This window comes from Erythrobacter sp. NAP1 (assembly GCF_000152865.1).
Taxonomy (GTDB): Bacteria; Pseudomonadota; Alphaproteobacteria; order Sphingomonadales; family Sphingomonadaceae; genus Erythrobacter.
Genome location: NZ_CH672390.1, coordinates 2,531,867 through 2,588,599, shown reverse-complemented (window position 1 = coordinate 2,588,599; position 56,733 = coordinate 2,531,867). Strand labels below are relative to the sequence as shown.

General features: G+C 62.0%; 54 protein-coding genes and 2 tRNA genes (2 of these 56 only partly in view). 28 read left to right on the top strand and 28 right to left on the bottom strand.

The genetic code is table 11. The features are described 5' to 3' along the window. From NAP1_RS12350 to NAP1_RS12335, 4 genes are all read left to right on the top strand, one after another. Positions 1–776, top strand: partial view of an efflux RND transporter periplasmic adaptor subunit gene (locus tag NAP1_RS12350; RefSeq protein ID WP_007165644.1) — the 3' portion only. 424 nt of this gene lie to the left of the window's left edge; only the last 776 of its 1,200 coding nucleotides appear in the window; the start codon falls outside the window, past its left edge; its stop codon occupies positions 774–776. Between the two features lie 82 nt (positions 777–858). Next, positions 859–4,362, top strand: coding sequence for an efflux RND transporter permease subunit (locus NAP1_RS12345; RefSeq protein WP_007165643.1), 3,504 nt, complete (start codon positions 859–861; stop codon positions 4,360–4,362). Between the two features lie 90 nt (positions 4,363–4,452). Beyond that, positions 4,453–5,718 carry a DUF445 domain-containing protein gene (locus NAP1_RS12340; protein WP_007165642.1) on the top strand — a complete coding sequence of 422 codons (1,266 nt, stop codon included), beginning with the start codon at positions 4,453–4,455 and terminating at the stop codon, positions 5,716–5,718. A gap of 70 nt (positions 5,719–5,788) precedes the next feature. Further along, complete coding sequence (locus NAP1_RS12335; protein ID WP_007165641.1) at positions 5,789–6,280, top strand: hypothetical protein; 492 nt, start codon at positions 5,789–5,791, stop codon at positions 6,278–6,280. Positions 6,281–6,424: 144 nt separating this feature from the next. Here the strand turns inward: NAP1_RS12335 and NAP1_RS12330 are convergent, their stop codons facing one another. Both NAP1_RS12330 and NAP1_RS12325 read right to left on the bottom strand, forming a co-directional pair. After that, positions 6,425–7,357, bottom strand: coding sequence for an electron transfer flavoprotein subunit alpha/FixB family protein (locus tag NAP1_RS12330; RefSeq protein WP_007165640.1), 933 nt, complete (start codon positions 7,355–7,357; stop codon positions 6,425–6,427). Between the two features lie 30 nt (positions 7,358–7,387). Next, a complete protein-coding gene (locus NAP1_RS12325; protein ID WP_007165639.1) occupies positions 7,388–8,134 on the bottom strand; it encodes an electron transfer flavoprotein subunit beta/FixA family protein in 747 nt (248 codons plus the stop codon). A 243-nt stretch (positions 8,135–8,377) separates the two neighbouring features. On the opposite strand from NAP1_RS12325, the gene NAP1_RS12320 reads away from it, so the two are divergent. Further along, positions 8,378–8,905, top strand: coding sequence for a DUF6265 family protein (locus NAP1_RS12320; RefSeq protein WP_007165638.1), 528 nt, complete (start codon positions 8,378–8,380; stop codon positions 8,903–8,905). A 114-nt stretch (positions 8,906–9,019) separates the two neighbouring features. On the opposite strand, the gene sucC is transcribed toward NAP1_RS12320, so the two are convergent. Beyond that, positions 9,020–10,219: an ADP-forming succinate--CoA ligase subunit beta gene (gene sucC / locus NAP1_RS12315; protein WP_007165637.1), complete on the bottom strand. Its 1,200-nt coding sequence runs from the start codon at positions 10,217–10,219 to the stop codon at positions 9,020–9,022. Between the two features lie 131 nt (positions 10,220–10,350). On the opposite strand from sucC, the gene NAP1_RS12310 reads away from it, so the two are divergent. Next, positions 10,351–11,127, top strand: coding sequence for a 3'(2'),5'-bisphosphate nucleotidase CysQ (locus NAP1_RS12310; protein WP_007165636.1), 777 nt, complete (start codon positions 10,351–10,353; stop codon positions 11,125–11,127). Positions 11,128–11,175: 48 nt separating this feature from the next. Here the strand turns inward: NAP1_RS12310 and NAP1_RS12305 are convergent, their stop codons facing one another. Then, positions 11,176–11,871, bottom strand: coding sequence for an OmpA family protein (locus NAP1_RS12305; RefSeq protein WP_007165635.1), 696 nt, complete (start codon positions 11,869–11,871; stop codon positions 11,176–11,178). Positions 11,872–12,061: 190 nt separating this feature from the next. On the opposite strand from NAP1_RS12305, the gene NAP1_RS12300 reads away from it, so the two are divergent. Beyond that, entirely contained in the window at positions 12,062–13,378 is a 1,317-nt protein-coding gene (locus tag NAP1_RS12300; protein WP_040464455.1) for a hemolysin family protein, read from the top strand. A 35-nt stretch (positions 13,379–13,413) separates the two neighbouring features. Here NAP1_RS12300 and NAP1_RS12295 read toward each other — a convergent pair whose 3' ends face one another. The 10 genes from NAP1_RS12295 to NAP1_RS16595 are packed head-to-tail and all read right to left on the bottom strand — an operon-like array spanning position 13,414 to position 22,219. Further along, positions 13,414–13,824: a DUF3035 domain-containing protein gene (locus tag NAP1_RS12295; RefSeq protein WP_007165633.1), complete on the bottom strand. Its 411-nt coding sequence runs from the start codon at positions 13,822–13,824 to the stop codon at positions 13,414–13,416. 3 nt (positions 13,825–13,827) lie between these two features. Then, positions 13,828–14,361 carry a signal peptidase II gene (lspA, locus tag NAP1_RS12290; protein WP_007165632.1) on the bottom strand — a complete coding sequence of 178 codons (534 nt, stop codon included), beginning with the start codon at positions 14,359–14,361 and terminating at the stop codon, positions 13,828–13,830. After that, entirely contained in the window at positions 14,358–17,207 is a 2,850-nt protein-coding gene (ileS, locus tag NAP1_RS12285) for an isoleucine--tRNA ligase (protein WP_007165631.1), read from the bottom strand. The genes lspA and ileS overlap by 4 nt, the downstream gene beginning before the upstream one ends. A gap of 54 nt (positions 17,208–17,261) precedes the next feature. Next, a complete protein-coding gene (locus NAP1_RS12280; protein ID WP_007165630.1) occupies positions 17,262–18,314 on the bottom strand; it encodes a glycerophosphodiester phosphodiesterase family protein in 1,053 nt (350 codons plus the stop codon). Next, the gene (locus NAP1_RS12275; protein WP_007165629.1) at positions 18,311–19,237 is read right to left on the bottom strand and encodes a bifunctional riboflavin kinase/FAD synthetase; all 927 of its coding nucleotides are present in this window, start codon (positions 19,235–19,237) and stop codon (positions 18,311–18,313) included. Before NAP1_RS12275 ends, NAP1_RS12280 begins: the two co-directional genes overlap by 4 nt. Further along, positions 19,237–19,761 (bottom strand): dihydrofolate reductase, encoded by a 525-nt coding sequence (locus NAP1_RS12270; protein ID WP_007165628.1) that lies wholly within the window; start codon positions 19,759–19,761, stop codon positions 19,237–19,239. The genes NAP1_RS12275 and NAP1_RS12270 overlap by 1 nt, the downstream gene beginning before the upstream one ends. Positions 19,762–19,769: 8 nt before the next feature. Continuing rightward, positions 19,770–20,840, bottom strand: coding sequence for a 5-(carboxyamino)imidazole ribonucleotide synthase (locus NAP1_RS12265; RefSeq protein ID WP_007165627.1), 1,071 nt, complete (start codon positions 20,838–20,840; stop codon positions 19,770–19,772). Next, positions 20,837–21,316, bottom strand: coding sequence for a 5-(carboxyamino)imidazole ribonucleotide mutase (purE, locus tag NAP1_RS12260; protein ID WP_371170270.1), 480 nt, complete (start codon positions 21,314–21,316; stop codon positions 20,837–20,839). The genes NAP1_RS12265 and purE overlap by 4 nt, the downstream gene beginning before the upstream one ends. Positions 21,317–21,330: 14 nt before the next feature. After that, the gene (gene gpmA / locus NAP1_RS12255; protein WP_007165625.1) at positions 21,331–22,017 is read right to left on the bottom strand and encodes a 2,3-diphosphoglycerate-dependent phosphoglycerate mutase; all 687 of its coding nucleotides are present in this window, start codon (positions 22,015–22,017) and stop codon (positions 21,331–21,333) included. Positions 22,018–22,069: 52 nt separating this feature from the next. Next, on the bottom strand, positions 22,070–22,219 hold the full coding sequence (locus tag NAP1_RS16595) for a hypothetical protein (RefSeq protein WP_007165624.1): 150 nt from the start codon (positions 22,217–22,219) through the stop codon (positions 22,070–22,072). Between the two features lie 87 nt (positions 22,220–22,306). Between NAP1_RS16595 and NAP1_RS12250 the strand changes: the two genes are divergently transcribed. From NAP1_RS12250 to NAP1_RS12240, 3 genes are all read left to right on the top strand, one after another. Continuing rightward, positions 22,307–22,381 (top strand) — tRNA-Thr (locus tag NAP1_RS12250). Between the two features lie 176 nt (positions 22,382–22,557). Beyond that, positions 22,558–23,295 (top strand): PH domain-containing protein, encoded by a 738-nt coding sequence (locus tag NAP1_RS16680; protein ID WP_241761216.1) that lies wholly within the window; start codon positions 22,558–22,560, stop codon positions 23,293–23,295. Between the two features lie 6 nt (positions 23,296–23,301). Next, the gene (locus NAP1_RS12240; protein WP_007165622.1) at positions 23,302–24,858 is read left to right on the top strand and encodes a PH domain-containing protein; all 1,557 of its coding nucleotides are present in this window, start codon (positions 23,302–23,304) and stop codon (positions 24,856–24,858) included. On the opposite strand, the gene NAP1_RS12235 is transcribed toward NAP1_RS12240, so the two are convergent. After that, a complete protein-coding gene (locus tag NAP1_RS12235) occupies positions 24,855–25,184 on the bottom strand; it encodes a GNAT family N-acetyltransferase (protein ID WP_007165621.1) in 330 nt (109 codons plus the stop codon). The genes NAP1_RS12240 and NAP1_RS12235 overlap by 4 nt on opposite strands. A 52-nt stretch (positions 25,185–25,236) precedes the next feature. Between NAP1_RS12235 and NAP1_RS12230 the strand changes: the two genes are divergently transcribed. Next, positions 25,237–26,244, top strand: coding sequence for a low specificity L-threonine aldolase (locus tag NAP1_RS12230; protein ID WP_007165620.1), 1,008 nt, complete (start codon positions 25,237–25,239; stop codon positions 26,242–26,244). Beyond that, positions 26,241–27,161 carry a DMT family transporter gene (locus tag NAP1_RS12225; RefSeq protein ID WP_007165619.1) on the top strand — a complete coding sequence of 307 codons (921 nt, stop codon included), beginning with the start codon at positions 26,241–26,243 and terminating at the stop codon, positions 27,159–27,161. The genes NAP1_RS12230 and NAP1_RS12225 overlap by 4 nt, the downstream gene beginning before the upstream one ends. Here the strand turns inward: NAP1_RS12225 and NAP1_RS12220 are convergent. Beyond that, entirely contained in the window at positions 27,144–27,926 is a 783-nt protein-coding gene (locus tag NAP1_RS12220; protein ID WP_007165618.1) for a hypothetical protein, read from the bottom strand. The two genes, NAP1_RS12225 and NAP1_RS12220, sit on opposite strands and share 18 nt — an antisense overlap. 53 nt (positions 27,927–27,979) lie before the next feature. Between NAP1_RS12220 and pepN the strand changes: the two genes are divergently transcribed. The 8 genes from pepN (at position 27,980) to NAP1_RS12180 (ending at position 37,770) form a co-directional block, all read left to right on the top strand. Further along, the gene (gene pepN / locus NAP1_RS12215) at positions 27,980–30,634 is read left to right on the top strand and encodes an aminopeptidase N (RefSeq protein ID WP_007165617.1); all 2,655 of its coding nucleotides are present in this window, start codon (positions 27,980–27,982) and stop codon (positions 30,632–30,634) included. Next, the gene (pgeF, locus tag NAP1_RS12210; RefSeq protein WP_007165616.1) at positions 30,627–31,430 is read left to right on the top strand and encodes a peptidoglycan editing factor PgeF; all 804 of its coding nucleotides are present in this window, start codon (positions 30,627–30,629) and stop codon (positions 31,428–31,430) included. The genes pepN and pgeF overlap by 8 nt, the downstream gene beginning before the upstream one ends. A 243-nt stretch (positions 31,431–31,673) precedes the next feature. Further along, the gene (gene petA / locus NAP1_RS12205; RefSeq protein WP_007165614.1) at positions 31,674–32,222 is read left to right on the top strand and encodes a ubiquinol-cytochrome c reductase iron-sulfur subunit; all 549 of its coding nucleotides are present in this window, start codon (positions 31,674–31,676) and stop codon (positions 32,220–32,222) included. 59 nt (positions 32,223–32,281) lie between these two features. Further along, positions 32,282–33,658, top strand: a complete 1,377-nt coding sequence (locus tag NAP1_RS12200) for a cytochrome b/b6 (RefSeq protein ID WP_007165613.1) — start codon at positions 32,282–32,284, stop codon at positions 33,656–33,658. Positions 33,659–33,705: 47 nt separating this feature from the next. After that, on the top strand, positions 33,706–34,560 hold the full coding sequence (locus tag NAP1_RS12195) for a cytochrome c1 (RefSeq protein ID WP_007165612.1): 855 nt from the start codon (positions 33,706–33,708) through the stop codon (positions 34,558–34,560). A gap of 130 nt (positions 34,561–34,690) precedes the next feature. Beyond that, positions 34,691–35,227 (top strand): adenine phosphoribosyltransferase, encoded by a 537-nt coding sequence (locus tag NAP1_RS12190; RefSeq protein ID WP_007165611.1) that lies wholly within the window; start codon positions 34,691–34,693, stop codon positions 35,225–35,227. 55 nt (positions 35,228–35,282) lie between these two features. Next, positions 35,283–37,160, top strand: a complete 1,878-nt coding sequence (locus NAP1_RS12185) for a sodium:proton antiporter (protein WP_007165610.1) — start codon at positions 35,283–35,285, stop codon at positions 37,158–37,160. A 13-nt stretch (positions 37,161–37,173) separates the two neighbouring features. Beyond that, positions 37,174–37,770 carry an OmpA family protein gene (locus NAP1_RS12180; RefSeq protein WP_007165609.1) on the top strand — a complete coding sequence of 199 codons (597 nt, stop codon included), beginning with the start codon at positions 37,174–37,176 and terminating at the stop codon, positions 37,768–37,770. Here NAP1_RS12180 and NAP1_RS12175 read toward each other — a convergent pair. The 6 genes from NAP1_RS12175 to panC form a co-directional block, all read right to left on the bottom strand. Continuing rightward, positions 37,750–38,487: a 3'(2'),5'-bisphosphate nucleotidase CysQ gene (locus NAP1_RS12175; RefSeq protein WP_156777268.1), complete on the bottom strand. Its 738-nt coding sequence runs from the start codon at positions 38,485–38,487 to the stop codon at positions 37,750–37,752. The genes NAP1_RS12180 and NAP1_RS12175 overlap by 21 nt on opposite strands. 11 nt (positions 38,488–38,498) lie before the next feature. Continuing rightward, on the bottom strand, positions 38,499–40,415 hold the full coding sequence (gene cysN / locus NAP1_RS12170) for a sulfate adenylyltransferase subunit CysN (protein ID WP_007165607.1): 1,917 nt from the start codon (positions 40,413–40,415) through the stop codon (positions 38,499–38,501). Then, positions 40,415–41,317: a sulfate adenylyltransferase subunit CysD gene (cysD, locus tag NAP1_RS12165; protein WP_007165606.1), complete on the bottom strand. Its 903-nt coding sequence runs from the start codon at positions 41,315–41,317 to the stop codon at positions 40,415–40,417. The genes cysN and cysD overlap by 1 nt, the downstream gene beginning before the upstream one ends. 64 nt (positions 41,318–41,381) lie before the next feature. Then, positions 41,382–41,455 (bottom strand) — tRNA-Gly (locus NAP1_RS12160). A gap of 56 nt (positions 41,456–41,511) precedes the next feature. Next, positions 41,512–42,564, bottom strand: coding sequence for a DUF475 domain-containing protein (locus NAP1_RS12155; RefSeq protein ID WP_007165605.1), 1,053 nt, complete (start codon positions 42,562–42,564; stop codon positions 41,512–41,514). A 29-nt stretch (positions 42,565–42,593) separates the two neighbouring features. Further along, positions 42,594–43,451: a pantoate--beta-alanine ligase gene (gene panC, locus NAP1_RS12150; protein ID WP_007165604.1), complete on the bottom strand. Its 858-nt coding sequence runs from the start codon at positions 43,449–43,451 to the stop codon at positions 42,594–42,596. An 86-nt stretch (positions 43,452–43,537) separates the two neighbouring features. Here panC and NAP1_RS12145 point away from each other — a divergent pair, with 86 nt between their 5' ends. From NAP1_RS12145 to NAP1_RS16035, 6 genes are all read left to right on the top strand, one after another. Beyond that, positions 43,538–44,350: a division plane positioning ATPase MipZ gene (locus NAP1_RS12145; protein WP_007165603.1), complete on the top strand. Its 813-nt coding sequence runs from the start codon at positions 43,538–43,540 to the stop codon at positions 44,348–44,350. Between the two features lie 3 nt (positions 44,351–44,353). Then, positions 44,354–44,677 (top strand): J domain-containing protein, encoded by a 324-nt coding sequence (locus tag NAP1_RS12140; protein WP_007165602.1) that lies wholly within the window; start codon positions 44,354–44,356, stop codon positions 44,675–44,677. Between the two features lie 61 nt (positions 44,678–44,738). Further along, the gene (gene pgmG / locus NAP1_RS12135) at positions 44,739–46,154 is read left to right on the top strand and encodes a phosphoglucomutase/phosphomannomutase PgmG (RefSeq protein ID WP_007165601.1); all 1,416 of its coding nucleotides are present in this window, start codon (positions 44,739–44,741) and stop codon (positions 46,152–46,154) included. A 14-nt stretch (positions 46,155–46,168) separates the two neighbouring features. Then, on the top strand, positions 46,169–47,011 hold the full coding sequence (locus NAP1_RS12130; protein ID WP_007165600.1) for a DUF2059 domain-containing protein: 843 nt from the start codon (positions 46,169–46,171) through the stop codon (positions 47,009–47,011). 71 nt (positions 47,012–47,082) lie between these two features. Then, positions 47,083–49,584: a ligase-associated DNA damage response DEXH box helicase gene (locus tag NAP1_RS12125; protein WP_371170592.1), complete on the top strand. Its 2,502-nt coding sequence runs from the start codon at positions 47,083–47,085 to the stop codon at positions 49,582–49,584. Positions 49,585–49,587: 3 nt separating this feature from the next. Beyond that, entirely contained in the window at positions 49,588–50,355 is a 768-nt protein-coding gene (locus NAP1_RS16035; RefSeq protein WP_007165598.1) for a nucleotidyltransferase domain-containing protein, read from the top strand. Between the two features lie 76 nt (positions 50,356–50,431). Here NAP1_RS16035 and NAP1_RS12115 read toward each other — a convergent pair whose 3' ends face one another. The 4 genes from NAP1_RS12115 to NAP1_RS12100 all read right to left on the bottom strand — a co-directional run bounded on the left by NAP1_RS12115 (position 50,432) and on the right by NAP1_RS12100 (position 53,110). After that, positions 50,432–50,869 (bottom strand): biopolymer transporter ExbD, encoded by a 438-nt coding sequence (locus tag NAP1_RS12115; protein WP_007165597.1) that lies wholly within the window; start codon positions 50,867–50,869, stop codon positions 50,432–50,434. Positions 50,870–50,903: 34 nt separating this feature from the next. Further along, entirely contained in the window at positions 50,904–51,440 is a 537-nt protein-coding gene (locus NAP1_RS12110; RefSeq protein ID WP_007165596.1) for a biopolymer transporter ExbD, read from the bottom strand. Positions 51,441–51,571: 131 nt separating this feature from the next. Beyond that, positions 51,572–52,369 (bottom strand): MotA/TolQ/ExbB proton channel family protein, encoded by a 798-nt coding sequence (locus NAP1_RS12105; RefSeq protein ID WP_007165595.1) that lies wholly within the window; start codon positions 52,367–52,369, stop codon positions 51,572–51,574. Between the two features lie 72 nt (positions 52,370–52,441). After that, positions 52,442–53,110 carry an energy transducer TonB gene (locus NAP1_RS12100; protein ID WP_040464452.1) on the bottom strand — a complete coding sequence of 223 codons (669 nt, stop codon included), beginning with the start codon at positions 53,108–53,110 and terminating at the stop codon, positions 52,442–52,444. A 485-nt stretch (positions 53,111–53,595) separates the two neighbouring features. Here NAP1_RS12100 and NAP1_RS12095 point away from each other — a divergent pair, with 485 nt between their 5' ends. Then, positions 53,596–54,435: a hypothetical protein gene (locus tag NAP1_RS12095; protein WP_007165593.1), complete on the top strand. Its 840-nt coding sequence runs from the start codon at positions 53,596–53,598 to the stop codon at positions 54,433–54,435. 120 nt (positions 54,436–54,555) lie between these two features. Beyond that, complete coding sequence (locus NAP1_RS12090; protein ID WP_007165592.1) at positions 54,556–55,881, top strand: homoserine dehydrogenase; 1,326 nt, start codon at positions 54,556–54,558, stop codon at positions 55,879–55,881. Here NAP1_RS12090 and NAP1_RS12085 read toward each other — a convergent pair. Together NAP1_RS12085 and NAP1_RS16590 are read right to left on the bottom strand one after the other, a co-directional pair. After that, a complete protein-coding gene (locus NAP1_RS12085; RefSeq protein WP_007165591.1) occupies positions 55,865–56,509 on the bottom strand; it encodes a hypothetical protein in 645 nt (214 codons plus the stop codon). The genes NAP1_RS12090 and NAP1_RS12085 overlap by 17 nt on opposite strands. Further along, positions 56,506–56,733, bottom strand: the final stretch of a protein-coding gene (locus NAP1_RS16590) for a hypothetical protein (RefSeq protein WP_007165590.1). The gene runs 501 nt beyond the window's last position; the window shows 228 of its 729 coding nt (coding positions 502–729); its start codon lies off the right edge, out of view; it ends in the stop codon at positions 56,506–56,508. The genes NAP1_RS12085 and NAP1_RS16590 overlap by 4 nt, the downstream gene beginning before the upstream one ends.

Here is a 56,733-nt window from a genome sequence, read left to right as displayed (position 1 = left end):
AGGCAGCCCAGATCGATGTCGCCCGCGCCGATGCGCAGCTCGCCCAGTCCAACCTCGACCGTGCACTTCAGCTAGTGGAGCGCGGCTTCATCTCGCAGGCCGAGATCGACCGCCTGACTGCCACCCGCGATTCGGCGGTGGCCCGCATCAAGGTCGCAGAAGCTCAGCTTTCAGAGCTGCGCGCGCGCAACGCCCGCCTCAACGTGATCGCCCCGGCGACCGGCTACGTGCTTGAGCGCAATGTCGAGCCCGGCCAGACCGTGTCCGGCGGCACTCCGGCGCTGTTCGTTATCGCGCGCGGCGGTGAGTTCGAGCTTCTCGCACAATTGAGCGAAACCCAGCTTGCAGGCCTCTCGCAAGGCGTGAAGGCCAGCGTCGTCCCGACCGGGTCGGACAAGACTTTCGAAGGGCAGATCTGGCAGCTTTCACCCACGATCGACCAGCAGACCCGTCAGGGCACTGCGCGCATTGCATTGCCTTACGCTCCTGAACTGCGTCCCGGCGGATTTGCGACGGCGAGCATCCAGAGCGGAACGCTCGAAGCGACGGTGCTTCCACAAAGCGCGGTGCTCGCTGATGACGAGGGCAGCTTCGTCTACGTTATCGACGAAGAGAACAAGGCCGTGCGCACTCCCGTGACAACCGGAATGACCACGCCCCAGGGGATCGCCATCACCGAAGGCCTTTCGGGCACCGAACGAGTGGTGCTGAGCGCTGGCGGGTTCCTCAACCCGGGCGAAATCGTCAAACCGCGCAAGGACGGCGAAGTAGAATGATAAGCCGCGCCGCTCCTCCTTTCGTAACTCTTTCGAAGGGTCATGGCGCGGCCCCGCATGCAGCTGAACTGGCAGAAACGATATGAACTTTCGCAATCTCTCGGCCTGGTCGATCCGCAACCCGGTGATCCCGCTCGTGCTGTTCACCGCGCTGCTCCTTGCCGGTATCGTCAGCTTCAGCCGCATGGATGTTACCAACAACCCGGACGTCGAATTCCCGGCGGTCACGGTCAACATCTCGCAGCCCGGCGCTGCACCGACCGAGATCGAAAACCAGATCACGCAGCGCGTCGAAAGCGCGCTGCGGTCGATCAACGGCGTCAACTCGATCCAGTCGACCGCGAGCGAGGGTAACTCGAGCACATTCGTCGAATTCGAAGTCGGAACGGACATCATCGAGGCGGTCAACGAGGTCGAGACGGCGGTCAATGGCGTGCGCGCCAGCCTGCCTGACGGCATTCTCGAGCCGCGCATCGGCAAGGTCGACGTGACCGGCGACGCGATCGGCTATGTCGCGGTTGAAGCCGACGACATGACGATCGAGGAACTCAGCTGGTTCATCGACGACACGGTCGCAAAGCGTCTGCTCCAGATCGAAGGCATGGCCGAGGTTGGCCGCTTCGGCGGTGTCGATCGCGAAATCGAGGTTATTCTGGACCCTGCCAAGATGCAGGCGCTCGGCGTCACCGCATCGCAGATCAACGGCGTTCTGCGCAGCGAAAACCTCGATGCTGCTGGCGGCCTCGCCGAAGTCGGTGGCACGCGTCAGTCGCTGCGCGTCCTTGGCAACAATGACAGCGCATTCGAACTCTCGCAGCGCCAGATCCAGCTTGGCGGCGGGCGCACAGTGCGGCTTTCCGATGTTGCAACGGTCCGCGATGGATTCGGTGAGCGCAGCTCGATCAGCGAGGTGGGCGACCGCGAAGTCGTGAACTTCTACATGAACCGCGGACGCGGCTTCTCGGACCTTGCCGTATACGAAGCCGCCGTTGCCGAAATGGACAAGATCGAGGCGGAGACCGCCGGCGTCCGCTTCATCCGCATGTTCACCAGCACCAAATACACAGAGGACCAGTACAAGAGCTCGATCTCGGCGCTGATCGAAGGCGCTGTTCTGGCGATCGTGGTCGTGTTCCTGTTCCTTCGCGATTGGCGCGCCACCTTCATCAGCGCAGTTGCGATCCCGCTTTCAGCGATCCCGACGTTCTTCTTCATGGACCTGATGGGTTTCAACCTGAACTTCCTCTCGCTCCTTGCGCTTGCGCTGGTGGCGGGCGTGTTGGTCGATGACGCGATCGTGGAGATCGAGAACATCGTGCGCCACATGCGCATGGGCAAAACTGCCTATCAGGCGAGTATCGACGCCGCCGACGAGATTGGTCTGCCGGTTGTGGCCACCAGCTTCTGTATCGTGGCTGTCTTCCTGCCTGTGGGCCTGATGCCTGGCATTTCGGGGCAATTCTTCCAGAACTTCGGCCTGACCGTCGTGGTCGCGGTGCTCATGTCGCTGGCTGTCGCCCGAATGGTGACGCCGCTTATGGCGGCCTACTTTCTTAAGGCGAAGGGCCACGGCGCACATGGCGAGGGACCGATGATGGACCGCTACATGGCGGTGCTCGGCTGGACGCTTGATCGGGGCAAGATGCGCAACCGCCGCGAAGCGCTGGAAAGCCCGCGCAACCGCTGGGTGTATTCAATCGCACTGTTCCTGACCGTAATGCTGCTGCTGGTCGTCAGCGCAGTGACCTTGTTCCAGGGCTACGGCCTTATCGCAGGACTTGAGATCCCAACGCGAGCTGCCGAGGCGTTCTCGGACGATATGAACTCGACACTCTACAAGTTCGTCGCGAAGGTCTTCGAAGTCGTCCTCGTGCTGTTCATGTCGGTGCTCGCTTTCGTGGCCGGCTTTGCAGCGCTCAAGCTGGTCGAGCTTCTCGGAAGGGTCGGCGGCGCGTTCGGCCGGGGCGTCAAATGGATGGCAGCGCGCTTTTATGATCACCGCGTGTGGATGCTTGGCGTGGGTTGGTTCTCGTTCCTCGTGACCATCCTGCTGTTCGGCCAGATCCCGGCAGCCTTCCAGCCAACTATCGACGACGAAAACTCGACGGTTGAGATCGAAATGGTCCCCGGTACGACGCTCGCCACGACAAAGGGCGTGTCCGACCGCGTTGACGCGCTGCTGCGCGAACAGCCCGATGTCGAGCGCACCTTGCAGCGCATTCGCGTCGGCAATTCGACCATCTTCATCAAGTTGAGAGATGACCGTGAGCTCTCCTCGATCGAGTTTGAGCGAAACCTCGCACCGCAACTCGCCCAGATCGCCGATGCCCGCGTGCGTTTCCGCTCGCAAAGCGGCGGCTTTGGCTCGGGTCGCGACCTCACCGTCATGCTTGCCGGATCCGACCCCGAATTGCTCGAACAGACGGCTGCGACCCTCGTTGAACAGATGCGCGGGCTGGATACGCTGGTCGCACCGCGGATCAGCGCCGACCTCAACCGGCCCGAGATCATCATCACACCGCGCGAACAGATCGCCGCCGAACTGGGTGTAAGCACGATCGCGCTCTCGCAGACGATTCGCATCGCGACCCTGGGTGAGATCGAGCAGAACGCGGCGCGCTTCTCGCTATCGGATCGCCAGATCCCGATCCGCGTGAAGTTGTCCGAGGATGCGCGCGGCGAGTTGACCACGATTGAGAACCTGCCTGTCCCGACCGCGAATGGCGGAACCGTCCCGCTCTCGCGTGTGGCTGAAATCTCATTCGGCTCAGGCCCGACCGCGATCCAGCGCTACAACCAGAACCGCCGCGTTCTGGTTGGCGCCGACCTCGCCTCCGGCGTGATCAAGGGCGAGGCGCAGGCCGAGGTCGACCAGCTGCCGGTCCTGCAGAACCTGCCGACCGGCGTGATCCGCGATGTCGTTGGCGAAGATGTCTGGCAGCAGGAGCTCCAGCAGAACCTCGTCATCGCCATCATCGCCGGCGTCCTGCTGGTCTTTGCCTGCCTGGTCCTGCTCTACAAGCGTCTGATGAGCCCGCTCGTCAACATGACGTCGCTGGCGCTCGCACCGCTCGGAGGCATCCTGCTGGTGTGGCTGTCGGGCTTCGCGCAGTCGATGCCGGTCTATATCGGTATCCTGCTGCTGCTTGGCATCGTCTCGAAAAACTCGATCCTGCTGATCGACTTTGCAATCGAAGAGATGGAGCGAGGCACCGACAAGCTCGAAGCGATCATGGAAGCAGGGCACAAGCGTGCGCAGCCGATCGTTATGACCACTGTCGCCATGACCGCAGGGATGGTCCCGGTCGCTATCTCACTAAGCGGCGATGGCGCCTGGCGTCAGCCAATGGGCGTGGTCGTGATTGGCGGCCTCATCATGTCGACGCTTCTCACTCTGGTCATCGTCCCGGCAGGCTTCAGCCTTGCAGACGGGTTCGAGCGGCGTGCCGGGCCCTGGCTTCGTGAGCGTCTGCTCACCTACAAACCCGGCGACGACGGTCAGCCTGTTCGCGGCGAACACGGCGCTCCCAAGCCCGACCTGCCGTTCCCCGGCCAGCACCGTCCGGGAGCCGAGCCTGCTGAGTAATCGCACAGCATGCAGGGAGGGCGTGGCGCGCCGCGCTCTTTCAGGCTAGTAGGCGCCGAAATGGCAAGCACACCGCGCCCTATACCCTTGATGTTCGGCGGAGAACCGCTGACCGCCGACCGCGCGCGCCGGATGCGCTGGACCGCGACCGGGTTGCTGGCGGCAATGGCCGTGCTGTTCTTCTCGACCCACGCGTTGGCAGTCACGGGTCACCCGGCCTGGGGCTACGTCAACGCCTTTGCCGAGGCGGCGATGGTGGGCGGCCTGGCCGACTGGTTCGCGGTAACTGCGCTGTTCCGCCACCCGCTCGGCTTGCCGATCCCGCACACCGCGATCATCCCGTCCAACAAGGACCGCATCGCCGATACGATGGCGCAGTTCCTTCAGGAGAACTTCCTGACGCCCGCCGTGGTCGCAAGGCGCATGGCGGGGATGAACGTCGCGCGCGCGGTCGGGGATTTTCTGGTCGAGAGCCCTGACCGCAACGGTGAGGACACGCGCTCGCGCATCACCGGCGGCGCTGCGGAACTGCTCGCCGAAGTGCTCGAATCGCTTGATCCTGACAGGCTCGGCAATCAGGTGCGCTCGGGACTTGGAGCGCAATTGGCGAAGCTTGATGTCTCCCCGCTCGCCGGGCGGATGCTTGAAAATGCGATGACCGACAATCGTCACTTGCCGCTCATCAACGGGCTGATCCGCTGGGCCGGCCTGACGCTTGAGGACAACGAGGACACGGTCCGCGACATCATTCACAACCGGGTCGCCGGTGTCCTTCGCTGGGCCGGGCTCGACAAGACGATCTCGGGCAATGTTCTCGATGGCCTCTACAAGCTCTTGGCAGAAGTGCTGGTCGATCCCGAGCACCCGCTTCGTGGCAAGATGGAAGAGGGCCTCGAAAAGCTGGCTCAGGACCTTCAGCACGATTTCGAAACCCGCGCGCGGGTCGAGGATATGAAGCGCGACCTGCTCGAAAATCCGGCTGTGGCTGAGTGGTGGCTGGGCGTCTGGGAGCGTATCCGCCAATCCCTCATCCGACGGGCGCGCGATCCTGACAGCGAGCTGGGTGCGGAGATGCGCAACGGGCTTGCCGATCTTGGTGCAGCGCTCAAGCAGGACCATCGACTGCAGCTCCAGATCAATCGCTTCGCTCGCCGGACACTGGTTGGCATCGCGACGCGCTATGGCGGCGAGATCGTCACTCTCGTTTCAGAGACGGTGAAACGCTGGGATGCAACGACCATCACCGGACGTATCGAAAGCGCAGTGGGCCGCGACCTTCAGTTCATTCGCATCAATGGTACGCTGGTCGGTGGGCTCGTCGGGATGACGCTGCACTTCATCACAAGCCTCATGTGACCCGCCCCGTAGAACTGCGTTGAGGGTTGATGCGGAGCAACTTCATGGCTCCTGGTCCGTTGTAACTGACATGATGCACACTCGCGCTCCAGAACGGATTGACCTTGGCAGCGGCCACCAGGCGGTGATCAATGGCGCCCTCGTCACAGCTGACGGGCCATGCACTCTGATCGTGAACGCAGGTGCAATGGTCATCGCACAGATCGAGGACGCAAAAACTGACAGGTCGTCGCGAAACCCGCGGGAAGAGCTGTACTTCTCGCTCATCGAGAAAGGGGCATCCCCTTATCTCGCCGAGGAGGATCAGGTCAGGTGTTTCACACTGCTCTCCGAGATCGCGTCGCGACCCATAAGCGCGGAGGATGAACACGATTGCCGGTCCTGCTGCACCGCGATGATGGAAAGCCGTCTGACTGATGCGTTGGTTTACGCCGCAAGGCTGGCCTCGCACAGCGTCGGCCCGGACCCGCTGCGCGCAAAGCCAAGGCCTGCGAAACAAGCACCTCAGCGGAACGAGAACGACTGCTTGTATTCGACGAAGGAATCGATCGGCTCGCCATAGGCATCGCGCGCCCGGCTGACACATGAGCTTTAGCAGAGGTTGAAAGTCAGATGGCGGAGTTGGCGATTCATGAAAAAACCCTCCACCGAGCGTGTTAGCGCGGCGGAGGGCTTTGATAAACTTCAGTTTTTCAGAAGGTGAGGATTAAAGCGCCTCGGTCACCTCCGGAACAGCGTTGAACAGGTCGGCGACGAGGCCGATGTCTGCAACCTGGAAGATAGGTGCGTCTTCGTCCTTGTTGATGGCGATGATGACCTTGGAGTCCTTCATGCCGGCAAGGTGCTGGATCGCGCCCGAGATGCCGATGGCGATGTAGACTTCGGGAGCAACGATCTTGCCGGTCTGGCCAACCTGGTAATCGTTCGGCACGTAGCCTGCATCGACCGCAGCGCGCGATGCACCGATGGCTGCGCCAAGCTTGTCGGCGAGCGGGTTGATGATCTGTTCGAAGGTCTCGCCGTCCTTGAGAGCGCGGCCACCCGAAACGATGACCTTTGCGCTGGTCAGTTCGGGGCGGTCGCCGCCATCGGCGACTTCGCGGCTAACGAAGCTGGAGATGCCAGCATCGCCCGGACCTGCGACGTCTTCGACCGAAGCCGAACCACCTTCAGCGGCAGCCTTTTCGAAAGCCGTACCGCGAACGGTGATGACGAGCTTGGGATCGCTCGATTCGACAGTGGCGATCGCGTTGCCTGCGTAAATCGGACGAGTGAAGGTCTTGGGGCCTTCGACCGAGAGAATGTCCGAAATCTGCATCACATCGAGCAGAGCAGCAACGCGCGGGGCGATGTTCTTTCCCGAAGTGGTCGCGGGCGCGAGGAACGCGTCGTAGCCTTCCATGATGCCAGCCACCAGCGGAGCGACGTTTTCAGCAAGGCCTTCGCCGTAGGCTGCGTCGTCGGCCTTGAGGACCTTCGATACGCCAGCGATCTTGGCAGCAGCTTCGGCAGCGCCAGCGCAGTTGCTGCCAGCGACCAGAGCGGTGACTTCGCCGAGCTTGCCCGCAGCGGTAACCACCGCGAGCGTCGCGTCGTTGACGGAAGTGTTGTCGTGTTCGACCAGAACCAGAGTGTTCATTGTGTCTATCCTTCTCCTTAGCCGGGCCGCTTAAGCGATCCCCAGCTCCTTGATCTTGGCGACGAGCGCGGCGACGTCTTCGACCTTTTCACCGGCCTGACGAACCGGCGGTTCGCTGACATTGGTGGTGGTAAGGCGCGGTGCGATGTCGACGCCGTAGTCGGCAGGCGACTTCGTATCGAGCGGCTTCTTCTTCGCTTTCATGATGTTCGGCAGCGAAGCGTAACGCGGCTCGTTCAGGCGAAGATCGGTGGTGACGATCGCTGGCGTGGTCAGCTTGACCGTTTCAAGGCCGCCGTCGACCTCACGCTTCACGATGACGCTGTCGCCGTCGACTTCGACGGTGTTCGCAAAGGTACCCTGCGGGCGACCCATGAGAGCTGCGAGCATCTGGCCGGTCTGGTTGCTGTCGTCGCTGATCGACTGCTTGCCGAGGAGCACGAGGCCTGGCTGTTCTTCGTCAGCGATGGCCTTGAGGATCTTGGCAACGGCGAGCGGCTCGACCTCTTCATCGGTCTCAACGAGGATCGCGCGGTCAGCACCCATGGCGAGCGCGGTGCGCAGCGTTTCCTGCGCCTTTGCCGGGCCGATCGAGACAGCCACGATTTCCTCGGCCTTGCCCGCTTCCTTGATCCGGATCGCTTCTTCGACTGCGATCTCGTCAAACGGGTTCATGCTCATCTTGACGTTCGCGAGGTCTACGCCGGAGCCATCGGGCTTCACGCGCGGCTTCACGTTGTAGTCGATCACCCGCTTGACGGGGACGAGGATTTTCATGGGTCTTGTTCCTTCCCTTTGTCCGCTCACTTCGGATCGGTGTGCGGATTTGGCTGTGCGAATTCGATGGCGCCGAGCTAGCTTGCGTTTACGTAAACGTCAAGCAAGGGGCCCATCAAATCTTTTTCGTTCCTTGTGTCGAATTGGGGTCTCGCGCTCCGTCTTACCTGCGTCAACCTCCTATTTGATGCTGCTTGCTTTCGAGTTGCATCAGGGGGAGGGTAATCGCGAGGAGAGAGTGCAATGTTTGCAATTGGACGCCTGTTTGGAAGCTTCTTGGTGGCGGGATTGCTGGCCGGAGCGGGTTTGGCTCAGGACTCGACCATGGAAACCCGGTTGGGTGACGAAGGTTCCGAATCGCCTGCCGCAACGCTCGAACAGATGGACTGGCTGGTAGGGCAGTGGGTTGGCGACGGGATCGGCGGCGCACCTGCCATGGAAAGCTGGCTGCCTCCCAGCGGCGGCACGATGGTCGGCACATTCGTTCAGCAGAACGAAGATGGCGGTATCCAGTTTACCGAGCACCTCTACCTGATGGAGGAAGAGGGCACGCTGGTCCTGCGCCTCAAGCACTTCAATGCCGACCTCACCGGGTGGGAGGAGAAGGACGGCATGCTGACATTTCGCCTGGTCGCGATGGAAGAATGCGCGGCATACTTCCATGCGCTGACGCTGAGATGCGCAGATTCAGACGCTCCAGGCGAGGGCTTGGTGGCAGCAGTGCGAATGCAGTCCGGCAACGAACTGTTGTTCAGTTTCGAGGCGATGTAGGCTCAATACCCCAAACGGTCGCAGTGCGACCGAAAGGGCGACTGCCTGCCCGCAGCGGGCGCGGCTCGCCGCGCATCCAGCGAGACGCGGGCCCGGATGGGCCCGCGCACGATATCACGCCGCCTGCTTGACCTCTGCGACGATCTTTTTGGCTGCATCGCCAAGATCGTCAGCCGGGACAATCGGAAGGCCCGAATTGGCGAGGATTTCCTTGCCCTTCTCGACGTTGGTGCCTTCGAGGCGCACGACCAGCGGAACGCTCAGGTCGACTTCCTTGGCTGCGATCACGATACCTTCCGCAATGGTGTCGCAGCGCATGATGCCGCCAAAGATGTTGACCAGGATGCCCTCGACCGCCGGGTCCTTGAGGATGATCTTGAACGCTGCCGTCACCTTCTCCGTGGTGGCGCCGCCGCCCACGTCGAGGAAGTTTGCGGGGAAGGCGCCGTTCAGCTTGATGATGTCCATCGTCGCCATTGCAAGGCCTGCGCCGTTGACCATGCAGCCGATGTTTCCGTCGAGCTTGATGTAGGCAAGGTCGTATTCGCTCGCTTCGACTTCGGCCGGATCTTCTTCGGTCTCGTCGCGCATCGCCTCGATGTCGGGGTGACGGAACAGCGCGTTGCCGTCGAAGCTCATCTTCGCGTCGAGCACGAGCAGCTGGCCATCTTCGGTCTCGACGAGCGGGTTGATCTCGAGCATCTCCGAATCGGTTGCCATGAAGGCGTCGTAGAGCTTCTTCGCGAGCTTTTGTGCCTGCTTGTTGAGGTCGCCTGAAAGCTTGAGGCCGAACGCCACGGCGCGGCCGTGGTGAGGCATGAAGCCCTGAGCCGGGTCGATGGTGATGGTGGTGATCTTTTCAGGCGTATCGTGCGCGACCGCTTCAATATCCATGCCGCCTTCGGTCGAGACGACCATGGCAACCTGGCCTGATGCACGATCGACGAGAAGCGAGAAGTAATATTCCTTGGCGATGTCGACGCCGTCGGTGACGTAGAGGCGGTTGACCTGCTTGCCTTCAGCGCCGGTCTGCACGGTCACGAGCGTGTTGCCGAGCATTTCCTTGGCGTTGGCCTCAACTTCCTCGATGCTCTTGGCGAGGCGCACGCCGCCCTTCGCGTCTTCAGGCAGTTCCTTGAACTTGCCCTTGCCGCGTCCGCCGGCGTGAATCTGCGCCTTGACCACGTAGAGCGGACCGGGAAGCTTCTTGGCAGCGGCAACCGCTTCTTCGACGCTGAGCGCCGCGTGCCCGTCAGGAACGGCAATTCCGTGTTCCTTGAGCAGTTCCTTGGCCTGATATTCGTGGACGTTCATGAGCGCGTGATCCCTTTTGACTCGTATCGGTATGGGGGAGGAGGTTCTTGCGCAGCGCATAAGCATGGATTGGAGCACTTGAAAAGTGCCCGCGGTGCCGTCACGAGGGCGCATCCTACGAAAGTCGCACAATGATTGATCAGGCAGCATTTCAAGACATCGTCCGCGAGGCGGGCCGCATCGCGTTCGACCGCTGGCCGGGCGCGGGCAACGAATGTGAGACCTGGGAGAAATCACCGGGCAATCCGGTCAGCGAAGCCGACCTTGCGGTCGATGCGTTTCTGCGCCGTGAACTGGGCAAGCTGTTGCCCGCTGCGGCGTGGCTGTCCGAAGAGACGGCAGACGACAAGATTCGCACCCGAAGCGATCTCATCTGGTTGGTCGACCCGATCGACGGGACGCGCGATTATGTGCGCGGGCGTGCCGGGTGGTCAGTCTCGGTTGCGCTAATCAGTTCCGGCAAACCGCTTATCGGGATGCTTTCAGCGCCTGCGCGCGAGGAAGAGTGGTTTTCGTTCGCCGGACGCGGCTCGACGCTCAATGGCGAGCCGTTGAAAGCCAGCACGCGCAAGGAGTTCTCAGGAGCGCGCGTTCCTACCGACCAGTTGCCAAGCGCCGATTCCGACCTCGTCGCAGTTGAGAAGCCCAATTCGATCGCCCTTCGGATCGCGATGGTGGCTGACAATCGCGCTGACCTTCTGGCGACACTGCGCTGGGGATTCGAATGGGACATTGCAGCCGCCACGCTGATCGCGCGTGAAGCGGGCGCGCAGGTGTCGGATGCCTTTGGCAACCCGCTTGCCTATAACAAGCACGACCCGCGTGACTTCGGCGTGCTGGTGAGCGCCCCCGGCATTCATGCCGCTGCGGTCGCAAGGCTGGCCGAGCGGGCCAAGGCGCTCAAATAGAAAGGGCGGCCCGCAAGGGCCGCCCCATCAAAAGCGTTTCAGTGCGAATTACTGCGCGCGTGCAGCGTTCACATCGTCCTGACTGATCGGAATGATCTTGATCTCGACACGGCGGTTGAGCGGCTCGGCCACTCCGTCGGCGGTCTTGATGCGTAGGTAATCGTAGCTCTCGCCGTAGCCACGCGTAGCGAGGCGGCTGCGGGCCACGCCGCGGCTGGCAAGATAGTCTGCCACGGCTTGTGCGCGCTGCTCAGAAAGGCGCTGGTTTAGAGAGTCCGAGCCGGTGGTGTCGGTAAAGCCGTACACGTCGACGAGGCTGTTGGGATACTGGATCAGGCTGTTCGCGACCGAATTGAGCGAATCGTAAAAGCCCGGATTGATCGTGGCAGAACCACTCGCGAACGTGACGCCATCGGGCAGACGAACGAGAATCGCGTCCTGGTCGCCGATTTCTTCGACATCGACGCCGGTGCCTTCGAGTTCTTCATCAAGTTCGCGGATCTGATCGTCGAACTGCTTGCCGACAACCGCGCCCGCCGAGCCGCCAATACCTGCGCCAATGATGCGGGCCGTGTTGCCGCCGATGACTCCGCCAAGCAGGTAGCCGAGCGTACCGCCGACGCCTGCGCCGATGGCCGTACGTGAAACCTTGCGCTCACCGGTGTTGGGGTCGGTGACGCAGGCGCTCGTTCCAAGAAGTGCGACAGCTGCGGTGGCCGAAAGCAGAATGCGTGATTTTTTCATTATAGTCCTCCAAGCGTTGGATATTCCGTGACCTAGTAACAGGTGATCATCGGCGAAGTTCCAACCTTTTCGCGCATGAGCGCCTCAGGTTTGCGGCAAGCTGAATGCATTTGGTGCAATATTCGGGTCACTTTCAAGCGCGTGAAGCAAGGGACTGGAACAATGTGGCAATTGTGCTAGCGCTCAACGCGTGACACCTTTTCCCTGGTCAGACCTGATACTCATAGCTGGGCTCATCGTGCTCAACGGCGTTTTCGCCATGTCCGAGCTCGCGATAGTCTCGGCCAAGACGAGCGCGCTGCGGGCACGCAGCGACGAGGGCTCTATTGCCGCGCGGATCGCTATCCGACTGGCGGAAGAGCCGGGCAAGTTCCTCTCGACCGTACAGATTGGCATTACGCTTATCGCGATCGTGACGGGCGCTCTTTCAGGTGCGAGCCTTGAGGCACCAATTGGCGAACGGGTCGCGCTCTTGGGCGTGCCGGAGGATACCGCGCGCCAGGTCGCTTTCGTCGGCGTGATTGCGCTCACCACTTATTTCAGCGTTGTGGTGGGCGAGCTTGTGCCCAAGCAGCTTGCCCTGCGAGCAGCTGTCCCGATCGCTATCGTTATGGCGCGTCCCATGGACTTGCTCGCCCGGCTGGCGGCGCCCCTTGTCTGGCTGCTCGACAAGTCGTCTGCAGGAATCATCGCGCTGTTCGGCATCCGCACCAAAGGCCGCCCTTCGCTCACGGCGAAGGAGCTGCAGATGATCTTTGCTGATGCGACCCGCTCGGGCGTGATCGAGCAGGACCAGCACCAGATCCTCACCGGCGTCGTGCGCCTGGCCGAGCGGCCCGTGCGCGAACTGATGACCCCTCGCACCGAGCTCGACTGGGTCGATGCCGATGCCGATCTTGAACAGGTCCTCGCTACCATCAGCAACAGCCCGCACTCGCTGCTCCCGGTCGCAGAGGGATCACCCGATGCGATCCTGGGCATCGTCAAGGTGCGCGAAGTTCTGGCCGCACTTGTGGCAAAGGAGCCCGTCTCGATCCGCGGCATGGCGAAGAAAGCCGAAGTCGTTCCAGATCAGCTCGACGCGATGGATGCGCTGCGCGTGCTGCAATCGGCAGAGATCGCGATGGCAGTCGTGCACGATGAATATGGGCACTTCGAAGGCGTCGTTACTCCGGTCGACTTGTTAACCGCTATCGCAGGCACATTCGCCAGCGATCAGGATCAGGGCGACACACCGCAGATCATCGAATGCACCGACGGATCGCTGCTCGTCTCGGGCGCGCTGTCGGCTGATGGTCTGGCTGACCGGCTTGGGCTCGAATACGGCGAAGACCGGGAATTCGGGACAGCAGCTGGCTATGCCCTGTCAGTGATGAAGAAGCTGCCGCTGATTGGTGAGAGCTTTACCGATCAGGGCTGGGAATTCGAAGTTGTCGAAATGGACAACCGCCGGATCGACAAGATCATCGTCCGCAAGCGAGCGGAAGATTCAAGCGAAGACGGCTAGAAGCGTGTGAGGCTCGCCCGGATGGGCGGGCCCGATCAGCCAGGAATAAGCGTTTGAGCGGTCGCGCCGTCACCTTCGGGTGCGGCGATGATGTCGCGCGTCACGCGCCCTTTGGCAACGGTGTTGGTGTCGGGATCGCCGATCTGCGAGCGGATGCTCGGTGCGGCCTGGCCTGCGCGGTCGATTGCGCTCGTCTCAATCTCGCTGCGCGGAGCAGGGCCGCCGAAGAGCGCTTCGAGAGCCTGCTCGGACGCGGTGCCTTCTGCCGGGCGCGGCGCGCCGGGTGCGGGCGGGGTGAGCGAGAAATCGGGCGGAACCACCAGCGGAGCCTGACGCTGCACGGCAAACTCGTCAGGACGGTCGCGATTGAAAAGTCCGCCGCCGCCGCACGCGGCGAGCATTGCACAGCCGGAAGCGAGCAGGATGGCGGTCTTGAGGTTACGCATTACTTATTCTCCGCGTAGGATGGGCGTGCCATCCGTGTCCGTATTGTCGTCCTTTTCGCGCATGAAAAGGCTGCGCGCAAGGATGATGACGACGCCGATGGTGATAGCGGCATCGGCGACGTTGAAGATCATGAAGGGCCGAAAAGTGCCGATGTGAAAGTCGGCATAGTCGATCACGTAGCCCAGCGAATAGCGATCGTAGATATTCCCGATCGCTCCACCCAGAATGAGGCCAAGGCCGAGAATATCGCCCAAGAGCCGCTCGCGCATCATCCACACCAGCACCACCAGCGCGATCAGAGCGGTCATGGCAACAAGCAGCCAGCGCATCTCCATATTGGTCGCCTGCAGCATCCCCAGCGAGATGCCGCGGTTCTCGGTATAGGTGAGGTCGAAGAACGGGATGAGCTCGATGTGGCGCACGCTGCGCAGGTTGAGTGGGCCGATCACATACCACTTGATGACCTGGTCGATGCCCGCAACAAACGCCGCGAGCGCCAGCCCGATCATCCGGTTACGAGTGAAAAGGTCGCTCATGCTGCGCTGTCCATCTCAGAGACAACATTATCGCACCGCCCGCACAACGCGCCGTCTTCGGACACGTCGGGAAGCAGGCGCCAGCAGCGGCCGCATTTTGCATCTGTGGACTTGGCGACGATCACTTCGTCTCCATCGCCGCGCGTCACTGTCCCGGTGATGAACAATTCGGCGAGCTGTTCGTCGGTCACGCCCTCAGGCACCGCGCTTGCGGGGACAGTCACGACCGCCTCGTTGCTCGAACGGATGACCTTCTCGCGCCGCAGCGGCTCGATTGCTTCTGTCACGCGCTCGCGAAGGGTGCGCAGGGCGTCCCATTTCGCGCGGTCAGCGGGGACCGCGGGCACGCTCGGCCATTCGAGCAGGTGGACGCTGCCGCCCTGTTCGTCGTCCTCGGGATAGCGGGTCTTCCATACTTCTTCAGCGGTAAAGACCAGCACCGGCGCAGCGTAGCGAACCAGTGCATGGAAGAGCAGGTCGAGCACGGTGCGATAGGCATTGCGCGTGGTCGAATTCGGTCCGTCGCAATAGAGCGAATCCTTGCGGATATCGAAGAAGAACGCGGAGAGATCCTCGTTGCAGAAATCGACCAGCAGGCGGGTGTAGGTGTTGAAGTCGTACTCTGTCGCGGCCTTGCGCAGCTTGCCGTCTAGCTCGCTCAACAGTGAGAGGACGTAGACCTCAAGCTCCGGGATTTCGCCCGTGTCCGACATATCGCCGACGAACCCGTCGAGCGCGCCGAGAAGGTACCGGAAGGTGTTGCGCAACCGGCGATACTGGTCCGAGACACCCTTGACGATCTCGTCGCCGATGCGGTGGTCTTCGGTGAAGTCGACGCTGAGCGCCCAAAGGCGGATGATGTCCGCGCCGGTCTGCTCCATCATCTTGACCGGGTCGGTCGTGTTGCCGAGCGACTTCGATTGCTTGCGCCCCTTGGCATCCATGGTGAAGCCGTGAGTCAGCACCTGATCGTAGGGCGCGCGACCGCGTGTTGCGCAGCTTTGCAGGAGCGAGGACTGGAACCAGCCGCGATGCTGGTCGGAGCCCTCGAGATAGAGGTTGGCGGGCCATTGGAGGTCCGGCCAGCGCCCGCTTTCCAGGACGAAGGCGTGGGTGCAGCCCGAATCGAACCAGACATCGAGAATGTCGGTTACCATCTCGTAGTCGTCGGGATTGTGCGCATCACCCAGGAATTCGGCCTTGCGCGTCTCTTCCCATGCATCGACGCCTTCTTCGCGGATCGCGGCGACGACGCGGGCATTGACGTCCGGGTCCTGAAGATAGGTGCCGTCCGGCTTCACGAAGAGCGTGATCGGCACGCCCCATGCGCGCTGGCGGCTGAGCACCCAGTCGGGACGGCCTTCGACCATCGCACCGATGCGGCGCTCGCCTTTGGGAGGCACGAATTCGACGCGCTCGATTTCCGCCATGGCGCGGCTGCGCAGCGTGCCGCCGCCGTCGAGCTGGTCGTCCATGGGCACGAACCATTGCGGCGTGCAGCGATAGATGACCTTGGCCTTCGAGCGCCAAGAATGCGGGTAGGAGTGCTCATAATCGGCAGAAGCGCTGAGCAGAGCGCCAGCCTCGCGCAAATCCGAGCAGATCGGACCTTCGGGCGCGTTGAAGGGCTTGTTGATGACGCTGCGACGGCGGCCATCATCGCCACCAAGCCAGAGCCAGTCGTCGCGATAACGGCCATCGTCCATCACCGCAAAAACGGGGTTGATGCCATTCGCCTTGCACAGATCGAAATCGTCCTCGCCGTGGTCGGGCGACATGTGGACGATGCCCGTGCCGCTATCGGTCGTGACGAAGTCGCCGGCGAGCATCGGGCGCGGCGTCGCGTAGAACCCGCCGAGATGGTGCATCGGGTGCCGGACCTTGGTCCCGGCGAGGTCGGAGCCTTTGATGACGAGGTCGGGCTCACTGAAAATCGAAACGCCTAGCTGGTCCGCCGTCGGATTCAGCCGTTTCTTGAACGCCTCGACCAAGTCGGCCGCGACTAGGAAAAAGTCGGGTTCGTCAACGTTTACATTGTCAGACAAGAAGCTTTGGACAAGCCAATACTCAACGTCCGGCCCATAGGCCAAAGCCTGGTTGACCGGAATTGTCCAAGGCGTTGTCGTCCAGATAACAGCTTTCTTGCCAACCAATTTTTCGATCGGGCTTTCGATAATCTCAAACGCCACGTCGATCTGCGGGCTATCCGTCAAGTCCTCGTACTCGACCTCGGCCTCAGCCAGAGCGGTCTCCTCGACCGGGGACCACATCACCGGCTTCGAGCCGCGATAGAGGTTGCCTGCCTCGGCAAACTTCATCAGTTCGGCGACGATCGTGCCTTCGGCCTCGAAATCCATCGTGAGGTAGGGATTGTCCCAGTCGCCCATGATGCCGAGGCGCTTCAGCTGCTCGCGCTGCGTGTCGACCCATTTCTGCGCGTAGGCGCGGCATTCGGCGCGGAATTCGCGTGGCTCGACCTCGTTCTTGTTGCGCTTCTTCTTGCGGTACTGCTCTTCGACCTTCCACTCGATCGGGAGGCCGTGGCAGTCCCAGCCCGGAACGTAGGGCGCATCCTTGCCCATCAGGTTCTGCGTGCGGCAGACCATGTCTTTGAGGATGTGGTTGAGCGCATGGCCGATATGCATGTCGCCATTGGCGTAAGGAGGGCCATCGTGAAGGATAAACTTCTCGCGCCCGCGACGTGCCTCGCGCAATTTCTTGTACAGCCCAATCTCGCGCCAGCGTGCCTCAATGCCCGGTTCCTTCTGCGGAAGGCCGGCTTTCATCGGGAACGCGGTCTTGGGAAGGAAGACCGTATCTCTGTAATCGCGCTTATCGTCAGACATAAGGCGCAAGCCGTTAGGACATCTGGCGCAGGTGCGAAAGCCTTATTGCGCCCTTCATTGCCGAGCGCGGCGTCGCTCGAGCCCTGCCTGGCCCGCTTCGATCTCCGCTCGGGTGCGATTGTCGAAGCGCTGGTAGAGCGCCGGGGCAAGGTTGAAGGTGTCCTCGACCCAGATATGGCCGTTATAGCTGTCGGGGATCTGGGTGAATTGTTCGGGCAGGATAAGGCCGGTGTTGGGCTCGCCCGAAACGTATGGTCCGGTGACGATGATCCGCCCGCCATGCGCTTCCATCCGGGCGATCAGGCGGTTGGGCCAACCCCAGAACAGCCATTGGTAATTGAGCGGGATGACCATGGTCCTGCCTCTGCAAGAGGAGGGCAGGTAGCCACTCCAGCCCAGCGCCAGATACTCGGTTGCGCAAGTCCGCGCTTCGGCGGGGCTCCAAGCCCAGGCATCGGGATGAAGCTCGCGCACACGGCCGATCACGGTTGGAGCGCCGTAGAAGGCATCACCCTTGACCTCGGGGTCGCGCCCGGCTTCTGCGAGCTTGGATGCGACAAGATCAGCCTCTGCCGAATCATCCGACTTGAAATTTATCATCAACCGCCCGCGCGGGGGCAGCGCGCGCGCCACTTCGACCAGTGTGGGCATTTTGCCGAGGCCGCTACCACGCAATGGATAGGTTTCGCCGCCGTCCGCGGTGTAGCCATAACCGATATCGAGAGCGCGCAACTCCTCAGCCGTGGCCTCGCGAACCGGGCCGGAACCATCGGTGCGGCAATCGAGCGTCCAGTCGTGGAACAGCATGACTTCGCCATCGGCGGTGGGTGCAACGTCAACCTCGACAAAGGCCGCGCCCAGCTTGTCGGCGCGAAGCACCCCGTCGCGGGTGTTTTCGAGATAATCGTGAAACGGCTCTTCGATTCGCGTCGCCGTGCAGGTGTCGCGCTCAACGCCTGCGCGGTCGAAATCCTGCGCGATCCCCCGGTGAGCGATCAGCTGCGGCGAGCCTACCGGAACCGGCGCAAGCCAGCTGGCATTGGTGACCGACAGGATAAGAACCGCAAGGGCGAGCGCAAGCAGGCCCCAGCGCAAGACACGCTTCATCCGAGCAGTTCTCTTGCCCGGTCGCAGTCGCGCTCCATCTGCACCATCAGATCATCGAGGCTGTCGAACCTGGCCTCGCCGCGCAGGAAGTGGTGGAAGGCAACCTCGATCTCCTGCCCGTAAAGGTCGCCGGAGAAGTCAAAGAAATAGGGTTCGAGCAATTCCTTGGGCGGTTCGAACTGTGGGCGGATGCCGATATTGGCGGCGCCTTTCAGTTCTTGGCCAGTCGCGAGGATTTTGCCGGTGACCGCGTAGACGCCGTATTTGGGGCGCAGATAGGTGTCGATCGCGAGATTGGCGGTCGGATAGCCCAGCTTGCGCCCGTTCTTGTCGCCGTGTTCGACGATCCCGCGAATGGCGAATGGCCGCGTGAGCAATTCTGCCGCCAGTTCCGGCTTGCCCTCACGCAAGGCTTCGCGCACGCGGCTGGACGAGACGACATCGCCATGCCCCTCGACCGCCTCGACCACTCGGGATTTGAGGCCCTTCTGGCTTCCGAAGTCGCGCAGGAGATCGACGTTGCCCTTCGCGCCCTTGCCGAAAGTGAAATCGCCACCGGTTACCACGCCGTAAGCGCCGAAGCGTTCGATCAGGATGTCGGTTATGAAGTCTTCGGCTGGCGTTCCTGCCAGTTCGCCGTCGAAGTGGAACACCAGCATCGCCGTCGCTCCGGCGGCAAGATAGAGTTCCTGACGCTGTTCGAGCGTGGTTAGCCGAAAGGGCGGGACGTCGGGGCGGAAGAACCGCACCGGATGCGGGTCAAAGGTCGCGATTATCGAAGGACGGCCTTCTTCATGCGCCCATCGGATCGCTTCACCCGCGACCGCCTGATGGCCCCGGTGAAATCCGTCAAAATTGCCGAGCGCAATAACCGCGCCGCGCAGCGCCTGCGTGACCTGTTCGCGGTGGTCGAGCCAGCGCATCAGCTGTGCTCCTCCGCGCTTTCTTCATCCTGGCGAACATAGGTGACGAAGGAATAGGCTGGCATCTCGCCATCCGCCGTGTGGTCTTCACGCGCTTCCACTTTCCATTCCGCGCCGAGCGGTTTCATGAATACATCGCCCTTGTACTCGGCATGGATTTCGGTGACTTCGATGCGGTGCGCCACAGGGCGAAACACGTCGTAAATCGCCGATCCGCCGACGACCGCGATTTCGCCGGTCTCGTTCCCGTCCTTTGCCGTAGCAATCGCCTCATCGACACTGCAGACATGCTCCGCGCCTTCACTGTCCCAGCTGTCGCGCCGGGTCAGGACGATGTGGCGGCGACCGGGGAGAAGGCCGGGCAGGCTCTCGAAGGTCTTGCGGCCCATGATCATCGGCTTGCCCATGGTAAGCGCCTTGAAGCGCTTGAGGTCGGCAGGGATGTGCCATGGAAGGCGGCCCTCGAAACCGATCGCGCCGTTGGATGCACGCGCGTAAATCAGGACAATTTCGTAGTCTTCCATCGCGCTGATTATGTCTTGTGGCTGACCCGCGTGACATGCCCCATCTTGCGGCCCTCACGCGCTTCGCGCTTGCCGTAGAGGTGCAGGTGCGGCTCGCCATCTTCTGCCAAGATCTGATGGGCGGATTGCGCATCCTCTCCCACGATGTTGCGCATATCGATGCTGGCGAAGCGGGTTTCGGTAGCGCCCAGGGGAAGGCCGCAAATGGCGCGGATGTGGTTTTCGAACTGGCTCGTCGCTGCGCCTTCAATGGTCCAGTGACCTGAGTTGTGCACGCGCGGAGCCATCTCGTTGAAGACCGGGCCTTGCTTGGTTGCGAAGAACTCAAGCGTCAAAACGCCGACATATTGCAGAGCGTCGGCAGTCTGGCGTGCAATATCGCGGGCGATCTCGACCTGTGCCTCGACCGATGGGCCGGCGGGCAGGGTCGAGCGCACCAGCATGCCGCCTTCGTGCGTGTTGGCGGTCGAATCCCAGATACGCACCTCGCCGTCATGCCCGCGCACGAGAATGACGGAAAACTCGGCATCGAAATCGACCATGCCCTCATACACGCAGGGGCGACCGGGAAAGCGCACGCCTTCGGCTTCATGCGCAGAGGCAATGCGCCACTGGCCCTTGCCGTCATAGCCTTCGCGCGCGGTCTTGAGGATGCCGGGCGTTCCGATCCGATCCAGAGCGCGGCGGAAATCCTCGTCGCTTTCGACACGCATGTAAGGCGCACACGTCGCGCCAAGCTCTTCGACGAAGCGCTTTTCGGCCAAGCGGTCCTGCGCCACTTGAAGCGACTTTGCGCCGGGTGCGAGGCGATCTGCCGGCATTGCATTCACTGCGGTGAGAGGGACGTTCTCGAACTCCCATGTCACCACATCGCACTGGGTGGCAAACGCTGCGAGCGCAGCGGTGTCGCCCCAGCCGTTCTCGAAAAAGTCTGCGCACAGGTCGGCTGAAACATTGTCGCCTGCTGGCGCATATCCGATGCAGCGATAGCCTAGCTGGCTTGCCGCCATCGTCAGCATCCGGCCAAGCTGGCCTCCGCCAAGGATACCAATTGTCGATCCGGGGGTTGCGACTTTCATTCCGGCGCCTCTGCAACCGCATTGCTGCGCGCTGCTCGCCAGTCTTGCAGCCTCTCGGACAATTCCTCGTCGTTGATGGCAAGGATCGCGGCCGCCATCAGCGCCGCATTGGTCGCGCCAGCCTCGCCGATTGCGAGGGTTCCGACCGGAATTCCGGCTGGCATTTGCACGATAGAGAGAAGGCTATCCATTCCCGACAGCGCCTTGGACTGAACGGGCACGCCGAGCACGGGAAGGTGTGTCATTGCAGCGATCATTCCGGGAAGGTGCGCCGCGCCGCCAGCGCCCGCGATAATGACATCGAACCCTTCGCCTTCAGCGCCCTTGGCAAAAGCGCTCATCCGGTCTGGCGTTCGGTGGGCTGAGACGATCCGCGCCTCGTGTTCGACTTCGAGTTCGTCGAGTATCTCGCTCGCGCAGCACATGGTTGGCCAGTCCGACTGGCTCCCCATTACGATTGCTACTTTCCCTCCCACTTGAGTTCTGCCCCTCAGCTGTCTTTCAAATAATACCGCTCGCCAGGCGTCATAGTATCATCGAATTCGTAGACGATCGGTTGACCGGTTGGAATCTCCAGCCCGGTAATGTCCTCATCAGAGATATTCGAGAGGTGCTTGACCAGTGCGCGCAGGGAATTGCCGTGCGCCGAGATGATGACTGTCTCTCCGCTGGAAAGAACGGGAAGAATGTCGCTTTCCCAATAAGGCAGCACGCGCTCGATCGTGAGCTTGAGGCTTTCAGTATAGGGAACGTCGATCCCTTCGTATCGTGGATCAGCCCCGGGGTCGTACTCGCTGCCCGGCTCCATCGGAGGGGGCGGCGTATCGAAACTGCGACGCCAGATGTGGACTTGCTCGTCGCCGTGCTTGTCCCGGGTTTCCTGCTTGTTGAGCCCCGTGAGGCCGCCATAGTGCCGCTCATTGAGGCGCCAGTCCTTGGTAACCGGCAACCACAGGCGGCCCATCTCTTCCAACGCCAGGTTGAGTGTCTTGATCGCGCGGGTCTGGAAGCTGGTGAAGCAGGTCGTGGGCAGGACGCCTTTTTCCTTCATCAGCGTGCCCGCGGCCTTGGCTTCGGCCACACCCTTTTCTGTGAGATCGACGTCCCACCACCCCGTGAAGCGGTTTTCGAGGTTCCACTGGCTCTGGCCGTGGCGGACCAAAATCAACTTAGGCATGTCGGCTCCCGCGAGACGGGGTCCCTTGCGCCCGCCATCAAGAGACAGCGCGTTAGCCCTCAGGCGCGTCCTTGGAAACCCCGTTCTCGCCTGATTCGGCTTTCATCTCACGGCTCTGGGCTTTTCGGCGGCGCAGGTTTTCGCGCAGCTTGGCCGCCATGCGTTCTTCTCGCGACATTTTCTTGCCAGTATCGTCGTTCATGCGAAACGCCTTGCCCCGTCCGCAATCTCTCATCAAGCCCGCGCTTGACATTCGCCGCGCACCCGACAATAGGGCGCGCCTCGGTTGGCTGCTGTAGCTCAGTGGTAGAGCGCACCCTTGGTAAGGGTGAGGCCGAGAGTTCAATTCTCTCCAGCAGCACCATCCCTCTTTCATCCTTATCGCTATTCGCATCGCGGCGACTGCGGGCGGCCGGTCGGCCTTGCGAACCCTTGCGGGTTCGAGTGGCTTCCTTCTTCATCGGCTCTGCCTGACGGTTCACCGAATGCGAGGCGCTTTTGGCCTTGCGTGTGCGCGCCGGGTTCATCATCTATCGTTGCATGAGCGATACAGGTGGGGACGACGCCGACAAGAACGGCAAGACCGCGGGCAGCGCGCGGCAATTGTTCGGACACAAGGGCGGCGCAAAGCCTTGGGATGCGCCCAGAACTCCTCCGCCTCCTCCCCCGGCTGAGAGCAAGGACACCTCCTCCGCACCCTATCCGCGCGATGCGACCTACACACCGCGTCCGTCTGCTGAGGAAAAGCCTGCCGCATCCTCCGAAGCCAAGGCCGAACTCGAATCGCAGCTGGGGCCGCTAGACGATGAAGGCGAGCTCACGAAGCTGCACCCCAACTACAAGCTGCTGATGCGAGTGGGTGCGATTATCGTTGCGCTCGTCATTATCGGGGGCGCGGCAGTGCTTGAGCTGGCGCTTAGCCAGGAAATTGATTTCCCGACCGGCATCATTCTCGGCCCAGCGGTGCTGGTTGCGCTGTTCATCGCGATCCGCATTCCGCTCGCGCGCTATAATGCGCGCGGCTATCAGATCAGCCGCGACCGCCTGCGAGTGGTGCGCGGGATACTGTTTCGCTCGGATACGGTCGTGCCGTTCGGCAGGGTTCAGCATATAGACGTAGATCAGGGACCGATCGAGCGAGCGCTCGATATTGCGACGCTGACGCTTCACACCGCAGGAAGTCACAACGCCTCGGTCCGGTTGCCGGGACTTGGCCATGCCTTGGCTGTCGAAATGCGCGAAACGATCCGCGCTCACATCAAGCGCGAGACATTGTAAGCGCACATGGTCGAACCGGCCCCTGCACCAGCGCGCATGAACGAGCCGCGCAACACGGATCCCAAAACCATTATGGTGGGCGCCCTGGCAAGCGCTCAGAACTCGATCCTACCTGTCGCCGCGATCATGTTCAGCACCGGCGGTTTCGGACTGTTGGTCGCCATTCCAGCAGCGCTCGCCATCATCGCGATCGGGACGGCATTCAGTTATCTTGCATGGAAGCGCCTGACATACACAATCGGGCGGCAGGATATCCGGGTCGAAAGCGGCATCTTGAGCCGCGCGGCGCGCTCGGTCCCGTATGAGCGCATTCAGGATGTCAGCCTTGAGCAGAAACTGATCCCGCGCCTCTTCGGTCTCGTAGCGGTCAAGTTCGAAACCGGCGCAGGCGGCGGCGAGGACCTGAGCCTGTCCTATCTCACCGAGGAACGCGGTGAAGAGCTGCGCCAACTTGTCCGCGAATGGCGCGACGAACAAAGCGCCGAGGCAAGCGCTGATCCCGGGGAGAGCGTTCCCGCGAAGGCAGTCAAGGAGCAGGCTGAACCCCTCTTCACGATGGGAACGGGCAGGCTCTTCACTTTCGGGCTGTTCGAATTCTCGCTCGCTGTTTTCGCCGTGCTGGGCGGCCTGCTGCAATATGCCGATACCCTGTTCGACTTCGAGTTCTGGGACCCAGACATCTGGCGCGGCTGGATCGATCAGACCGGCATAGACCTCAGCGCACTCGATGCGACGATGCAGATCCTTGGCGCGATTGCAGGGATTGTCGTCCTGCTGATCATCGGCTCGCTCACGGGTATGATCCGCGTCTTCACCCGCGAATGGGATTTTCTGCTCGAGCGTACCGCGCGCGGCTTCCGCCGCCGGCGCGGGCTATTCACCAAGACCGACGTCGTCATGCCGATCCACCGGGTTCAGGGTGTGAAGCTCAATACAGGCTTCGTACGATATCGCTTCGGTTGGCACGGCCTGAGTTTCGTCAGCCTTGCGCAAGACATGGGCGCATCAAGCCACGTCGTCGCCCCGTTTGCTAAGCTTGGCGAGATTGCTCCCATCGTCGAAGCGGCAGGATTCAAGCTGCCGGGTGAGGATGCAGACTGGCGACGAGCAAGCGGGAAATACCTGGTCGACAATACGATTATCGAATCGATCTCGTTCGTGATCGGGGCTGTGGTCGCTGGCATCGCGACCGCGATTTACGCGCCTGAGTGGGTGGAAGTCGCAGTCGGCATTCCACTCGTGCTCGCTGGCCTGACGGTTGTCGCGAACGCGCTTGCCTGGCGTTTTCAGCGCCATGCGCTTGGCGAAGCTCAGATCATGTCGACGCGCGGCGTGCTTGCCCCAAAAAGCCAGATCGCGACGCGGCTCAAGCTGCACTCGGTCGAGATTTCGCAAGGACCGATTGCGCGGCTGCGCGGCTATGCGACCATTTATTTGGGTCAGGCAGGTGGTACTTTCTCGATCCGCGGGGTGCCTATTGAGCGTGCGCGCGAGCTGCGTGGCATGGTGCTGGAAACGATTGCCGCGACCGATTTCTCGCAACTGGAAAGCCAGACCGCCTAGGCCTTGAGGTCAGCCCAATCGGGGTTCTCGTCGAACTTCTTAGCGACGTATGAGCATTGCGGGACGATCTTGAAGCCCTTTTCGCGCGCATCCGACACCAGCCTTTCGACCAGCAAGCCTGCAACCCCGCGCCCGCCGATAGCAGGCGGTACGATCGTATGCGTCGCCACGCGCACATCGGCGGCGACCTGCTCTTGCGGAAGGCCCGTTTGCGGCTCCCATTCAAGGTGGCCCTGCGCGTCCTCGCCTTCGACATTGGCGACGTACTTGCCGCCCTGCCCCTGCGCGTGGTGAGTGATCGAAACTTTCTCGGCAATGTCGGTCATGGGAGCTTCTCCTTCTTGCCATAAACGCCTGCACGGTTAGAGGCGTTCCACGATGACCCAGATGAAGCCCTTCCTCTCCGACAACGCGGCGCCCGTCCATCCCAAGGTCTGGGAAGCGATGCGCGCTGCCGACAGCGCCGACAACCCCTATGACGGCGATGCGCTGAGCGCCGAGCTCGATGCACGGTTCTCCGATCTGTTCGGGCGCGAATGTGCCGGGCTGTGGGTGGCGACGGGAACGGCTGCGAACTGCCTCGCGCTTGCCACGATGTGCCAGCCGCATGGCGGCGTGGTGTGCCACGAAGAGGCGCATATCGAGGTCGATGAAGGCGGTGCTCCGGGTTTCTATCTCCATGGCGCAAAGCTGATGCTGTGTGAGGGCGAAGGCGCGAAATTGACGCCAGAGGGCATTTCCGCGCTGATTGGTCCGATCCGCGACGATGTGCACCAGGTGCAGCCGCACGCCATCGCGATCACGCAGGCGAGCGAATATGGGCGCAGCTACACTTTGGCCGAGATCGAAGCGCTAAGCGCTTTTGCCACAGAGCGCGGCCTTGGCTTGCACATGGACGGGGCGCGCTTTGCAAACTCCGCTGCATTCCTTGGCGGGTCGGCAAAGGACGCGGCAGGCCCGGTCGACAGTCTCGCTTTCGGCTTCATCAAGAATGGCGGCATGAGCGCAGAGGCCGTGGTGCTGTTCGATCCTGAACAGGCTGACCTCGTCAAGTATCGCCGCAAGCGTGCTGGGCACCTGCAATGCAAGGGCCGCTATCTCGCGGCTCAGGTCCTCGCGATGCTCGACGGCGACCTCTGGCTCGAAAACGCGCGCCACGCCAATGCAGCGGCGCAAGATATTGCGAGCGGTTGCGGCGACCGGTTGATGCATCCGGTCGAAGCGAACGAGCTTTTCGTGCGTCTCTCGCCAGCAGAGCGCGAGGCGCTTCGTGCGCAGGATTTTGCTTTTTACGACTGGGGCGAAGACGCAGCGCGGTTCGTGACGGCATGGGACACCCGCGAGGATCACGCGGTCGCGCTGGGCAAGGCCATCGCCAGCTTGTGAGCGCCGCCACACCTCAAGTCCTCAATTGGCGTGTGATCGTCCCCTTCGTGCTGACCGGCACGATCTGGGGCTCGACCTGGCTAGTCATCACCGGGCAGATCGACGGAGTGCCCGCCGCTTGGTCGGTGTTCTATCGTTTCCTCCTGGCGACGCCCGCACTGTTCCTCGTCGCCTTTTTCATGAAGCGCCGCCTCAAGCTGACGGGGCCAGAGCATAGGCTCGCCCTGCTCGTTGGCATCTTCCAGTTCAGCGGTAACTTCCTATTCGTTTATCACGCCGAGCTTTACGTCACCTCAGGTATCGTCGCGCTGATGTTCGGTCTGATGATGGTGCCGAACGCCCTGCTCGCGCGGGCTTTTCTCGGTGAGAAGGTGCAGGGCGGCTTCATGCTGGGAAGCGCGATTGCTATAGTCGGCGTGTCGTTCCTGCTCATCCACGAATGGACGTCCAATCCTAATGCAGGGGTGATCGGGGGCAATGTTGGCCTAGGCATCATTCTCGCGCTGCTCGGCATTCTTGCAGCATCGGTCGCCAACGTGATCCAGGCCAATCCGACCGGGCGCGCAGTTCCGATGGTGAGCCTGCTTGCATGGGCGATGCTGTACGGGACGATCTTCGATCTTGGCTTTGCTTTGCTGACCGCGGGCCCGCCTCCGCTGCCGACAAATCCGAATTACTGGGCAGGCATCGTCTATCTAGCGCTGATCGGATCGGTCATCACTTTCCCGCTGCACTACAATCTCGTGCGCGAGATCGGCGCGGGGCGCACGGCGTATAACGCGATCCTTACGATTTCGGTCGCGATGCTGCTGTCCACGGTATTCGAGGACTATCGCTGGACGAGCCTCACCATCACCGGGATGGGCCTAGCGGTGATCGGGATGGTGCTTGCGCTCAGGTCAAAGCAGCGCCGATAATCCTTCGACATAGGTCGGGTACTTTAGCTCCCAGCCAAGCACGCGCTTCGCTTTGCCATTCGCCACGCGGCGGTTCTCCGAGTAAAATCCGAGAGCCATTTCAGAGAGGTTGGCTTCCTCCAGAGTCTGCATCGGGGGCGGCTCTACTCCAAGCAACCGGCACGCATACTCGGTCACCGCATTGCCGCTCGCCGGAAGGTCATCGCCGAGATTGTAAGCGCCCGGCGGCGCGTCTTGCGTCAGCGAAGCGGTCACGCCGCTCGCAATGTCCTCGACGTGCACCCGGCTGAAGACCTGTCCGGGAAGATCAATTCGCCGCGCCTTGCCCTCGCGCACCCGGTCGAGCGCGCTGCGACCTGGTCCGTAAATACCCGGCAGGCGAAAGACGCGCGCGCCCATCTCCATCCACGCCGCATCCGCATCCGAACGCGCATTGCGGCGACCTGTGCCAGTGGGTGAGGCCTCGTCCACCCAGGCTCCCTGCTGGTCGCCGTAAACGCCTGTCGATGAAAGGTAGTAGAGCGCACGTCCCCTCAGCTCTTTGCCGTAGGCCTCGAGCACCGGATCGGCCCCCGCCTTGCGATCGGGTGGAACCGAGGACAGGACGTGGCTCGACTTCGCGATCGTATTCATCACCGCGCCGCGATCGTCGAAATCGATATCGCCGTCGCTGCCCGTCGCGCTGACGCTCCAGCCTTGCTCCTCGAGCTTCGATTTGATCCGTTTTGCGGTGTAGCCGAGGCCGAATATGAACAAATGCGCCATGCCAAACGTTCTAATCGCTGGACCCGCCCTCAAATCAACTTAAATCGAGACTTATGGATATCGCCACGAACCCGACGAACCCCGAAGGCAACCCCGAACTCGCCGATGCAGCGCCTACGCCGCATGAGCCGCCGGTGATCCGGCGAGAGGATTACAAGCCCTATCCCTGGCTACTTCTTGAGACCCATTTGCACTTCGACCTCGGGATCGAGAAGGCGCGGATCACCTCAAAACTGTCAGTTGAACGCAATCCGGCAGCAGAGGCATCGAGCGAGCTGCGGCTGAATGGCGACGGCCTCACCGCGCTCGGCGTCACGGTCGATGGCGAAGCGGTAGACGACTGGCAGATGGATGGGGCCGATCTCGTCCTAACGCTTTCCGGCGATACTCACACAGTCGAGATCGTCACAGAGATCGATCCGAGCGCCAACACCCAGCTGATGGGACTTTATGCCTCGAACGGCATGCTGTGCACCCAGTGCGAGGCTGAAGGCTTCCGCCGCATCACTTTCTTTCCGGACCGCCCCGATGTCCTTTCGACCTACCGGGTGCGGATGGAGGGTTCGAAAGAGCAATTCCCGATCCTTCTTTGTAACGGCAATAAGGAGGCCGAGGGCGACAAGGGTAATGGCCGCCACTTTGCCGAGTGGTTCGATCCGTGGCCCAAGCCTTCCTACCTCTTTGCACTGGTCGCAGGCGATCTGGTCGCTAACAGCGGACCTTTCACCACCGCATCGGGCCGCGAAGTCGAATGCAATATCTGGGTCCGCAAGGAGGATCTCGCGCGCACCGACCACGCGCTCCAGTCGCTTCACCGCTCGATGAAGTGGGACGAGGAGGTCTTCGGGCGCGAATACGATCTCGACCTTTATAACATCGTTGCGGTCAGCGATTTCAACATGGGGGCGATGGAGAACAAGGGCCTCAACGTCTTCAACACCAAATACGTGCTTGCCGATGTCGATACAGCGACCGATGGCGATTTCGACGGTGTGGAAGGCGTGATCGCGCACGAATACTTTCACAACTGGTCGGGAAACCGCATCACCTGCCGCGACTGGTTCCAGCTGAGCCTCAAGGAAGGTTTCACCGTGCTGCGCGACCAGCTGTTTTCGCAGGACATGCAAGGCGAAGCGGTCAAGCGGATTGAGGATGTGCGCATCCTTCGCGCGGCGCAATTCCCAGAGGATGCCGGGCCATTGGCGCATCCGATCCGCCCGGACAGCTATCGCGAGATTTCGAACTTCTACACCGCGACGGTCTATAACAAGGGCGCCGAGGTCATCCGCATGATGCGTTCGATGGCAGGGGTCGAGCGCTTCCGCCAGGGCACCGATCTCTATTTCGACCGCCACGACGGCGAAGCGGCAACCTGCGAGGATTTCGTCAAGGCGATCGAGGACGGCGCAGGCCTCGACCTTGAGCAGTTCCGTCTGTGGTACTCGCAAGCGGGCACCCCTCGCATCCACGTTATGCAGGAAGAGAAGGACGGCGCTCTCGTCCTGACGCTCAAACAGGTGCTTCCGGCAACACCGGGACAGATCAACAAGCAGCCGATGCCAATCCCGCTGCGCGTTGCGGTGCACAGCCGTGCGAGCGGGGCGCTGGGCGAGGAGCAGTTGATCGTGCTCGACAAGGAAGAAGGCAGCTTTGAGCTTCCGCTTGCTGGTGCGGACCCGGTCGTCTCGATCAACCGCGGCTTCACCGCTCCGGTGGTGATCGAGCGCGAACTGGCGCGCGAAGACCTCGTTTTCCTGGCTGCAAAGGACGATGATCCTTTCGCGCGCTACGAGGCGATGCAGGAGCTGGCCGTCGAGCATCTCGTCGCGACAGCGCGTGGCAAAGGCTCCAGTGAAGGCGAGGCCGCGATCATCGAGGCGATGAAAGCGATCGTCACCGACGAAGCGCTCGACGATGCGATGCGCGGCGAGTTGATGATGCTGCCGAGCGAGACCTACCTCTTCGAAGCGATGGCGAGCGGCGAGGAAAAAGCCGACCCCGGCGCAATTCACGAGGCGCGCGAGGCGCTCAAGGCGGCAATCGGTCGCGAATGCGCAAGCGAGCTTCACGCGCTATACGACCGCGCCGAGAAGGTCGGTTTCGACGATCCGGCCGGTCGCGGCGCGCGCAAGGTGAAGACCGTGGTGCTGGGCTTTGCCGCAGCGAGCGATCCTGCCAAGGCGGCTGAGCTTGCCGCGCATCAATACGACAAGGCCGACAACATGACCGACCGGCAGGGCGCCTTGATGACGCTCGCAGGTCTCGATTGCCCCGAGCGCGAGACGCGGCTGGCTGACTATTACGAGCGCTATTCCGACAACGCTCTGGTGGTCGACAAGTGGTTCACGCTTCAGGCGCTCTCGCTTCATCCCGATGTGATCGAGCAGGTAAAGGTGCTTGCCGAGCACAAGGACTTTACGATGAAAAACCCCAACCGCGTGCGCTCGCTCTACATGGCGTTTGCGGGCAACCCGCAAGGCTTCCACGCAGCGGACGGGGCGGGGTATCGCATGATCGCTGACGTCATCCTCGAGCTCGATCCGATCAACCCGCAAACGGCTGCGCGCTTCGTATCGGCGCTGGGTCGCTGGCGGCGTATCGAGCCTAAGCGAGCCGCGCTGATGAAGGGCGAGCTTGAACGGATTGCGGAAGCCAAGAACCTTTCGCGCGACACCTACGAGCAAGTCAGCCGTTCGCTCGATGGGTGATAGCGGCGAACCCGTGAGCGCGAAGGACACCCCGTTCGATATCGCGCGCAGCGACGTGCTCGAAGGGGTGCCGCACGGGTTCTTTGGCCATGCAGGCGGCGCGCATCAATTCGGTTATGGCGGGCCGGGCGATGTGCGCGACATCCGCGAACTGCGCGCGGCTGCGGCCAATGCGATACGCCCCGGCGCGCCGCTGATGGCTCCGCATCAGGTCCACTCGCCCGAAGTCGTGACGATCGGCACGCCAGGAACGCGCAAATGGGCTGATGAGGAACTCAACCGCCCGGTCGCCGACGCCGTCGTGGCCAAGCGTGATGACGTCGTGCTCGGCATCGTTACCGCCGATTGTGGCCCGATCCTGTTCGCCGATATCGAAGCGGGTGTGATCGGCGCTACGCATGCGGGATGGCGCGGCGCGCACAATGGCGTGCTCGAAAACACCGTCGCCGCGATGGAAGCGCTGGGCGCCAATCGTGAGCGGATTGCGGCTGCGCTTGGTCCGACGATCGCTCAGGAGAGTTACGAAGTCGACGCCGTGTTTCGCGAGCATTTCGATGCGTCGCAGGACAGCTTTTTCGCCTCGGCCCCCGAGCGTGAAGGCAAGGAGAGGTGGCATTTCGACCTACCGGCTTTCATCCTGTCACGCTTGCGTGAAGCGGGCCTGTCGCGGGTCGGATGGGTCGGCAGCGACACGCATGTGCTTGAGAACAGGTATTATTCCTATCGCCGTGCGAGCCAGGCGGGCGAGCCAACCTATGGACGGCAGCTCAGCGCGATAGCTTTGCCTCGCACCTAAAGGCCGCTCAGGGCGGTTTTGCGCGGCTTGCACGAGAACGAACAGGCAGTGTTCAAAACACGGTTGGATTCTTGCGAGATTGCCGTATATCGCGCCCAACAGCCGGAACTGACCGCTCGAAGGAGCGTTATGAAGCCGGCCGGGATATTCACCATGGCTCTAGCGCCGGACGGGGCGAAGAGTTTCAACTGAAGCCACGAAGAGCAAATGCGCTTCGTGGCAAAACGAGCAGGGTAATACGTTATGGCTTCCACTGCAGAGGGTACCGAAGAGGGCGTTCGTCGCCGCGATTGGATCCACATTGCAGCTGTCAGCACGGCCGGTGTCGGCGGTGCGTCCGTTCTCTTCCCGTTGATCAGCCAGATGGCTCCGACCGCAGACGTGCTCGCCGCGAGTACGACTGACGTCGACGTCTCCTCGCTTGAGCCGGGTCAGTCGATCAAGGCCGTTTTCCGTGAGCAGCCGCTCTTCGTGAAGCGCCTGACGCCTGAAGAAATCGAAGAAGTGAATGCAATCGACGCAGGCGGCCTGCGCGATCCGCAGACGCTCGAAGATCGACTTGGCGTCGGAAACGAGGACATTCTCATCAATCTCGGCGTGTGCACCCACCTTGGCTGCGTGCCGCTTGGTGCTGCCGAAGGCGAGAACAAGGGTGAGTTCGACGGGTATTTCTGCCCGTGCCACGGTTCGCACTACGATGCGCTCGGCCGCATTCGCAAGGGCCCTGCACCGACCAACCTCGAAGTGCCAGAATTCAGTTTCACGACCGAAACAACCATCCGTGTCGGGTGATCGTTCGTACCTGAACGCGCACCTGAAAATTTATCGCTGAGAACAAGCAAGAGATCATTATGAGCTTCGCCTGGGCAAATCAGTACGAACCGAAGAACGACTTCACCAAGTGGCTTGATGAAAAGCTTCCGGTTCCGCGGCTGGTCTACAACGCAGTGGGTGCCGGCTATCCGGTTCCGCGCAACCTAAACTACATGTGGAACTTCGGCGTGCTCGCCGGCTTCTTCCTCGTGTTCCAGATCATCACCGGCGTTGTCCTCGCGATGCACTATGCCGCGAACACCGAAGTTGCGTTCGGCCAGATCGAACACATCATGCGCAACGTGAACTACGGCTGGCTGCTGAAATACGCCCACGCCAACGGCGCAAGCTTCTTCTTCGTCGTCATCTACATGCACATTTTCCGCGGCTTGTATTACTCATCCTACAAGGCTCCGCGCGAGATGATCTGGCTGCTCGGCGTGGTCATCTTCCTGCTGATGATGGCAACCGCGTTCATGGGCTACGTCCTTCCCTGGGGCCAGATGAGCTTCTGGGGTGCGAAGGTTATCACCGGTCTGTTCGGCGCCATTCCGTTCATCGGTGAGCCGCTGCAGATCTGGCTGGTCGGCGGCTATGCGCCGAACGACTCAACCCTGAATCGCTTCTTCTCGTTGCACTTCCTGATGCCGTTCATCATTGCCGGCACCGTGATCCTGCACATCTGGGCGCTTCACATTCCAGGCTCGTCGAACCCGACTGGCGTCGAAGTGAAGCAGGAAAGCGACACCGTTCCGTTCCACCCGTATTATACGGCGAAGGACGGCTGGTTTCTGGGTCTCATCCTCATCTTCTTCTCGGCAATCGTGTTCTTCGCTCCCAATGCGCTGGGCCACGCTGAGAACTGGATCGAAGCCAACCCGCTTTCGACCCCGGCGCTGATCGTTCCGGAATGGTACTTCTACCCGTTCTACGCGATCCTGCGTGCCTTCACCGGCGACCTCACCATTCCGTTTACCGGTATCGTACTGATCGAAGCCAAGCTGCTTGGCGTGATCGCGATGTTCGGCTCGATCCTGGTGTGGTTCTTCCTGCCGTGGCTCGACAAGAGCCCGGTTCGCTCGGGCTCCTATCGTCCGCTGTTCAAGAAGTTCTTCTGGTTCGGCCTCGTGCCCTGCATGGCTGGTCTGTTCTACCTTGGCGGCGCCAAGGCTGAAGAGCCCTACATCGTGCTCAGCCAGATCTTCACGGCTTACTACTTCCTTCACTTCTTGGTGATCTTGCCGATTATCAGTCAGATCGAAGTGCCCAAGCCGCTGCCGTTCTCGATCACGCAGGCTGTACTTGGCAGCGACGACACCCCCGGCGGCAAGTCGGGCGGCGGTGACAACCCGGGCGAAGTGGTCAAGCCGCTTCCCGGTGGCGACACCGACGGTTCGCTGCAGCCGGCCGAGTAATCGAGCCAACACCATTCACTGACCCGATAACGAGAAAGAGTTAGGTCATGACCATTCGACTTGGAGGCATCATCCTCGGCCTCGGCCTCACGGCGGTCCTGCTGCTGTGGTCGCTCGCGCCCGGCCTCTTCACGCTGACGAGCGAAGGCTTCCCGGAAAAGCCCGATTATTATGCTTTCCAGGAAGAGAACATCGCCCCTGAGGGCGGGTTCGCTTTCGACGGACCGCTCGGCACCTGGGACTACGCACAGCTCCAGCGCGGATACCAGGTCTACAAGGAAGTCTGCTCGGCCTGTCACAGCCTGAAGTATGTCGCGTTCCGTAACCTTGAACAGATCGGCTACACCGAAGACGAAGTTCGCGCGGAAGCGGCGACCTGGATGGTTCCGGGCATCGACGAAAAGGACGGCTCGGTCATCGAACGTCCGGGTCTCCCGACCGACCAGTTCCCGAGCCCCTATGCCAACGACATCGAAGCGCGCGCGTTCAACAACAACGCGATCCCGCCTGACCTGTCGCTGATCACCAAGGCGCGCAAGGACGGCGTCCACTACGTCTACTCGCTGATGCAGGGCTATAACGAGCCCGATCCCGAGGACGTGGCCAAGTCGCCGAACTTCGAAACGCCTCCGGGCCTGTACTTCAACGAGTACTTCTACAACATCAACATCGCCATGCCGCCGCAGCTTCTCGATGGTATCGTCAGCTATTCCGACGGCACCGAAGCGACGACCGAGCAGATGTCAGCCGACGTTACCGCGTTCCTGACCTGGGCGGGCGAGCCATCGCTGATCAAGCGCAAGCAGACCGGCTGGTTCGTGATCGGCTTCCTGCTGTTCGCCACGATCCTCGGCTTCCTGTCGTACAAGACAGTCTGGGCGACCAAGAAAAAGAAGATCTGATCGAGCGCCTTAGCCAAGAGGCACTGATTTTCGGCGAAGCGCCCCATCATCGCTTGCGGATGGTGGGGCGCTCGTGCTTTGAGGCCGGCGGATTCAGTGACTTGAGGGGACGAGTGTGAGCGCTTCAAACATGACACCTGAGGCGCTGAAGGCGCTGGTTCGGACAGTGCCCGACTTTCCCGAACCCGGCATCCAGTTCCGCGATATCACCACGCTGATCGGACATGCTGAGGGGCTGTCGGCCAGCGTCGAGCATCTTGCTGCAAAGGCTTGCGCAGGCGGCGCACAGAAAATCGCAGGAATGGAAGCGCGCGGTTTCATCTTCGGTGCGGCTGTCGCCGCAGCGCTCGGCATCGGCTTCGTTCCGATTCGCAAGCCCGGCAAGCTCCCGATCGACACCATCGGCATCGACTACGCCCTTGAATACGGGACCGACCGTCTCGAAATGGACCCGCAAGCGGTTGCCGCTGGAGAGAGGGTCGTCATCGTCGACGATCTGATTGCGACCGGCGGCACGGCGCTCGCCGCTGCAGAGCTCATTCGCATGGCGGGAGCGGTGGTGGAGCAAGCGCTTTTCGTCATCGACCTGCCCGATCTGGGCGGCGCGGAAAAATTGCGTGGAGCCAAAGTGGCGGTTGAAGCGTTGATGCACTTCGAAGGCGAGTGACGCCAAACGCAGGCATCCTGCCCGCAATCAAGCTGAAAGGGCCTTAGCTATCTCGATGGAATCGCAAGCCGTGGTGATTGCAGCAGTTGGCGCATTGGGCGTAGGCGCCCAATGGGTTGCCTGGCGCACCGGTTGGCCTGCGATCGTCCTGATGCTGGCGGCAGGCTTTATCGCCGGGCCGATCACGGGGCTGATCGACCCTGAATCGGCCTTCGGAGAATTGCTCGACCCGATGATAAGCGTCGGGGTTGCGCTCATATTGTTCGAGGGAGGGCTAAGCCTCGACCTGAGAGAGTTGAGGCATTCGGGCAAGGCGGTGTGGAGGCTTGCGACAATCGGCGTGCTCGTCGGTTGGGCGCTGGGTGCCTTGGCAGGGTTCTACATTGCAGGGCTCGTCTGGCCTGTCGCGGTGCTGTTTGGCGGTATTTTGATTGTCACTGGGCCCACCGTGGTGATCCCGCTGCTGCGCCAGTCCAACATCCAGACACGGCCCAACTCGATCCTAAAGTGGGAGGGCATCGTCAACGACCCGACCGGCGCGCTGTGCGCGGTCATCGCTTACGAATACTTCCGAAGGATCAACGAATTCCCTGACGCCTCGCTCGTCGATGTTGTGCCCCCGCTGATCTTTGCTGCGATCCTTGCCGGGCTCATCGGATACGCGGCTGCGCGCATGATCGCCTATCTGTTCCCGCGCGGAGCGATACCCGAATATCTCAAGGTGCCGGTGCTGTTCGTTGTCGTCATCGCGGTCTTCGTGCTCACCAACCTTATCGAACATGAAGCGGGGCTTGTCGCAGTGACCGTTATGGGCGTGACGCTCGCCAACCGCGAAGTGTCGAGCATCCGGTCGATCCATCCGTTCAAGGAGAATGTTGCGGTCCTGCTGGTGTCGGGCATCTTCATCCTGCTCGCCTCCAGCCTGTCGCTGGAAGATCTCGCTTACCTCAACCCGATGGAATCGGTCGGTCAGCGCTTCATCCTGTTCCTGCTGGCGCTGTTGTTTGTCGTCAGACCAATCACCGTTCTGGTCAGCCTCCTCGGCTCCGACGTGCCGTGGAACGAGCGCATATTCGTCGCATGGATCGCGCCGCGCGGGATCGTGCTGGTCGCAATCTCGGGCCTCTTCGCGCTGCGCCTCGGCGACCTTGGTATCGAGGGCGGGCAACTGTTGATCGGCCTGAGCTTTGCCGTGGTGGTCGTGACCGTGATCGCCCACGGCTTTACGATCGAACCCGTCGCGCGGCTCTTGAACGTCAAGGGATCCTCGCGCCCAGGGCTGCTGATCGTCGGCTCGACACCGTGGACCATCGCGCTCGCACGGCAGATGAGCGCGCTCGACACGCCCGTCATGATTGTCGACCAGAGCTGGCAACGCCTCGGCGCAGCCCGGCGTGAGGGGCTGCCCTATTATCACGGCGAAATCCTGAACGAGGCGACCGAGCACAATCTCGACCTGTCACCTTTTCAGGTCCTCGTCGCTGCGACCGATAACGAGGCGTACAACACGCTCGTCTGCAACGAATTCGCGCACGAGATGGGCCGCGATTCGGTCTATCAGCTTGGCGAGAGCGCCGATGGCGATGACAAACACGCGCTTCCGCTCTCGCTGCGCGGCCGCGCCTTGTTCGAAAGCGGCTATGGCGTCGACGAGGTCAACGACAAGCAGAAGCAGGGCTGGGTTTTCAAGAAGACCAAACTGTCCGAAGAGTTCGATTTCGAGGATGCGCAGCTGAAGCTGTCCGACACCGGCACCATGCTGTTGCTGGTTCGGAAATCCGGAACGCTGCGCTTCTTCACGCACGCCGCGCGGCCCGAGCCGCGCGCCGGCGACACCATCGTGAGTTTCACACCCCCGCAAATCAGGGCTAATCCGAAGGAAGATACCGATCCGAAAGCCACAGAGGTCAGGCCAAGACCGCAAGCGACTTAGGACGAATGAGAGGATGAAGATGCAATACCGGGCCGCGATGATCGCGCTTTTTGGCCTTGGAGCCTTGAGCGCATGTCAGGCGAACAACGACAACGAGGACGCTGGCGAAACGCAAACAGCGCCCGAAAGCCCTCTTGAGGGGGCGCAGCCTACCGCACCCGTTTCGATCCTGCGCGCCGACATTGATGGGCCCCCGCTTCCCGCTGCGCCGGTTTCCTCGTTCGAGCTGACCGTGGGCTTTCCCGATGGCGGCGCCGAACTGGACGATGATGCGCTCGCAGCGCTCGAGCAGATCGCGAATTCAGAGCAGATCGCGCTGGGCGGACCAATTGTCCTTGGCGCGCACAGCGACAGCGACGGAAGCGACAGTGCGAATGAGCGTGCCGCCGAGGCGCGCGGTCTCGCAGTAGCAGGATGGCTGATCGAGCGCGGCGTGGACGAAGACCGGATCGACGTGATCGTCTTCGGCGAACAAAACCCCGCTGAGCCCAACGCGCTTCCCGATGGTTCACCCAATGAAGAAGGCCGCGCCCTCAATCGCCGGGTCGAGGTGCTGGTGGTGGTTCCTGATGCCGACGAAGCGGACGGTTCAGTCGAGAGCAGCAACTAGTTCGAGCACGCGCTCGGCATATTCGGGGCGGCAGATAAGCAGGTCGGGCAGGTAAGGGTCGGCCATGTTGTAGCGGATCGGCGACCCGTCGATGCGCGAACAATGCAGGCCATGCGCTGCAGCGACGGCGACCGGTGCGCAGCTGTCCCATTCGTACTGGCCGCCTGAATGGAGGTAGATCTCAGCCTCGCCGCGCACAACGGCCATCGCCTTTGCGCCCGCGCTGCCCATGGCGACAAGCTCGCCGCCCATCTGCTCGCAAACCGCCGTCGCTTCTCTTGCTGGCCGGGTCCGGCTGACTAGGAAGCGTGGATTGTCGGCGGCATCCTTGAGCGGTGCGATTGTATCAGTGCGAAGGACCGTGCCGCCATCAAGGCCCGGAAGCGCCACTGCGCCAACCGTCGCGGCGCCATCGACCGAAAGGCCCACATGGACCGCCCAGTCGCTGCGCTGCTCGCCATATTCGCGGGTGCCGTCGACCGGGTCGACGATCCATACCCGGCTCATCGAACAGCGCGCTGTGTCGTCCTTTTCCTCCTCCGAAAGCAGCCCGTCATCGGGCCGCGCCGCACGAAGCGCATGGCACAGGAATTCGTTCGCGGTCGCATCGCCCGCTTTGCCCAGCGCTTTACCCTCAAACATCCCGCTAGCGCGGACATCGAGCAGGATGCGCCCGGCCACTTCGGCCAAGTGCGCGGCAAGCTCGGCGTCGGTCATCGTCTCCGCACTCATTTGAGCGGCATGATCTGGCTGATGATGTATTCGGCAGCCTCGACCGGCGTCATGTCCACGGTGTTCACGCGAATTTCTGCGTTTTCGGGCGCTTCATAGGGACTGTCGATGCCGGTGAAGTTCTTGAGCTCACCGGAGCGAGCCTTCTTGTAAAGACCCTTCACGTCGCGCTGCTCAGCGACTTCAAGCGGGGTGTCGACAAACACCTCGATGAACTCGCCTTCGGGAAGCATGCTGCGCACCATCTGCCGCTCGGCCCGGAAGGGCGAGATAAAGGCGGTGAGCACGATGAGGCCAGCGTCCGCCATCAACTTGGCAACCTCGCCAATGCGGCGGATGTTCTCGATCCGGTCGGTCTCGGTGAAGCCCAAGTCCTTGTTCAGCCCATGACGGACATTGTCGCCGTCCAGCAGGAAGGTGTGGCGGTTCATCAGCGAAAGCTGCTTTTCGACCTCGTTCGCAATGGTGCTCTTGCCCGAGCCCGAAAGTCCGGTGAACCACAGCACGCGCGGCACCTGGTTCTTGAGCGCGGCATGCTCTTCGCGGGTGACCGTGGTCGGTTGCCAGTGCACGTTCTGCGCTCGGCGAAGGCTGAATTCGATCATCCCTGCGCCAACGGTCGCGTTGGTGAACTTGTCGATCAGGATGAACCCGCCAAGTTGTCGGCTCTTGGAATAAGGCTCGAACGTGATCGGTCGGTCGGTCGCGAATTCGGCGACACCGATCGAGTTCAACTCTAGTGTCTTGGCCGCGAGGTGCTCGAGGCTGTTCACGTCGATCTCGTATTTGGGTGGCTGAACAGTGGCCGTGACCATCTGGCTGCCGAGCTTGAGCCAGTATCCACGGCCCGGCTTCAACGCGGTTTCGTCCATCCACACGAATGTCGCGCAGAACTGGTCGCTGGCTTCGGGTGGATCGCCTGCCGCCGCAATCACGTCACCGCGCGAGCAATCGACCTCGTCCTCAAGCGTCAGCGTGACCGACTGGCCCGCAACGCCTTCTTCAAGGTCGCCATCGAAGGTCGTGACAGTCTTGACTGTGCTGGTCTTGCCGGCAGGCACAACGCGCACTGTGTCGCCCGGCTTGATCGTGCCGCCGGTGATCTGCCCCGCAAATCCGCGGAAGTCGAGATTGGGGCGATTGACCCACTGAACCGGCATGCGAAACGAGCGTTCCTGCGCAGCGGTGTTCGCGACCTCGACGGTCTCGAGATGCTCGATCAGCGCCTGGCCATTGTACCATGGCGTGTTCGCGGAGGGCGAGGAAGTGATGTTGTCGCCCTTGAACCCGGAGATCGGGATCGCGGTGAAGTCTTCGATGCCGACTTCCTTCGCGAACTCGGAATAGTCGGCAACGATCCTATCGAAGGTGGCCTGATCGTAATCGACAAGGTCCATCTTGTTCACCGCCAGCACCAGATGTTTTATGCCGAGCAAATGGGTGATGTAACTGTGCCGCCGCGTCTGCTGGAGCACGCCCTTGCGAGCATCGACGAGGATCACCGCAAGGTCTGCGGTCGATGCACCGGTGACCATGTTGCGGGTGTATTGCTCGTGTCCCGGCGTGTCGGCGACGATGAACTTGCGCTTTTCAGTCGTGAAAAAGCGATAGGCGACGTCGATCGTGATGCCCTGTTCGCGCTCTGCAGCAAGGCCGTCGACCAGCAATGCAAAGTCGATCTCTTGGCCTTGCGTGCCGTGCTTGACGCTGTCGGCTTCGAGGCTCGCAAGCTGGTCCTCGAAGATCATCTTGGAATCGTAGAGCAGACGCCCGATCAGGGTCGATTTGCCATCATCCACGCTGCCGCAAGTGATGAAGCGCAGCAGGCTCTTGTGCTGATGCTGCTTAAGATAGGCGTCTATGTCCTCGGCGATAAGAGCATCGGTCTGGAAGCTGGAGTCAGCCTTGTTCATCAGAAGTAGCCCTCCTGCTTCTTGTCTTCCATCGAAGCGGATTGCCCCTTGTCGATCGCGCGGCCCTGACGCTCCGACCCGGTCGCGAGCAGCATTTCCTGGATGATCGCGTTCATGTCGGTCGCCTCGCTCTCGGTTGCGCCGGTGAGCGGGTAGCAGCCAAGCGTGCGGAAACGTACCGAACGCTCGACCGGTTCCTCGCCTTTTTCGAGGCGGAAGCGATCATCATCGACGACCAGCAGCAGCCCGTCGCGTGTCACCGTGGGACGCTTGGAGGACAGGTAAAGCGGGACGATGTCGATCTTTTCGAGCGCAATGTACTGCCAGATGTCGAGCTCGGTCCAGTTCGAGATCGGGAAGACGCGGATGCTCTCGCCCTTGTTCTTTTTCGCGTTGTAGAGGTTCCAGAGTTCAGGGCGCTGGTTCTTTGGGTCCCAGCGATGGCTTGCCGTGCGGAAGCTGAATACGCGCTCTTTTGCGCGCGCTTTTTCCTCATCGCGGCGACCCCCACCGAAGGCCGCATCAAACCCGTGTGCGGTCAGCGCTTTCTTGAGCGGATCGGTCAATTGGGCTTGCGAATAAAGCGCGCTGCCGGTGTCGAACGGGTTGATGCCCTGTTCCTCGGCGTCTTCGTTCTGCGCGATGATCAGTTCGAGCCCGTACTCCTTGACCGTCTTGTCGCGGTGATCGAGCAGCGCCTGAAAGTCCCATCCGCTTGCGACATGCAGCATCGGGAAGGGTGGCGGCGATGGGTAGAACGCCTTGCGCGCCAAGTGCAGCATGACGCTCGAATCCTTGCCGACCGAATACAGCATCACCGGGTTTTCAGCCTCGGCTACGACTTCGCGGAATATATGGATGCTCTCGGCTTCGAGCCGCTCGAGGTGGGTCAGACTACGCATGAAACCCAGCTAGCGGGTGTGCGTGGCAACACAAGCCAAGAAAAGTTTGTGCAAGGGCAAGCTCTGGAGCGGGTAAGGGGAATCGAACCCCTCTAGCCAGCTTGGAAGGCTGGAGCATTACCACTATGCTATACCCGCCCGCTTTCGAGGGAGCGCCATTGCCATTATAACGCGGCGCTCGTCAAGAAAATGCTTCAGCCAATCACTTCGCCCGTCGGCCCCCGAAGCTCTGCGCGGTTTGCGCGAACCGATGACCAGAAGGCAAGACCGATCAGGACCGCTCCGATCAGGCCGGTGATGACCTCGGGGATATGCGAGAAGGTGTTGATGTACATGATCGTCGCGAGCGCGAGGATCGCGTAGAACGCGCCGTGCTCAAGATAGCGGTACTCGCTCATCGTTCCCTTGCGCACGAGGAAGATCGTCATCGAACGCACGAACATGGCGCCAATGCCAAGGCCGATGGCGATGATGATGAGATTGTTGGTGAGCGCGAACGCGCCGATCACACCATCGAACGAAAAGCTCGCATCGAGCACTTCGAGATAAAGGAATGCGCCAAAACCCGCCTTGGCAACGTCGCCGGAGGACGGGGTGGGCGGCTCGAGCACGTGATTGACGATCTCGACCGCGAGATATGTCAGCAGACCGCCAATTGCCGCGATGATGAAAGTAAGAGCGTCAGCGTCGGCAAGCATGGTCGATGTCGCCCAGGTGGCGGCGAGCACAAGCCCGATTGAGATGGCTTCGATATCGGCAACCTTGGCCAGCGGGCGCTCAATCGAGGCGATCCAGTTCAGCTCTTTGTCGGCATCGAAGAAAAACTTGAGCCCCACCATTCCCAGAAACGCGCCACCAAAGCCCATGAGGCCGATATGCGCGTCGCTGACGATGCGCTGGTATTCGGCCGGATCGCTCAGTGCGAGGCGCACCGCGTCAATCGGGCCGAGGCTGGCTGCGACCATCACGATCACGATCGGAAACACGATCCGCATTCCGAACACGGCAATGGCGATACCCCAAGTGAGGAATCGCTGCTGCCAGACGGGGTCCATGTCCTTGAGGATCGAGGCATTTACGGCGGCGTTATCGAACGACAGCGACACTTCGAGCACGGCCAGAACCGCGCAGATCCAGAGGATCGACAGCATCCCGCCAATCGTGCCGTGCAGCGCCCAGCCATACCATCCGCCAAGCGCAAGGCAGACAGCAGTGAAGAGGAGCGATCCCCAGAAGTGCTTCAACATCGCTAAATCGTGTCCCTAGAGCGGATCACCTAGCCCACCGCCATGTTGTCGATGAGCCGCGTGCCGCCAATTCGTGCCGCGACAAGAAGCCGCGCTGCGGCGCCAGATAGGCCTGTCAGAGGCGCAAGGGAAGCGGCATCTGCAAGCACGGCATAATCGACGCTGCTGAAGCCTGCGCCCAGTAGTTCATCCTCAAGTGCATTCAGTGTCGGCTGCACTTCCTGCCCATCCTCGATCCGGGCTATCGCCTCTTTCATGGCGCGAGGAAGCGTGGCGGCGGCTTCGCGGTGCTGGGGCGAGAGGTAGCGGTTGCGGCTCGACATGGCGAGGCCGTCCACCTCGCGCACCGTCGGCACTCCGATGATCGAGAGGACATGCGGGTGCGTGAGATCGAGATCGCGTGCCATGGCGCGGATGACGGCGAGCTGCTGAAAATCCTTCTCGCCGAAGAAGGCGAGGTCAGGCTGCACCTGGTTGAAGAGCTTGTTCACGACCGTCGCGACCCCGTCGAAGTGGCCGGGACGATCAGCGCCGCACAGCCCCTCGCTCACCCCGCTCACCGATATGTTCGTGACGAAGCCGTCGGGATACATGGCTTCGACGTCCGGCGCCCACAAAAGCGCGCAGCCCTCGCCCTCGAGCATGGCGGCGTCTTCCTTCAATTGGCGTGGATAGGCGTCGAGGTCTTCGTTCGGTCCGAACTGCGTCGGATTGACGAAAATGCTCGCAACGACATGGTCGCAAGCCTCGCGCGCGCGGCGCACCAGGGTCAGGTGCCCTTCATGCAGCGCGCCCATGGTCGGCACGAGGCCAATGGTCGCCCCGTCGCTACCGCGCAGCTTTGCGACCTGCGTTCTCAACACATCGAGCGTATGTGCAGTTTGCACGCCTCAAGACCCTCCGATATTGTCAGCAGCGTCGCTTTACCCCTTGGCCGCCATTCGCCAAACCCCGCACTAGGAAATATCTCCCGATGTCTCGCAACACCGCCCACCGGATTGTCTTCGCCAACGAGAAAGGCGGCACCGGAAAGTCGACGACGGCGGTGCATGTCGCTGTGGCGCTGTCCTATCTGGGCGCGCGTGTGACGATGCTGGATCTCGATCCGCGCCAGCGCACCTCGCATCGCTATATGGAGAACCGATTCCACACGATGCGGCGGCGCAAGATCAACCTGCCCACCCCTGCCTGCGAGGTGTTCCTGAAGGGCGACAGCGAAAAGCTGGTCGAGACGATCCGCACGCTTGAGGCCGATTGCGATTTCCTCGTCATCGACAATCCGGGCCGCGACGATCCGCTGGCGCGCACCGCGGTTGAGCATGCGGACACGCTGGTCACGCCGATGAATGACAGCTTCGTCGATTTCGACCTCATCGGCCAGGTCGATGCAGAGACCTTCAAGGTCAAGAAGCTCTCATTCTTCGCCGAGCTCATCTGGGAACAGCGCATGAAGCGCACCAAGGCGGCGATCACCGAAAAGCGCCCGGAAATGGACTGGATCGTCGTGCGCAATCGCACCGGCTACACCGAGGCGCGCAACATGGCGCGTATCGAGCGCGCTCTGAAGGAAATGTCGAAACGCGTCGGCTTCCGCGTCGCCCACGGCCTGTCGGAGCGTGTGATTTTCCGTGAGCTGTTTCCTTCAGGGCTGACGTTGCTCGACAAGGGACATCTGGGCGATCTCGGTACCAGCCATATTGTTGCGCGTCAGGAGCTTCGCGCTCTGGTCCAGGCGCTGAAGCTGCCTGAATTTGCCCGCGCCGACACCCCGCTGGAGCCTGCCTGAGCCATGCTGCTGCGCATCGCGGTTATTCTGATCCTGATCTGCATCCTGTGCCGCTGGGCGCTGGGTCGCTGGCCGTGGCAATATATGAGCTTGCAGCCCTCGCGCTCGCAGGTCGTCCTCAACGCGCGCAAGCTTCTGAATGTGGAGCAGGGGGCCAGCCGCGAAGAGATCATGGCAGCGCACAAGCGCAGGATTGCGATGGTCCACCCCGATCGCGGCGGCTCGAACGCAGAAGTGCACGAGGCCAACGATGCTCGCGATGTCCTGCTCGGCGAATTGCCGGCGGGCGAGGTCGAAACAATCCGCGATGACCCATCGCAAGATTGACACATTTGCGCGGCAAGCGCTTTGCTTACTTCAATACTTTCACACTCAAGGCTTTTGACAGATGAACCACCAATTCGATCCAACCGTACTGCGCGAATACGACATCCGCGGTATAATCGGCGAGACGCTGGGCCCGGATGATGCACGCGCAATCGGGCGCAGCTTCGGGACGTTGCTCGTGCGTGACGGCGGATCGACGGTGGCGGTTGGTTATGACGGGCGCGTCAGTTCTCCCATGCTTGAACACGCGCTGGTCGAAGGGCTCACCGCAAGCGGGTGCAACGTGGTGCGGATCGGCATGAGCGCGACCCCGATGCTGTATTTCGCCGAAGCCTCATCCGAAGAGGTACATGGCGGCATTCAGATAACTGGCAGCCACAATCCCCCCAATTACAATGGCTTCAAGATGGTCTTTCAGGGCCGTCCGTTTTTTGGGAGCGATATTCAAAAGCTCGGGGAACTGGCCGCTGCGGGCGACTGGACGGATGGTGCGGGGAGCGTCACGTCGCTCGACATTCTGGACGCCTATGTCGAGCGGATGCTTGCCGGGCTCGACGGGATCGACACCGCGGTCCTCTCCTCGCTCAAGGTTGGCTGGGACGCTGGCAACGGCGCTGCCGGCCCTGCGCTCGAGGCGCTGGCCGCGCGGCTTCCGGGGGAGCATCACCTCCTTTTCACCGAAGTCGACGGGCATTTTCCCAATCACCATCCTGATCCAACCGTTGAGGAGAATCTGGAGGATCTGCGCGCTCTCGTCGCGGAGAAGCGACTCGATTTCGGAGTGGCATTCGACGGCGACGGCGACCGCATCGGCGCGATCGACGGCGAGGGCCGCGTAATCTGGGGCGACCAGCTCCTGATGATCTACGCCGAGGACCTGCTCAAGACCCGCAAGGGAGCAACGATCATCGCCGATGTGAAGGCCTCGCGCGCGCTGTTCGATCACGTTGCCGAACATGGCGGCGAGCCGCTGATGTGGAAGACCGGCCACTCGCTGATTAAGTCCAAAATGAAGGAGACAGGCTCGCCGCTCGCAGGCGAAATGAGCGGGCACGTGTTCTTTGCCGACACCTATTACGGCTTCGACGATGCGCTTTATGCCGGTGTCCGTCTGCTGGCGGCCTCGGCGCGATTGGGGAAATCGGTGACCGAACTCAAATCCGCGATCCCCGACATGCTCAACACGCCCGAGATGCGTTTCCAGGTCGACGAGGCGCGCAAGTTCCCCGCCATGGCCGAGATTTCTGAGCGTATGACCACCAATCCCGGAGCAGGCGTCGAAGAGGTCAACACCACTGACGGAGTGCGCGTGAACACCGCCGATGGCTGGTGGCTGCTGCGCGCTTCCAACACGCAGGACGTTTTGGTCGCCCGCGCCGAGAGCGACAGCGAAGACGGTCTTGAGCGCTTGATCGCGCAGATTGACGAGCAATTGTCGCTCTCGGGCCTCGAGCGCGGTGAGAGCGTGGGTCACTAAGGAAGGCACGAAGCATGTTGAAAGGTCTCGTATTCGCCACTCTGGCCAGCGTCACCGCGCTGACCGCGACACCGGCTCTTGCCGATGCTCACACCGACACATCCAACGAGGCGGTCGAGCGCGAACTCAGCGCCATGGGTGACCTGTTCGGAGACATGTTCGGGACCGCCGAACCGCTGACCGCAGACCAGGAAGCGCGCGTCCCGATGGCGCAGTCGGTGGTGCTCAAGCTCTTCCCCGAAGGCACCTATGCCAAGATGATGGACGAGACGATGGCGCCGATGATGGACTCGATGCTCGGCAGCATCACTGGCTCGCCCGCCATGCTACTCCTCGAGCTCACCGGCCTTCCGCCAAGCGAACTGAGCAGCGTCGACGAAACGCGGCTAGAAGCAGCGGTCGATCTGCTCGACCCGAACGCCGAGGCCCGCAACGCCGAAATCGCGGGCATGACCATGAGCCTTATCAGCGACATCGTGGTCCAGATCGAGCCAAGCTACCGTGCGGGCCTCGCGCGCGCTTACGCGGTGCGGTTTACCGAGGCTGAGCTTTCCGAACTCGACGCCTATTTCGCAACGCCCGTTGGCAGCAAATATGCAGCGGAAAGCTTCCTCATTTACGCGGACCCGCAGGTCATGTCTGCGATGAACCAGATGATGCCCGCGGTGATGGAAGCCATGCCGGCAATGATGGGCGACATTGGCGATATCGCGTCGCGCTACCCCAAGGGTCGGACCTTCTCGGATCTCTCGCCAGCAGAGCAGGACAAGCTTGCAACGCTCCTGGGCGTCTCACTTGAGGACCTCGCTGCGAGCGAGCCTGCATCGCAGACTGCTCCGCCACCCAAGGGCAAGTAGCAAAGACCGAAAAGGTCTGAGATTCTGCACCCTTGTCGGCGGGGCGGTCGGTGGCCATCTTTGATGGCACAGTGACCAAGACCGCTCTCTCTCCCCGCGCCTCCAGCATCGCGGTTCCACCTGAGATTCAGGGCTGGTTCGACGCGCGCGGCTGGCGCATCCGGCGTCACCAGAGCGACATGCTCGCCAAGGCGCGCGACGGGCGCGATGCGTTGCTGGTGGCTGATACCGGCGCGGGCAAGACGCTGGCGGGCTTTTTGCCGACCCTGTGCGATTTCGCGCCTTCGAACGAAGCGCCGCCGCCCGAAGGCCTGCACACGCTCTACGTCTCGCCGCTGAAGGCTCTCGCGCACGATGTGAAGCGCAACCTGCTGACACCGATCGAGGAAATCGGCCTGCCGATCACGGTCGAGACACGCAGCGGCGACACGTCTTCGGACCGTAAAAAGCGCCAGCGCACCAAGCCTCCCAATGTGCTTCTGACGACGCCGGAGAGCCTGTCGCTGCTGCTCTCTTACCCCGAAAGCTTCGAGCTGTTTGCAAGCCTCAAGCGGGTGGTGATTGACGAGATTCATGCTTTCGCAACAGGCAAGCGCGGCGACCTGTTGGCGCTCGCCCTCGCGCGGCTCCAGACCATTGCGCCGGGCATGCAGCGCGTCGCGCTTTCCGCAACGCTCGCCAATCCGCTCAGCTTTCAGGAATGGCTCGCCCCGCAGCCCGCCGATGATACCGGCGAAATTCACGCCGCCGATCTGGTGCTGGGCGAAGAGGGCGCCGAGCCCGAGGTCGAGATCCTGCTTCCCAACGAGGAGCGCGTGCCGTGGGGCGGGCATGCCGGGCGCTGGGCGGTCGGGCAGCTCATGGAAGCGATAAAGGCCAATCGCACAACGCTCGTCTTCACCAATACGCGTTTCCTTGCTGAATTCATCTTCCAGTGCCTGTGGGAGGAGAACGACGATAACCTACCCATCGGCGTCCACCACGGGAGCCTTTCCAAAGAGGCGAGGCGCAAGGTCGAGGATGCGATGGCGGCGGGCGAGCTTCGCGCGCTGGTGTGCACTGCCAGCCTCGATCTCGGCGTTGACTGGGGCGATATCGATCTCGTCGTGCAGATGGGCGCGCCCAAGGGCTCTTCGCGCCTGCTCCAGCGCATCGGGCGGGCGGGCCACCGGCTCGACACCGCGAGCCGCGCCATGCTCGTGCCCGGCAACCGTTTCGAATTTCTCGAAGCGATGGCGGCGAAGGACGCGGTCGATGAAGGCATGCGCGACGGTGAGGATTTCCGTGAAGGCGGGCTCGACGTGCTCGCGCAGCACCTCATGGCCTGCGCCTGCGCGGGGCCGTTTCACGAGGATGACATGCTCGCAGAATTGCGCAGCGCCCTGAGCTACGCGTGGCTCGATGCCGAGGGGCTGGGGCGCGTGCTGCGCTTTGTCGAAAACGGCGGCTATGCGCTGCGGGCTTATGACAAGTTCAAGCGGATTGTGCGCCTTAAGGACGGCACGTGGCGGCTCACTCATCCGAACCAGGCGCAGCGCCACCGGATGAATGCAGGCATCATCGTCGATTCCGAAATGCTGGTCGTGCGCTTCAAGAACGGGCGGCAGCTCGGCAAAGTCGAGGAGCGCTTCGCCGCGCAGCTTTCGCCGGGTGACACGTTTTTCTTTGCTGGGATGAGCCTCGAGGTCGAGAAGCTGCAGGACATGGACCTGATCGTGCGCGCGGCCAAGACCAGCGCGACGATCCCGAGCTATGGCGGCCTGCGCCTGCCGCTCACAACGCATCTGGCAACCCGCGTGCAGGCGATGCTGGACGATCGCGCGGGCTGGGGGCGCTTTCCCGACGATGTGCGCGAATGGCTCGAAGTGCAGGACTATCGCAGTCGCCTGCCGAGGCCGGGAGAGCTGCTGGTCGAAAGCTTTCCGCACGCGAAGAAGCATTACACGACTTACTATACGTTCGAAGGATGGAACGCGAACCAGTCGCTCGGCATGCTGGTGACGCGCCGGATGGAGGATCGCGGGTTGATGCCCGGCGGCTTCGTCGCGAACGATTACTGCCTCGCGGTCTGGGGATTGAAGCCGGTGACCGATCCCAAGCCGCTTCTCTCTCCCGATATTCTGGCTGGCGAGTTCACCGAGTGGGTGACTGAAAGCCACCTCCTGCGCCGCGCATTCCGAGAGGTCGCGGTGATCAGCGGCCTTGTCGAGCGCCAGCATCCCGGCAAGCGCAAGACCGGAAAGCAGGTCACCTTTTCGACCGACCTCATCTACGATGTGCTCAAGAAATACGAGCCCGACCACGTCCTGCTCGAAGCCGCATGGGCCGATGCACGCGCGCGAATGACGGATGTGGGCAGGCTCGCCGACTTGCTTGAGCGTTCGCAACATGAATTGGTGCATGTGGAGCTGGAGCGGGTTTCGCCTTTGGCCGTGCCCGTCATGACCATGATCGGCCGCGAAGCTGTGCCTCAGGGCGCGGTCGATGATGAGCTGCTGCTCGAAGCCGAAAGCCTCGCGGGCGAGGCGATGCGGATCGACCCGCGCGAGGCCGAGATGCTTGAAGGGGATTAGCGGTTGGACAATCCCGCCAGGCTTTTCCCCGCAGGTTCGGCGATCCCCGCTTACCTGAAGAAAGTGGTTAGCGTTCACCGCGAGATTCTTGGCGACGACCTGATCGCCCTCTACCTTCATGGATCTGTGGTTCAGGATGACTTTCAGGCCGGGTCGAGCGACCTCGATGTTCTGGGTGTCGTGTCGGGGCCTTTGCGTCCCGCGCAGCGCGAGCGGCTTGCGGTGGGCCTCAGTCACGAGGCCTTGCCGGTACCAGCCTTTGGGCTGGAGCTGATCCTCTGCAGTGCGGATGCGGTGCGCGCACCTGTCGAGGCGATGCCATATGATTTCGCGCTGTCGACCGGGGTGGAATGGGGGACTGCGGTCGAAGTGGACGGCACCACCAGCGATATTCTCGTCCATATGCAGCTGTGCCGACAGGCAGGTCTGGCGCTGGTGGGTCAGCCGCCGTGCGAAGTTCTTTCTCCGATAAAGATGTCGGCTTTGCGGGCCGCCCTGATGGGAGAGCTGGTCTGGCACCGCAATGAGCTGCGGGGCGAGCCGAGCGGGCAGGGAATCGTCAATGCAGTGCTGAATGCAGCGCGGTCGCTCCATGCGGCCGAGACCGGAGAAATCGTCTCGAAGTCGGAGGGCGCGAAGTGTTGGCTCGAAGTTCATCCGAATGAGGAGGTCGTCGCCGAGGCATTGGGGTATAGGCATCGGGATAGAAGCGCCGCTCCCCCTATACGATCGGCCCGAAACTTCGTGGAGCTCGCAATCGCTGCGCTTTAGGCCGGGCGCCCGTGTAACAAAAAAGGCGCCGCGGTTTCCCGCAGCGCCTTGTTTCGTTTGCCTGTTTGGCGGGTGCTTACGAACCCGAGCCGAACTGGCGATACTTTTCGTTGCCGACAAAGCCGAACTTCGTCACGCCCGAGCTCTTGATGACCTGCAGCACCTTGGCTGAAAGGTCGTAGCTGGCGAGCGCTTCCGGCTCGAACTGCAGCTCTGGTTCGGTCGCCATCTGCGTTGTCTCTGCAAGCAGGGTGACCAGCTGGCCCTGATTCACGGCTTCGCCGTTCCACAGGATCTGGTCGTCCTGCGTCAGGACGAGCTTGTTCTTGATCGGGTCGATGATGACATCAGTCGGCGGCGGATCGCCCTGCGGAAGGTCGATATCGACCGAGTGCGTTGCCACCGGGATGGTGATGATGAACATGATCAGCAGAACGAGCAAAACGTCGATCAGCGGCGTCATGTTCATGTCGATCATCGGTTCGCCGTCGAGCTTGCCTCCGGACATACCCATGTCAGTTACTCCTTAATCGTGTGTCCCGACCGGCTTAGCCGTTCGGGTCGACCGGGTTCGAAATGAAACCGACGGTCGGATAGCCAGCGGCCTGGACCTGATAGATCGTGCCCGCAACACAGCGCCACGGTGCGTTCGAGTCGGCACGGATGTGGACCTGCGGGATGGCGTCGGGATCGTCGATGATCGCCTCGGCACCGCCCGGATAAGCCTGCACGATGTTGTCGAGCTTGGTGAAGGCTGCGTCGTAGAGTTCTTCAGACGACATCGGGGTGATGTTGTTGAAGTAGACGCGGCATTCGCCGGTGCGCGTCGCGCCGGTAAAGCCCGAACGGATCGTGCCTGCGGTGCGACCCTCGGCGTCGGTCGTGGTCACGGTCAGCTGGAGGTTTTCCACCTTGTCTTTCGATTCAACCGATTCGAAGACCGGGATTTCCAACTGCTCAACCGTCTGGATGGCCACCGGAACCGCGATGAGGAAGATGATCAGGAGAACCAACATCACGTCCACCAGCGGCGTGGTGTTGATGTCGGACATCGGGGTTTCCCCGCCTCCCATCGAAATCGCCATTGTGAATTCCTTATCTGCTCAAAAGAGCGTTTCTACTGCCAAGGCACCTTTGCGAAGATGCCATTTGCGAACCAAGATCGTCGCAAGAGACGGGCCGGGGCGGACATCGCCGCCCACCCCGGCAATCGCTCTTACTTCTTGATCGAGGCCGAAGCGCCGCCAGCCGTGGTGGCCGGCTTCGCAGCAGGCTTGGCAGCAGGCTTTGCAGCCGCAGCGGTCACAGCCGGCTTAATCGAACCGTTCGAGCCGATATAGGCGACGATGCTGTTCGAGAAGTCGGTCATGAGAGCGTCGATGCGACGGTTGCGCGACTGCAGCCAGTTAAACGCAAGCACAGCAGGCACAGCGACGAGCAGGCCGATCGCGGTCATGATCAGTGCTTCACCAACCGGACCTGCAACCTTGTCGATCGAGGCCGAACCTTCGATGCCGATGTTGATCAGTGCGCGGTAGATGCCGATCACGGTGCCGAGCAGACCGATGAACGGTGCGGTAGCGCCGACCGATGCGAGGAACGACAGACCGCCCGAAAGCGACTGGTTGATGGTGTTCTGCGAGTGAGCGAGCTCTTCCTCGACGAAGTGAACTTCCTGGCCTGCGCCTTCCATCTTGCCGTGGTGCTCCTGAGCGGTCACCGCGTCGTCGGCGAGCTGGCGCCATGCGCTGTTCTTCTCAAGCTTGGTTGCGCCTTCCTTGAGCGACGATGCGCGCCAGAACGACTGACGAACGCTCTGGTACTGGCGCATCACCTTGTTCTGTTCGAACAGCTTGGTGAACAGGATGTAGAACGAACCGACCGACATGATGATCATGACGGCAAGGATCGACCAGGCGACGGGGCCGCCTTCTTCCATGGCTTTCCAGAAGCCAAATTCGTTGACGGGCGCTTCCGTGTCGGCGGCCGCAGCTGCGAGATAATAAAGGTTCATTGCGAGTAGTCCTCTTAAAAAGTGTCCCGAAGGTCCCGGCGCCTTCCAGCGGGCCGGGAGCCTCAAAATTCATCAGTTCAAACGATAGGTGATCCGGGTGGAATAGGATCCCGTGGTCTCGTTACCAGCGGCGTCGAGTGCGGGGTTGAAGCGCGCATAGCGTTCCATCCCGCGGCAGGCTGCATCATCAAGGATGCTCGACCCGCTCGAACCGGTGACCTGGCAATTGGCTGCGCGGCCGTCAGCAGTGACGGTGACGCGAACGCCCACGGTTCCCTCAATCTCTTCACGCAGAGCGCGCGAAGGATAGTTTTCCTGGATCCGCTGAGCCCAGCGACGTTCGTTGCGGGTCGTCGCTCCACGCGCCAGCGAAGGCGGCGGGGGCGGCGGCGGTGCAACTGGTGCAGGCGGCGGAATCGTAAGAGCCGGTGGTGCAGGCGGCGGAATCGTCGGCTGCGTTTGAATCGGTGGCGGTGCCGGCGCGATGTTAATCGGCGGCGGCGGAGCAACCGGAGGCGGCGGGGCCGTTTCCTGCGGGGGCTGCTCGGGCGGTGGTTCCTCGGGCTCCTCAGGGGGCTCGGGCTCCTCAATGTCGACCGTGGTAACGCGCTCAACCACTTCCTGCACTGCCGAGATGGCAAGGCCGGAAATGAGCAGGTACCCGATCAGCACATGGATCAACGCCACAATGATGATGGAAGTTACCTTACTTCCACCCATTTGTTGGTCAGCGTAGGCCATCCAGTCGCTTTCTCTCCGTTATTTCCGTCGGGCGGGGGCCCGACACAATTCTCGCACACCGGGCCTAATCCTCGCCGCAACCGATTCGCAAAGCGTGCGAAGGGCCTGCGACGAGATCGACCCAGGATGCGAATCCCAGAATCTTAAATCTCGGTCGGTTCCCAGAATCTGCCCGCGACGCTCGTCAACCCAGTGAGCGCTCGTAAGGAATCCTGCTCCAACCATCCGCGTGCAGCGCCCGTTCCAAAAGGCACCACAACGCAGCCGAGTTTGCATCGATCTTGTCCCCAACCTCGATACAAGCTCCCCGCGCTTTAACGGTCAACACCTATGCAATCAAACGAATTTACGGTTCAGCGGTGATTCACTGGCGGCTGCGTCCAATGTGGTCTAGCCCGAAAAAATGTGATGCCGCGAAACAGGATTTGACCATGAGACGGCGCGTTAACGCGATTTTAACCAATGAATTCCGCAGGTTGCTTTTGATGCCGCTCGCTGCAACAGCGATTGCGCTGGGCTCAGCACCGGCATCTGCACAGCAAACTGTCCCATCTCCGGTCACCGCTGCCGAAGCGGCGACCTATGCCGACCTCGTCGATCTGGCCGAGCGGAGCGATCTTGTCATCCGCGCCGAGATTCGCCGGCAGATCGAAGTGGAGCCTGAGCGCGCGCCCGGTCTCGCCCCCGGATTCGCGCGTCTTTATATAGAAGCGCGCACGCAGGCCCTGCTTGCCGGAACCAGCCCGCTGGGCGAATCTCTGGTCTATCTCGTGGACGTCCCCTTGAATGAGCGCGGCAAGCCGGAAAAGCTCAAGGACAAGGTCATGCTGCTGTTCGCCGATGCGGTTCCGGGCCGTCCCGGCTCGATCCAGCTCACCGGAAAGAATGCGCAGCTCGATTATTCGCCCGAGCTTGAGGCGCGTTTGCGTCCGATCCTGACTTCGCTCGTAGCTAACGATCGCCCGCCGCTAATTACCGGCATTCGCGATGCGCTTGCGGTGCGTGGGACGCTTGCCGGAGAATCGGAGACGCAGATCTTCTTGTCGACCGACAGCCGCTCGCCGGTGTCGATCACGGTCCTGCGCCGTCCGGGTCAGCGCCCGGCCTGGGGCGTTTCCTGGGGCGAGATCATCGATTCGAGCGCCCGCGCGCCCCAGCCGCGCACTCTGCGCTGGTATCGCATGGCCTGCGCGCTGCCACAGCGCCTGCCTTCGGCTGCAAACCTTGCGCGCGATCCTGAAGAGCGCCGGCTGGCCGAGGCGGATTACGCCTTCGTGATGCAGGAACTGGGCCCGTGTGCGCGGGCGATTACCGAGGCCACCTGAACCTCGCTCTTAAAGCGGGGATTCGATTTGCCGCTTGACGCATGAGGCGCTGATTGCCAGCGCTGCATCCCGCTTATATTGCATCGCACAACGAAACTTCCGGCCCAAAGGAACCTGCGCTTGGCTACCAACGCGTCCACTTCATCGCCTCTGCGCATCGCCATCGCCGGGCTCGGCACGGTTGGCGTCGGGGTCATCCGGCTGCTCGGCACCAACCGCGACCTGATCGCCGCACGCGCTGGCCGTGCGATCGAAGTCGTCGCGGTGAGCGCGCGCGAACGGCACAAGGATCGCGGCGTAGAAACCGGCTCCTATGCCTGGGAAGATGACATGACGGCGCTTGGCGCGCGCGATGATGTCGATGTGGTGGTCGAGCTTGTCGGCGGATCGGACGGGCCCGCGCTCGCCTTGTCGCGCGCGGCGCTCAAAGGCGGCAAGGGGCTGGTCACCGCGAACAAGGCGATGGTCGCGCATCATGGGCTTGAGCTTGCCGAGGCTGCCGAAGCTGCGGGCGCGCCGCTCAAATTCGAAGCAGCTGTAGCCGGCGGGATTCCGGTGGTGAAAGGCCTTCGCGAAGGCACCAGCGCCAACGCGCTCACCAAGGTCTACGGCATCCTCAACGGGACCTGCAATTACATCTTGTCCGAGATGGAAGAGACCGGCGCGGATTTCGCCGAAACGCTCTCCGAAGCGCAGGCGCTGGGTTATGCCGAGGCCGACCCGACCTTCGATATCGAGGGGATCGACGCCGCCCACAAGCTCGCAATTCTTGCAGCGATCGGGTTTGGCGCAAAGGTTGATTTCGCCAGCGTCGCCACCACCGGCATCGTCCAGGTGCGCGCTGCCGATATTGCGCAGGCCGATGCGCTCGGCTTCGTCATCCGCCTGATCGCAGAGGCCGATGTGCAGGACGAAGACGGTACGCCCAAGCTGCTACAGCGCGTGCGCCCGTGCCTTGTCGCCAAGGGCCACCCCTTGAGCTCGGTCGATGGGCCCACCAATGCGGTTGTCGCAGAAGGCAATTTTTCAGGCCGCCTGCTGTTTCAGGGCGCGGGCGCCGGCGATGGACCGACTGCGAGCGCGGTGGTTGCCGACCTTATCGACATTGCGCGCTCTGAAGTGGGCGCACCATTCTCGATGCCAGTCGATCAGCTGCAGGCGCTCGGCCCCGCACAGCCCGGCCACCGCACAGAGCGAACCTATCTGCGCTTCACCGTCAAGGACCGCCCTGGCGTGCTCGCAGAGATCACAGCCGCGATGCGCGACGCCGATGTCTCGATCGAGAGCCTGATCCAGCAGGGGCGCGAGCATGGCGGCGGCGAAGTGCTGGTCGCGATGGTCACGCATGAAGGGCCTGAAGCGAACGTCACCGAGGCGCTCGCGCTGCTCGAAGGATCGGAAAGCCTGACCGGCGAGCCGCTGGTTCTGCCTATCCTGCCGGCCTAGCGTCGCCCTCGTCGCGCGACGGTTCATAGCGCGAGGGTGGAAGGCCCAGCTCCCGTTCCAGCATTGCGCGCGCCTCTTCGGAAGGCTCGCCATCCTCGCCAATCGGATCGAGCCCGCGGGCGATGCGTTCGGCATCGCTGCCTGCGGGCGGCGCAGGTAATGCCTCAATATCGACCATCACCGGATGCGGGCCGGGGCAGGGCGGAATGAAGCAGCCGGTGAAAACAATCGTCACGCCTGAACCGGCGAAGGGATGCTGCGTGTTGTCGACGTCAGGCGCCTGCGGGTCGTTGATATAGGCGCTCTTGCGCGCATAACGGTCGGCCCAGGCCTCTGCCGAGCCTGAATACCAGTTGCCCGGATCATCCCCGCGCTGGCGGCACACGATGATGTCGCCTGAGATTGCGCTCGCATCCACCTCTTCCTCGCACTCACTGACATCGGCTTCCGATGGAGCAGGCGCGGCGACGGACTGAGGCGTGAGGTCGATCCGCTGCGGCGGGGCACGCGGCTCGCTCAGCGTCTCGTCATCGAGAGGGATCGGCACCCGTTCCTGTGCGACAACGGGATAGGCGCCAAGGTAGGCCAGGCCCAGTCCAGCTAGAAGGCTGAACCGGACATGCCTCACTCGGGAACCGGCGGCGCTTCGAGGCCGAGCGCGCGGCGGCGTGCCGCGATTTCTTCAGGCGTGGGGTCAGGATCGCGGCCAAGCGGCGGAAGGCCGCGCGCGATCCGGTCAGCGTCCGAACCTTCGGGCGCTTCGGGCAGGGCCTCGACATCGATCATGAGCGCCGCTTCGGGCGGGCAGGGCGGAATGACGCACAACCCGCTGACCGTTGCAGGTCCGCTGAA

Coding starts and splice junctions, on each gene's coding strand:
- NAP1_RS12275 (WP_007165629.1), bottom strand. CDS start 19,237: ATGCGCTGGCTCGACCACCGCGAACAGGTCACGCAGGCGCTGCGCGGC.
- ileS (WP_007165631.1), bottom strand. CDS start 17,207: ATGTCTGACGATAAGCGCGATTACAGAGATACGGTCTTCCTTCCCAAG.
- NAP1_RS12095 (WP_007165593.1), top strand. CDS start 53,596: ATGCCGCTCGCTGCAACAGCGATTGCGCTGGGCTCAGCACCGGCATCT.
- pepN (WP_007165617.1), top strand. CDS start 27,980: ATGGATATCGCCACGAACCCGACGAACCCCGAAGGCAACCCCGAACTC.
- NAP1_RS16595 (WP_007165624.1), bottom strand. CDS start 22,219: ATGAACGACGATACTGGCAAGAAAATGTCGCGAGAAGAACGCATGGCG.
- NAP1_RS12340 (WP_007165642.1), top strand. CDS start 4,453: ATGTTCGGCGGAGAACCGCTGACCGCCGACCGCGCGCGCCGGATGCGC.
- NAP1_RS12345 (WP_007165643.1), top strand. CDS start 859: ATGAACTTTCGCAATCTCTCGGCCTGGTCGATCCGCAACCCGGTGATC.
- NAP1_RS12185 (WP_007165610.1), top strand. CDS start 35,283: ATGGAATCGCAAGCCGTGGTGATTGCAGCAGTTGGCGCATTGGGCGTA.
- NAP1_RS12190 (WP_007165611.1), top strand. CDS start 34,691: ATGACACCTGAGGCGCTGAAGGCGCTGGTTCGGACAGTGCCCGACTTT.
- NAP1_RS12240 (WP_007165622.1), top strand. CDS start 23,302: ATGGTCGAACCGGCCCCTGCACCAGCGCGCATGAACGAGCCGCGCAAC.
- NAP1_RS12155 (WP_007165605.1), bottom strand. CDS start 42,564: ATGTTGAAGCACTTCTGGGGATCGCTCCTCTTCACTGCTGTCTGCCTT.
- NAP1_RS12325 (WP_007165639.1), bottom strand. CDS start 8,134: ATGAAAATCCTCGTCCCCGTCAAGCGGGTGATCGACTACAACGTGAAG.
- NAP1_RS12320 (WP_007165638.1), top strand. CDS start 8,378: ATGTTTGCAATTGGACGCCTGTTTGGAAGCTTCTTGGTGGCGGGATTG.
- petA (WP_007165614.1), top strand. CDS start 31,674: ATGGCTTCCACTGCAGAGGGTACCGAAGAGGGCGTTCGTCGCCGCGAT.
- cysN (WP_007165607.1), bottom strand. CDS start 40,415: ATGAACAAGGCTGACTCCAGCTTCCAGACCGATGCTCTTATCGCCGAG.
- NAP1_RS12100 (WP_040464452.1), bottom strand. CDS start 53,110: ATGGCCTACGCTGACCAACAAATGGGTGGAAGTAAGGTAACTTCCATC.
- NAP1_RS12335 (WP_007165641.1), top strand. CDS start 5,789: ATGATGCACACTCGCGCTCCAGAACGGATTGACCTTGGCAGCGGCCAC.
- NAP1_RS12330 (WP_007165640.1), bottom strand. CDS start 7,357: ATGAACACTCTGGTTCTGGTCGAACACGACAACACTTCCGTCAACGAC.
- NAP1_RS12220 (WP_007165618.1), bottom strand. CDS start 27,926: ATGGCGCATTTGTTCATATTCGGCCTCGGCTACACCGCAAAACGGATC.
- NAP1_RS12265 (WP_007165627.1), bottom strand. CDS start 20,840: ATGAAAGTCGCAACCCCCGGATCGACAATTGGTATCCTTGGCGGAGGC.
- NAP1_RS12200 (WP_007165613.1), top strand. CDS start 32,282: ATGAGCTTCGCCTGGGCAAATCAGTACGAACCGAAGAACGACTTCACC.
- NAP1_RS12140 (WP_007165602.1), top strand. CDS start 44,354: ATGCTGCTGCGCATCGCGGTTATTCTGATCCTGATCTGCATCCTGTGC.
- NAP1_RS12295 (WP_007165633.1), bottom strand. CDS start 13,824: ATGCGTAACCTCAAGACCGCCATCCTGCTCGCTTCCGGCTGTGCAATG.
- NAP1_RS12195 (WP_007165612.1), top strand. CDS start 33,706: ATGACCATTCGACTTGGAGGCATCATCCTCGGCCTCGGCCTCACGGCG.
- pgmG (WP_007165601.1), top strand. CDS start 44,739: ATGAACCACCAATTCGATCCAACCGTACTGCGCGAATACGACATCCGC.
- NAP1_RS12110 (WP_007165596.1), bottom strand. CDS start 51,440: ATGGCGATTTCGATGGGAGGCGGGGAAACCCCGATGTCCGACATCAAC.
- cysD (WP_007165606.1), bottom strand. CDS start 41,317: ATGCGTAGTCTGACCCACCTCGAGCGGCTCGAAGCCGAGAGCATCCAT.
- gpmA (WP_007165625.1), bottom strand. CDS start 22,017: ATGCCTAAGTTGATTTTGGTCCGCCACGGCCAGAGCCAGTGGAACCTC.
- NAP1_RS12280 (WP_007165630.1), bottom strand. CDS start 18,314: ATGAAGCGTGTCTTGCGCTGGGGCCTGCTTGCGCTCGCCCTTGCGGTT.
- NAP1_RS12230 (WP_007165620.1), top strand. CDS start 25,237: ATGACCCAGATGAAGCCCTTCCTCTCCGACAACGCGGCGCCCGTCCAT.
- NAP1_RS12235 (WP_007165621.1), bottom strand. CDS start 25,184: ATGACCGACATTGCCGAGAAAGTTTCGATCACTCACCACGCGCAGGGG.
- NAP1_RS12305 (WP_007165635.1), bottom strand. CDS start 11,871: ATGAAAAAATCACGCATTCTGCTTTCGGCCACCGCAGCTGTCGCACTT.
- NAP1_RS12145 (WP_007165603.1), top strand. CDS start 43,538: ATGTCTCGCAACACCGCCCACCGGATTGTCTTCGCCAACGAGAAAGGC.
- pgeF (WP_007165616.1), top strand. CDS start 30,627: ATGGGTGATAGCGGCGAACCCGTGAGCGCGAAGGACACCCCGTTCGAT.
- NAP1_RS12270 (WP_007165628.1), bottom strand. CDS start 19,761: ATGGAAGACTACGAAATTGTCCTGATTTACGCGCGTGCATCCAACGGC.
- NAP1_RS12310 (WP_007165636.1), top strand. CDS start 10,351: ATGATTGATCAGGCAGCATTTCAAGACATCGTCCGCGAGGCGGGCCGC.
- NAP1_RS12115 (WP_007165597.1), bottom strand. CDS start 50,869: ATGGGTATGTCCGGAGGCAAGCTCGACGGCGAACCGATGATCGACATG.
- sucC (WP_007165637.1), bottom strand. CDS start 10,219: ATGAACGTCCACGAATATCAGGCCAAGGAACTGCTCAAGGAACACGGA.
- NAP1_RS12105 (WP_007165595.1), bottom strand. CDS start 52,369: ATGAACCTTTATTATCTCGCAGCTGCGGCCGCCGACACGGAAGCGCCC.
- NAP1_RS12130 (WP_007165600.1), top strand. CDS start 46,169: ATGTTGAAAGGTCTCGTATTCGCCACTCTGGCCAGCGTCACCGCGCTG.
- lspA (WP_007165632.1), bottom strand. CDS start 14,361: ATGAGCGACCTTTTCACTCGTAACCGGATGATCGGGCTGGCGCTCGCG.
- NAP1_RS12180 (WP_007165609.1), top strand. CDS start 37,174: ATGAAGATGCAATACCGGGCCGCGATGATCGCGCTTTTTGGCCTTGGA.
- NAP1_RS16680 (WP_241761216.1), top strand. CDS start 22,558: ATGAGCGATACAGGTGGGGACGACGCCGACAAGAACGGCAAGACCGCG.
- NAP1_RS12175 (WP_156777268.1), bottom strand. CDS start 38,487: ATGACCGACGCCGAGCTTGCCGCGCACTTGGCCGAAGTGGCCGGGCGC.